This window comes from Geodermatophilus sp. SYSU D00742 (genome assembly GCF_054049935.1).
This window is the reverse complement of record NZ_JBJGYJ010000032.1, coordinates 1-56264: the sequence shown is the minus strand read 5'-3', so window position 1 is coordinate 56264 and position 56264 is coordinate 1. Positions and strand designations below refer to the sequence as shown.

The following is a 56264-nucleotide window of genomic DNA, read 5'->3' as shown; positions in this document are numbered from 1 at the left end:
TGGGCCAGCCAGCGGGCGCTGGTCCGCACCGCCGCACCCACCACCGACCGGGGCGGCTGCTCCGCCTCGCCCGCCACCCAGGCCAGCGTGGGCGCCAGCGCCGCCCGCAACTCCTCGGCGGAGATGGGGGCGGGCATCAGCTGGTCGGGACGGTCCCCGCGGGGACGGCGCCCACCGTGGCCTCGGGCGTGCCGAACAGCGCGGGCAGGGTGGCGCTCCACGCAGCCCGCAACCCACCCAGCGGCAGCTCGCCCACGCCCTCGACCGCCAGCACGTCGCCGCCCGTCGTCCCGAGCTCGGTGACCGGGACCCCGGCCTCCTCGGCGACCCGCCGCACCGCCTCGGGGTCCGACGTCGTGACGACGGCTCGCGCGGCGGACTCGCTGAACAGCGCCGTGAAGGCGTCCCCGACCGGGCTCAGCCGGGCGCCGACGTCGTAGCGCAGCGCGGACTCGGCCAGGGCCTGGGCCAGGCCGCCGTCGGCGAGGTCGTGCGCGGAGCTGACCACGCCCTCGCGGGACAGGGTGGCGAGGAGCTCGCCGAGCGCGCGCTCGGCCTCGAGGTCGACCGCCGGCGGGCGGCCGCCGAGGTGGCCGTGGACGACCGACGCCCACGCGGACCCGCCGAACTCCGGCCGGGTCTCGCCGAGGAGCAGCACCGTCTCCCCCGCCGACCGCCAGCCGGTGGGGACGCGCCTCCGGACGTCCTCGTGGACACCGAGGACGCCGATGACGGGCGTCGGGTTGATGGCGACGTCGCCGGTCTGGTTGTAGAGGCTGACGTTGCCGCCGGTGACCGGCAGGCCCAGGGCGCGGCAGGCGTCGGCCAGGCCGCGGACGGCCTCGGCGAACTGCCACATGACCTCGGGTTCCTCCGGGGAGCCGAAGTTCAGGCAGTTGGTGACCGCCAGCGGCCGGGCCCCGGAGACGGCGACGTTGCGGTAGGCCTCGGCGAGGTTGAGCTGCGCACCGGTGTACGGGTCCAGCCGGGCGTAGCGGCCGTTGCCGTCGAGGGCCAGCGCGATGCCGCGGTGGGTCTGCTCGTCGATGCGCACCACGCCGGCGTCGTCGGGCTGGGCCAGCACGGTGTTGCCGCGGACGTAGCGGTCGTACTGCTCGGTGACCCAGGACTTGTCCGCGCCGTCGGGGCTCGCGACGACGGCCAGCCAGTGCGCGGTGAGCTCCTCGGGGGTCTGCGGGCGCGGCAGCGCGGCCGGGTCGTCGGCCTGCAGCGCGTCGAGGTCGGCCGGGCGCGCCATCGGACGCTCGTACACCGGGCCCTCGTGCGCGACGGTCCGCGGCGGCACGTCGACGATGCGCTCCCCGTGCCAGTCGACGGTGAGCCGGTCGCCGTCGGTGACCTCCCCGATGACGGTGGCGAGCACGTCCCACTTGCGGCAGACGGCGAGGAAGGCGTCGACCCTGTCCGGCTCGACGATCGCGCACATGCGCTCCTGCGACTCGCTCATCAGGATCTCGGCGGGCGTGAGCGTGCTGTCGCGCAGCGGCACCCGGTCGAGGTCGACGTGCATGCCGCCGGTGCCGGCGCTGGCCAGCTCGGAGGTCGCGCAGGACAGGCCGGCGCCGCCGAGGTCCTGGATGCCGGTGACGAGGTCGGCGGCGAAGATCTCCAGGCACGCCTCGATGAGCAGCTTCTCGGTGAACGGGTCGCCGACCTGCACGCTGGGCCGCTTGGCCGGGCCCTCGGCGTCGAAGGTCTCCGAGGCCAGGACGCTCACGCCGCCGATGCCGTCCCCGCCGGTGCGCGCGCCGAACAGGACGACCTTGTTGCCGACGCCCTCGGCCTTGGCCAGCCGGACGTCCTCGTGCTTCATGACGCCGACGCACAGCGCGTTGACCAGCGGGTTGCCCGCGTAGCAGTCGTCGAACAGCAGCTCGCCGCCGACGTTGGGCAGGCCCAGGCAGTTGCCGTAGCCGCCCACCCCGGCGACGACGCCGGGCAGCACCCGGGCGGTGTCGGGGGCGTCGGCGCGGCCGAAGCGGAGGCTGTCCATGACCGCGATCGGGCGGGCACCCATGGTCAGGATGTCGCGGACGATGCCACCGACCCCGGTCGCCGCGCCCTGGTAGGGCTCGACGTAGCTGGGGTGGTTGTGCGACTCGACCTTGAAGGTGACCGCGTAGCCGTCGCCCACGTCGACGACGCCGGCGTTCTCGCCGATGCCGACCAGCAGCGCCTCGCTGGGCGGCAGGTCGCCGAAGCGGCGCAGGTGCACCTTGCTCGACTTGTAGGAGCAGTGCTCGCTCCACATCACCGAGTACATGGCTAGCTCGGCCGTGGTGGGCCGGCGCCCCAGGATGTCCTTGATGCGGGCGTACTCGTCGGCCCGCAGGCCGAGCTCCCGGTAGGGCTGCTCGACGTCGGCCGTCCGCGCGGCGAGCTCGACGGTGTCGAGCTGGTGCTGCAGCGGGCCGGGCCCGGTGTCGAGGTCGGAGAGGCCGGCGCTCACGCGGACACCATCGCCGTCAGCACGGAGGTGAAGAAGCCCAGGCCGTCGGTGCTCGGGCCGGTGAGGTCCTCGACGGCGTGCTCCGGGTGCGGCATGAGGCCGACGATGCGGCCGTCCGCGCTGGTCACCCCCGCGATGTCGCGCATGGAGCCGTTCGGGTTGCCCTCGACGTAGCGGACGGCGACCCGGCCCTCCCCCTCGATGCGGTCGAGGTCGGCGGGCGCGGCGACGTAGCGGCCCTCACCGTTCTTCACCGGGACGACGATCCGCTGGCCGGCCTCGTAGGACGCCGTCCACGCGGTGTCGGCGCGCTCGATGCGCAGCGCCTGGTCGCGGTTGCGGAAGTGCAGGTGGCCGTTGCGGGTGAGCGCACCGGGCAGCAGACCGGCCTCGCAGAGCACCTGGAAGCCGTTGCAGATGCCGAGGACCGGCATGCCGCGGCGGGCCCGGTCGACGACGTCGGCCATCATCGGCGCCCGCGCCGCGATCGCGCCCGCCCGCAGGTAGTCGCCGTAGGAGAAGCCGCCGGGGAGGACGACGGCGTCGACGTCCTGGAGGTCGTGCGACGCGTGCCAGAGCGCGACCGGCTCCGCGCCGGCCAGTCGCACCGCGCGCGCGGCGTCGACGTCGTCCAGGGAGCCCGGGAAGGTGATGACACCGATGCGCACAGCGGTTCCGTTCAGTCGGTCGGGAGGTGCAGCTCGACGTCCTCGATGACGGGGTTGGCCAGCAGCGTCTCGGCGATCTGCTTCAGCTCCGCCTCGTCCGGCGTCCCGTCGACCTCGAGCACGAAGTGCTTGCCCTGGCGGACGCTGCGGACGCTGTCGTGGCCGAGCCGGCCCAGCGCTCCCAGCACCGCCTGACCCTGGGGGTCGGAGATCTCCGGCTTCAGGACGACGTCGACGACCACCTGGGGCACGACGTCGAGGGTACCGGGGTCGCGCAGCCCACCGGCCGCCCGCCGGGTGACCCTGCCCACGCCCGCCGCCACGGGACCGGCGATCCCGGCGGGGGAGCGGCGCGGCTCAGGCGGGGGCGACGAGGGACCACACCGCCTCGGGTGCCTCCCAGTGGGCGTTGTGGCCGGCGCCCTCGAGCAGCACCGCGTCGACGTCCACCCGCCGCATCGCGGCCAGGCCGACCATCGGGTCGGCGGACCCGGCGGCCAGCCGCAACGGCGCGGCCGATCGTGACAGGACCTCCTCCACCGACGGGCCGACGGCGCCGAACGCGCGCGGGTCGAGCGCGGCCGTGTACCCGCCCTCGGTCTCCCGGACGCCGGCCCGCGCGACGGCGTCCTCCGGCGGGACGAGCCCGCTGAGCCCGGCCAGCCTGAGGTGCCGGTCGGCGGCCTCGGCGGCGGTCGGGAACACCTGCGGCGGGCGCGCGGCCATCGTGCGGGCGCGCGCCTCCTCCTCGGGCGTCCAGTCGATCTTGACGCCGACGGCGACCACGCGGCTCACCTCGACGCCGTACCAGCCGCCGGCCAGCACCGCGCCGACGACGCCGCCGAACGAGTGGCCCAGGACGGTCACCCGCGCGGCACCGGCCGCCGCGGCCACCGAGGCGACGTCGGCCGCGTGCACCCCGTACCCGTAGGGCGGCTCGGCCACCGACCGGCCGTGGCCGCGCAGGTCGGGCACCGCCCACGACCCCGGCCAGGAGGCCTCGACCAGCGGCAGCAGCCGGTCCCACACCGCACCGGTGGCGCCCAGCCCGTGCAGGAGCAGCAGGAGGTCCGGCCCGGACCCACCGGAGCGGTAGGCGATGCCCGCGCGCGTCAGTGCCACGTCAGCGGAACGTAGTGCCCGTCAGCGTCTCGTAGGCGGTCACGTAGCGCTCGCGGGTCGCCGCCACCACGTCGGCCGGCAGCTCCGGCGGCGGGGAGACGCGGTCCCAGCCGGACGTCGTCAGCCAGTCCCGCACGAACTGCTTGTCGTACGAGGGCTGCGCGGCCCCCGGCGACCAGGTGACCGCCGGCCAGAATCGGGAGGAGTCGGGGGTGAGCACCTCGTCGCCGAGGGTCAGCCGGCCGTCGGCGTCCAGGCCGAACTCGAACTTCGTGTCGGCCAGGATGATCCCCGCCTCCCGCGCGATCTCCGCGCCGCGGCGGTACAGCGCCAGCGTCAGCTCGCGCAGCTCGGCGGCCCGGCCGGCCCCGACGGCGCCCTCCACCGCGGCGAAGTCGATGGCCTCGTCGTGCTCGCCCACCTCCGCCTTGGTCGACGGCGTGAACACCGGCTCGGGCAGCTGCGAGCCCTCGACCAGCCCGGCCGGCAGCGCGACGTCCCGGATGGCGCCGGACCGCTGGTACTCCACGGTGCCCGACCCCGACAGGTAGCCCCGGGCCACGCACTCGACCGGCAGCATCGACAGCCGCCGCACGAGCATCGCGCGCCCGGCCACCTCGGCCGGGACGTCGGACGCCGACACCAGGTGGTGCGCCGCCCCGAACTGCTCGAGCACCGGCGTGAGCTGCTCGAACCACCACACCGACAGCGCGGTGAGGACCCGCCCCTTGTCGGGGATCGGCGTCGGCAGCACGTGGTCGTAGGCCGAGATGCGGTCGGAGGCGACCAGGAGCAGCCGGTCGGGGCCGGCGTCGTAGACCTCACGCACCTTGCCGCGCGCCACCAGGGGCAGGTCGAGGCTCACCTCAGCGCAGCCAGCCGCTCGAACAGCGGGTCCAGGTTCGCCACGTACCGCTCCGGCCGGCAGATTTCGTCCAGCCGGGCCTCGTCGAGCGTCACGCCGGAGGCGGCGGCCCGCTGCCGCAGCGTCTCGCGGAACGGCGTCCCGGTGTTCCACGTCTCCATGGCCGCCGACTGCACCAGGGCGTAGGCGTCCTCGCGGGACAGGCCGCCCTCCACCACCTCGAGCAGGACCGAGGAGGTGTAGATCAGACCGCCGGTGGACTCCAGGTTGGCGCGCATCCGGTCGGCGTCCACCACGAGGTTCTCCACCAGACCGGTGGTCAGGTGCAGCAGGTAGTCGGTGGTGACGGCGGCGTCGGGCAGGAACACCCGCTCGGTGGAGGAGTGCGAGATGTCCCGCTCGTGCCACAGCGGGATGCCCTCCATCACCGGGACGACGGCGGCGCGGACCACGCGGGCCAGGCCGGCGATGCGCTCGGAGCGGATCGGGTTCTTCTTGTGCGGCATCGCACTCGAGCCCTTCTGGCCGGAGCCGAAGGCCTCCGAGAGCTCCCGCACCTCGGTCCGCTGCCCGTGCCGCACCTCCAGCGCCACCGTCTCGCAGACGGTGGCGATGATCGCGAGCGCGGCGACCCACTCGCTCACCGAGTCGCGCAGCACCACCTGGGTGGAGGCGTCGGCCGGGCGCAGGTCCAGCGCCTCGGCGACCGCCACCTCGACCGACGGGTCGATCAGCGAGTAGGTGCCGACCGCGCCGGAGATGGCGACGACGCCGACCCGCTCCCGCGCCGCCCGCAGCCGGTCGCGCGACCGGGCCGCGGCGAACGCGATGTCGGCGACCCGGTGGCCCCAGACGTCGGGCTCGGCGTGCACCCCGTGGGTGCGGCCGACCCTGATGGTGTGCCGGTGGGCCAGCGCGTGGTCCCGCAGGACCGCGACCAGCCGGTCCATCCGGGCCAGCAGCAGGTCGGTGGCCTCGGTGAGCTGCACCGCCAGTGCGGTGTCCAGCAGGTCCGACGAGGTCATGCCGTGGTGCACGAACGCCGCCGCGGACCGGGGCTCGGTGTTGTCCGCCCACGCGGTGAGGAAGGCGATGACGTCGTGCTGCGTCGTCTCCTCGATCTCCGCGACCCGCTCCGGCGTCGGGGGCGCCGCCTTGCGCACGGGCTCCACGACGTCGGCGGGGACGCGCCCGGCCGCGGCGTGCGCCTCGAGGACGAGGGTCTCGACCCGGCACCACAGCTCGTACTTGTGCTGGTCGCTCCAGACCCGTCCCATCTCGGGGAGCGTGTACCGCTCGATCATGCGGGTACCGCCTGCCACTGCTCAGCTCGTCGCACCACGGGGACATCCTCCCGCAGGGCTGGCGGGGTCCCCCCTGTGGGGCTTCGATGATCGTCCAGGCCCCTACTGCCCCGCGGGAGGTACCGATGCTGCGCCAGGCCTCCTCGCTGGTGAACCGGGCGCGCGAGCGCATCCGTGCGGCCGCCGAGCACGACCCGCACGGCTGGCCGGAGCGGGACGACGACCGCGCGATCCTCGTGCACGACGACGTCCCCGTGGAGCCCGCCGTCGACCCACCACCGGGCGACGACGAGGCGCAGCCACCCCTGGGCAGTCCCGAGCCGGGCGCCCCGGACCTCGACGGGCCGATCCAGCCCGGCGGGGTGAGCGGTCCCCCGGCCGGGGGCCGTCCGCACCGCACCGGCCAGCACGCCCGACGGCTCACCGGTGCCGACCGCCGCGGCAGCGACGACGCCGTCGTCCCGCCCGGTCTCCGGATCGCGGCCGCGTGGTCGTGGCGGCTGATCGTGGTGATCGCCGGCATCTACGTGCTCCTCTACGCCGCCGCCCACGTGGCCGTCGTCCTGGTGCCGGTGTTCGTGGCGCTGCTGCTGTCCGCCCTCCTCCAGCCCGGCGCCGCCGCCCTGGTGCGGCACGGCTGGCCCCGGTCCCTGGCGGCGCTGGCGATGCTGGTCGTCGGGCTCGGCGTCGTGGCCGGGATCATCACCCTGGTCGTCGAGCGGTTCACAGCCGGCTTCTCCGACCTGGCCGACCAGGTGAGCCAGGGCCTCACCCAGGTGCGGGACTTCGTCGTCGACAGCTTCCCGGTGTCGCAGCGGCAGATCGACGAGGCCCTGACCGCCGCGCAGGACGCGCTGGTGGCCAACCAGGACACCCTGACCTCCGGCGCGCTCACCACCGCCGCCACCGTGGGCGAGGTCTTCACCGGGATCGTCCTCGCGCTGTTCACGCTGTTCTTCTTCCTCAAGGACGGCCGCTCGATCTGGCTCTGGCTGATCGGCCTGTGCCCGGCCGACGCCCGCGCCTACGTCGACGAGGCCGCCCGCCGCTCGTGGCGCACGCTCATCTCCTACGTCCGCGCGACCGTCGCCGTCGCCCTGGTCGACGCGGTCGGCATCGGCATCGGCCTGGCCGTCCTCGGCGTGCCGCTGGTGATCCCGCTGGCCGCGCTGGTGTTCCTCGGCGCGTTCATCCCGATCATCGGGTCGTTCCTGGCCGGCTCGGTGGCCGTGCTGGTCGCGCTGGTGTCCAAGGGCCCGATCACCGCCCTGATCGCGCTGGCCATCGTGGTGGCGGTCATGCAGCTGGAGGGGCACGTCCTGCAGCCGCTCCTGCTGGGCCGGGCGGTGCGGGTGCACCCGCTGGCCGTCGTCCTGGCCATCGCCGCGGGGCTGCTGATCGCCGGGATCTTCGGCGCCCTCATCGCCGTGCCGCTGGTGGCCTGCGCCAACGTGGCGGGCACCTACCTGAGCCGGCGGCACGACGGGCCGCGGCCGCCCGAACCGCGCCCGGAACGGGCGCGGCCGGCGGTCACCGCGGAGTAGCAGGAGGACCCCGCCCTCCCCACCCTCCGCAGGCGCGGGGCGGTGCCCCGGACGGGGCCGGACGCGACCGCGCGACCGGTCAGGGGGCGGTGATGCGTCCTTCGACGGCAGCCAGCGCGATGTCGGTGCGCCAGTGCGCGTCGGCCAGCCGCACCCCGGCCACCCGCTCGTAGGCCAGCTGGCGGGCAGCGGCCAGGTCCTCACCCACCGCCGTGACGGCGAGCACCCGCCCGCCGGCGGACCGGACCGTCCCGTCCGCGTCGAGCGTGGTCCCCGCGTGCAGCACGCCCTCGCCGTCCGCGCCGGTGATCGGGTCGCCGGTGCGCGGCCGCTCCGGGTACCCGGCCGCGGCGACGACGACCGTGACCGCCGCCCCCGGCCGCCAGCGCAGCGGCGGGTGGTCGGCGAGCGTGCCCGTGGCGGCGGCGTGCAGCAGCCCGGCCAGCGGGGTCTCCAGCAACGGCAGCACGACCTGCGTCTCCGGGTCGCCGAAGCGCGCGTTGAACTCCACGACCCGCACGCCCCGCGAGGTCAGCGCCAGCCCGGCGTACAGCAGCCCGGAGAACGGCTCGCCGCGGCGGCGCATCTCGTCGACGGTCGGCTGCAGCACCGTGGCCAGCACCTCGTCGACCAGGCCGGGCGGCGCCCACGGCAGCGGCGCGTAGGCGCCCATCCCGCCGGTGTTGGGCCCGGCGTCGCCGTCGTCGCGGCGCTTGGCGTCCTGTGCGGGCACCAGCGGCAGCACCGTCGTCCCGTCCGTGACGGCGAACAGGGACACCTCGGGGCCGTCGAGGTACTCCTCGACCAGTACCGCCCCGCCGGCGTCGAGCACGCGGTGCCCGTGGGCGACGGCGGTGGCCCGGTCGGTGGTGACGACGACGCCCTTGCCCGCGGCCAGCCCGTCGTCCTTCACCACGAACGGGCCCCCGCCCACCGCGCCCGCCTCGTCCAGCGCGGTCTCCAGCTCGGCCGGGCCACCGACGGGCCACGACCGGGCGGTGGGCACGCCGGCGGCGGCCATCACGTGCTTGGCGAAGGACTTGCTGCCCTCCAGCTGGGCGGCCTGCTCCGACGGTCCGAAGCAGGCGATCCCGGCGTCCCGGACGGCGTCGGCGGCCCCGGCCACGAGCGGCACCTCCGGACCGATCACCACGAGGTCCGCGCCCCATCCGGTGGCCAGGGCGGCGACCGCGACGGGGTCGGCCACGTCGAGGGCAGCCGCCTCGGCGACCGCGCGGGTGCCGGCGTTGCCCGGCGCGCAGGCCAGTGCCGTCACCGCCGGGTCGTCGTGCAGAGCGACGCACAGGGCGTGCTCCCGGGCACCGGAGCCGATCACGAGCACGCGCACGGACCGCGACCCTACCGACGCGGGGTTCAGCGCAGCCGGTTGGGCTGGGCCCGCATCGCCTTGTGCAGCGCCCGGACGCGGGCGTGCTCGGCGGCCCGCGCCCGGGCATCGGAGCGCAGCGCCTGCCGCCGGGCCTCGGCCTGCAGCTTGCGCCAGGCCGTGTAGCGGGCCGGGTCCAGCCGGCCGTCGGCGATCGCCGCGGCGACGGCGCACCCGGGCTCCGCGCGGTGCCCGCAGTCGCGGAACCGGCAGAGTGCGGCCAGCTCGGTCACGTCGGCGTAGGCGGTGTCGATGCCCTCGTCGTCGACCACGCCGAGCTCCCGCATCCCGGGGGTGTCGACCAGCAGCCCGCCGCCGGGCAGGAGGTGCAGCTCCCGGGCGGTCGTGGTGTGCCGGCCGCGGCCGTCGGTCGCCCGCACCTCGCCGGTGGCGACCACCGGCGTGCCGAGCAGCGCGTTGGCCAGGCTGGACTTGCCGACGCCGGACGGCCCGACCATCGCCGCGGTCCGGCCGGGGCCGATCCGCGCGGCGACGTCCGCGACCCCCGCCCCCGTCACCGAGCTCACCGGCAGGACCTCGACCCCGAGGGCGGCCTCGGCCACCTCCTGCACCGCGGCGGGGACGTCGTCGCACAGGTCGGCCTTGGTGAGGACGACGACCGGGGTCGCCCCGCTGCCCCACGCCACGGCGAGGTAGCGCTCCACCCGGCGGGTCCGCCGCGGGCCGGTCAGGGCGTCGACGACGAGCACCGTGTCCAGGTTGGCGGCCACCACCTGCTCCGCCGACGTCCGGCCGGCCATGACCCGGGTGAACGCCGTCCGGCGGGGCAGCACCGCGACGGCGAGCTCCCCACGCAGGGCGACCCAGTCACCGACCGCGGGAGCGGTCAGCGCGGCCCCCGGGTGGGCGCGCAGCTCCCCCTCGGCGGTGAGGACGGTCAGTCGGCCGCGGTCGACCCGCGCGACCCGCCCCGGTACGCAGCCGGGCGGCAGCTCCGCGACGCGCTCCGGAGTCCAGCCCAACAGTGAGAGATCCGTCACTGAGGCATGGTGACGCGCAGGTCAGCCCGCTGTCCTCCGAATTGTGGGCAACTCACGGCCCCGAGTTCGCGTTGTGTTCAGGTCTGTGCGGTGTTGTCGATGACATGCACGCGCGCGAGTCGCTGGCTGTCCGCCCGGCGATCGGCCTCCCCCGTCCCGTCGTCGTGGGTCACCGCGGCGCCTCCGCCTACCGGCCCGAGCACACCGCCGCCAGCTACGAGCTGGCGATCGACCTCGGTGCCGACCTCATCGAGCCCGACATCGTGGTCAGCCGTGACGGGGCCCTGGTCGTGAGGCACGATCGAGAGCTCTCACTGACCACCGACGTCGGCCAGCACCGCCGCTTCGCGGACCGGAGGACCACCAAGGTCGTCAGGGGTCGGCCGGTCTCGGACTGGTTCGTCGAGGACTTCGACCTCGACGAGCTCCGGTCGCTGCGTGCCGTAGAGCGCTTCCCGTCACTGCGATCGGTGAGCGCCCTCTACGACGGCCGCTCGGGAATCCTTACGCTGGCCGAGGTGGTCGAGCTGGCGCAGAGGCACTCGAAGCCTCATCGGACGGTCGGCGTGCTGGTGGAGATCTCGCCCGGACTCTCCGGCGGCGCCTCGCACGTCGCTCCCCTGGTTGCGGCGGAGCTGCGCCGCCTCGGAGTGGCCGGTGCCACCTCCGGCGTGGTGCTGCAGTCTTTCGAGCCAGAGGCGTTGCGCGCACTGCGGGAGGACCTCGGCGACGACGGCCCGCCCATGGTGCAGCTGGTGGATGACGGTCCGGAGAATGATTGGTTGCTGCTGCCGTCGACGCTGCGTGCGATGACGGAGTACGCCTGCGCCGTCGGGCCGAGCCGCCATCGGTTGCTGCTCCGCAATCCGGACCAGTCGTTACAGGGCACCACCGACTTGGTTGACCGGGCCGGGGATGCAGGCCTCGACGTGTGGGTGTGGACCCTCTGCCCCGAGAACGCCTTCCTGCCGATCGAGTGGCGCCGGGGCACGGGCCTCGGCCAGCACGGGGACGGCGTCAGCGAGGCCCGACTGCTCCTAGACCTCGGCGCGGCAGCGCTCATCTCCGATGCCCCGGATGTCACGCTGCGGGCCTGCGCCGTCTCGGAGCCCGCACTGGTCGGCCCAGTTCCCTAAGCGCCGGTAAACGCCCGCACCAGGCGGTGCGCCGAGCGCCCAATCCATGGCAGAAGGTCCAGCACCACGGTCACTGCGAGGCCGACCACCACGGACAGGGCCACTTTCCCCAACCCTTCTTCCGCGGCCAGGTAGTACAGCAGGATCCCGCTCAGGAGGCCAGCAGCGAGCTTGGGAGCGTAGCGCTCGACCCCCCGGCGGAAGGCACCTGGTTCGGGAAGTTCTGGTACGTGGCCGTGTGCGCACAGCATCCCCCGGATAAGTGGAACCTGATGGGTGGCGGCCAGCATCATGGTCGAGGCGAAGACGATGCCCTTCTCCTTGCCGCGGTCCTTGCCGTACTTCGCAGCCAGTAACGTGGGGAAGTTCCGTGGCCAGTGCTTGTCGCGTCGGACGTACGACGTCCATCTCAGAGTTCGCGACGGGAGCCTCCGACGGAACCATCCGCGGTAGAGCAACTTGGACGTGTCGATTTCGTTCAGGTAGCGCGGCACCAGCCGTCCGACAGCACCTGAGGGGTAGAGCTCCTCGAACCTCAGGTTCTGCCGCGGGGTGACGTCGTCGAGCCCCTCAAACCCGGGGGCGCCACGGCCGAGCCGCGTCATGCGGCAACCACCACGCATGCGGTTCCGTTCCCGGTCTGGGTTAGTCGGGTCCTCCCGTTCCGAGAGCCTGACCTCTCCCTCACCGACCACGGCCGCGTAGTACCGGTCGTGAGGAACTCCCTCGACCGCCTGACCGTCGATGATGAGCAGGCCGCCGTCGTTCAGCCACCGACGCATGGCGGACTGCCGATGTTCGAACCAGCGCAGCGCCGTGTCACCACCAAAGTCGGGGTCACCGTTCACCGCGTCCCAGTTGATGATCAGGATGTCGGTGGAGCTCTCTATCACCTGCCACGGGGTCGGGCCAGCATCGTTCTGCGAGACGGCGAGCCAGTCGGCCAGGGACAGCCGCCTGACCTCAGTCTCGAATTGCTTGTCCCTGGTCAACTGCTCTAAGAGCGGGGTCCAGAAGTCTGCGTGGCAGCGGCCCTCCCGGTCCACGACAACGGTGACCTTCTTCGGTTCCATGCCGTTCCCCTCCGGCCTCGGGCGATGTGCCTGCGGGGGTCCTACCGGAAGACGGCAGCGAATAGCAGGACCTTGTGCACGGCGTGTGAGGGAATCGGGACAACCGAGATCCCGGCGCTGCTCAGACCTCTGATGGGAGGTTGGTCACCCGCACGATCACCTGTTGGTGGTCCACCGTGTACCCCTCGTACGCGAAGCCCGTCCCGGTGCGCTCGACGAACTCCTGCCATGCTCGGTGCTCGTGCCCTTCCCAGCCGGCGTAGTTGAAGTACTCGTCGAAGACGATCACGGTGCCCTCGCGCAGGCGAGGACCCACGTGATCGAGGACCGTTTTGGTCGAGGAGTAGATGTCGGCGTCTAGGTGCAGGAACGCCACCCACTCCGAATGCGTGTCGAGGAAGGACGGCAGCGTGTCCGCGAAGAGGCCGACCACGAGTTCGGCGCCCTCGACCACCGGCGGGATCTCCATGGCGAACGAGCCGGCACGGACGGTGGAGCGCCAGTCCTCTGGCAGACCCTGGAAGGAGTCGAACCCGTAGACCTGGTAGCCGCGGCGAGCCGCGGCAATCTGGCGCAGGGACTCGCCGGTGTACACACCGAATTCGAGCGCCATTCCCTCCTCCGGCGCGAGGGACAGCCCATGGGCGAGGGTTCTCCGTGGGTCGTCGAAGAAGGGGGCGGTCGGCATCTGTGCCAGTGCGAATTGGGCGCTCGACTGTGCCGCATCGCGCTGCCCAGCGACGTAGAGGTTGCTCCTGGCCCGCTTCTCTATCCGCAACAACTCTGACACGAGCCGATCGGCCTCCGCGCGGACGAGTCGTTCGACCTCCTCCTGCCGACGGGCCACCGCGGCCAACTCTTCGCGAAGCCGCCCGAGTTGCTCGCCAAGCACCCGCCGCGACGTTCGGCGCGCGAGCCCCGTCCTCAGCGCACGAGCCACCGTGGTCAGCCAATTCCGCATCGGCACTCCTCCGCGCTTGCTCAAGCGCTCACAGACGACCTTCTGGCCGTGGCGCGACTCAGCCGATCAGGTCGTGGACGACGACGTTCTCGTCGCGGCCCGGGCCGACGCCGATGACGCTGATGCGGGCGCCGGAGAGCTCCTCCAGCCGCCGCACGTAGGCCTGGGCGTTGGCCGGCAACTCGTCGAAGGTCCGGCAGTTCCGGATGTCCTCGAACCAGCCGGGCATCTCCTCGTAGACCGGCTTCGCGTGGTGGAAGTCGGTCTGGGTCATCGGCATCTCGTCGTGCCGGACGCCGTCCACCTCGTAGGCGACGCAGATCGGCACCGTCTCCAGGCCGGAGAGCACGTCGAGCTTGGTCAGGAAGTAGTCGGTGATCCCGTTGACCCGGCTGGCGTAGCGGGCGACGACGGCGTCGAACCAGCCGCAGCGGCGGTCGCGGCCGGTGGTGACGCCGACCTCGCCGCCCTGCTTGCGCAGGTACTCGCCGCTGGCGTCGAACAGTTCGGTCGGGAAGGGCCCCGAGCCGACGCGGGTCGTGTAGGCCTTGAGGATGCCCACGACCCGCTGGATGCGGGTGGGGCCGATGCCCGACCCCGCCGACGCGCCACCGGCGGTCGGGCTGGACGACGTCACGAACGGGTACGTGCCGTGGTCGACGTCCAGCAGCGTGCCCTGGGAGCCCTCCAGCAGCACCCACTCACCGGCGTCGAGGGCGTTGGCCAGCAGCAGGCGGGTGTCGGCGATGCGGTGCTTGAGCTGCTCGGCGTAGCCGGTGTACTCCTCGACGACCTCGTCGACGTCGATCGCCTTGCGGTTGTAGACCTTGACCAGGACCTGGTTCTTCTCCTGCAGGGTGCCCTCGAGCTTCTGGCGCAGGATGGACGGGTCGAGCAGGTCCTGCACGCGGATGCCGGTGCGGGCGACCTTGTCGCCGTACGCCGGGCCGATGCCGCGGCCGGTGGTGCCGATCCGGCGCTTGCCGAGGAACCGCTCGGTGACCCGGTCCAGCGCCCGGTGGTGCGGCATGATCAGGTGCGCGTCGGCGGAGATCACCAGGCGCGAGGTGTCCACGCCGCGCTCCTCGAGGCCGGCCAGCTCGCCGATCAGGACCTGGGGGTCGATCACGACGCCGTTGCCGATGACGGGCGTGCAGCCCGGGGTGAGGATCCCCGAGGGGATCAGGTGCAGCGCGTACCGCTCCCCGTCCGGGGTGATGACGGTGTGCCCGGCGTTGTTGCCGCCCTGGTACCGCACCACGTAGGGCACCCGGCCCCCGAGCAGGTCGGTGGCCTTCCCCTTGCCCTCGTCGCCCCACTGGGCACCGATCAGCACGACTGCCGGCATCGCTCGCTCAGATCCCCTCGGAACTCCGTCACCGGCGGATGACCGGCTGGCAGGTGGCAGGGTATCTGCATGTCGCTCGTCCAGTTCGACCTGCGCGGCCTCGGGCCCGGCCAGGCACCGGCCCGCGAGACCGTCGCCTCGGCGGTCGACGCGGACGCCGTGCTGGTCAGGGGCCCGGTGCCGGCGCTGGCTGCGGTGCTCGCGGCACTGGACAGGGCCGGGCGGGCGGCGCGGGTGCCGGTCTCGTGGGAGCCGGCCGACGACACCCCGTCGACCGGGCTGGCCCGCGCGCTGGGTGTGGGCACCGGCGGGGAACGGGAGCTCGGCCTGGTGCGCGACGACCACGGGGGCGTGCTGCTGCACCACGGCCGGCTGGAGTCCGCCGACCCCGGACGGCGCGGCCCGCTCGCCCGCCGGTTCGGGGCGCAGGCCCACAACGACGCGGCCAAGGTCGCCGACGGGATGATCACGCGCATCGACGTCCGGCCCGAGTGGCGCGAGGTCGACACCCTGGGCGTCGTCGTCATGACCCTGCCGCTGCGCCCGGCCCGCCGCACCACCGGCCGGGCGGTGCAGATCGCCTGCGACCCGGCGCGGGTCGTGCGGGACGGCGTCCCGTACCCGCGGCCGGTCAGCCGCTGGACCTGGTTCGCCGACTACCGGGTGCGCTGGCGGCTGCGCCCCTGAGCGGCCCCCTCTGCCGGGTCCCGTCCGAGCGGGACCAGGGACGGGAGGAGAGCGGCGCTCTCTCGTGGACACTGGTCGCACGTCTCTGGTCGAGGAGGCCCCCCTGCCCACGTCCTGTCCCCGCCGGTGACCGCCGACGGTCTGCCCTCCTTCGGGCCGCACGCCGCCCTGGGCCCGGCCCGGGGGCGGCGGCTGCTCGACCGGGCGCTGGCCCGCCCCAGCCTGGCGGCCTTCGTGGGTCTGGCCGTCGTCCTGCTGTTCTTCGTCCCCCAGGCGCCGGGCCTGCTCAGCACCGGCGGGCTGGCCAGCACCCTGGACGCGGCGGCGCCGATCGGCATCGGCGGGGTCGCGGTGGCCCTGCTGCTGGTGTCGGGGCACTTCGACCTGTCCATCGGGATGATCTCGGTGGGCAGCGCCCTGCTCACCGGGCTGCTCATCACCGAGACCGGCTGGGGCACCTGGCCCGCGCTGGCCGGCTCGCTGGCCGCCGCGCTCCTGGTCGGGCTGGTCAACGGCTGGCTGGTGGTCACGACGGGGCTGCCCAGCTTCCTGGTCACCCTGGCGACGTTCCTCGTGCTGCAGGGCGTCGCCCTCGCCGGCACCCGGTCCCTCACCCGCTCGGTGCGCCTCGACGGGCTCGACGCGGCCCCGGGCTGGTCCTCGGCGTCGGCGGTGTTCGGGGCGACGGTGCAGGTGGGCGGCGGGCGGTTCCGCATCTCGCTGCTGTGGTGGGTGCTGCTCACCGCCTGGGCGTCCTGGACGCTGTGGCGCACCCGGTTCGGCAACGGGGTGTTCGCCGTCGGGGGCGCCCGCCGCGCGGCCCGCGAGCTCGGCGTCCCCGACGGGCGCACGACGATCGCGCTGTACTGCTGCACCGCGGCGGCCGGCTGGCTGGTCGGCACCCTGGGGGTGGTGCGACTCGGTGGCGTGCAGGCCAGCACCGGGCTGGGGACGGCGATCACCTTCGTCGTGGTCGCGGTCATCGGCGGCTGCCTGCTGACCGGCGGGTACGGCTCGGCGGTCGGGGCCGCGGTCGGCGCGCTGGTCTACGCCACCGCGCGGCACGGCGTGGTGCTGGCCGGGTGGGACGCACGCTGGTTCGAGGCCTTCCTCGGCGTGCTGCTCCTGGTGGCCCTGCTGGCCAACGGGGTCGTGCGCGACCGGCTGAGGGCGGTGCCGCGATCGTGAGCGAGCCGGCCGCCCCCTCCGCTCCGCTGCTGGAGCTGCGGGGGGTCAGCGTCCACCACGGCAGCGTCGCCGCGCTGGCCCGGGTGAACGCGGCGTTCCGTCCCGGGGAGATCACCTGCGTGCTCGGGGAGAACGGCTCCGGCAAGTCGACGCTGGTCTCGATTCTGTCGGGGCTGTGCCGCCACGACGAGGGGCAGCTGCTGTTCGAGGGACGGCCGGTGCGTTTCCGGTCACCGAAGGCCGCCCGCGCCGCGGGCATCGCCACCGTCTGGCAGGACCTCGCCGTCGCGCCGCTGCTGTCGGTGTGGCGGAACTTCTTCCTCGGCGCCGAACCGACCCTCGGACGGTGGCCACTGCGCCGGCTCGACCTCACCGCGGCGCGGGAGACGACGGTGCGGGCCATGGCGCAGGTCGGCGTCCCGGGCATCGACCCGGACCAGCCCGCGTCCGCGCTGCGCGCCGGCGAGCGGCAGACCCTGGCGATCGCCCGCGCGCTGCACTTCGGCGTCCGGGCCCTGGTGATCGACGAGCCGACGGCGCCCATGACCATCCAGCAGCACACGCTGGTGGGGCAGGCCGTGCTGACGGCACGGGCACGGGGGATGGCGATCGTGGCGGTCACGAACAACCCGCGCTACGCCCACCTCGTCGGCGACCGGTTCCTGCTGCTGGCGCACGGGCACGTGGCCGGTGACCTGACGCGTGAGGACGTCGACGCCGACGTCCTCACGCGCCTCATGGCCGGCGGCGATGAGCTGACCTCTCTCACCGCCCGGCTGCGTGAGCTGCACCCGGAGCTCGACGAGCGGTGAGCGCCGGACCCGGCCCCGTCCCGAGGCCCGCGCCGGGCGGAGCGGCGCGCGAGGGGGACGGGGCCTCCCTCAGGTGAAGATGCTCACCCCGCCCGGGCCGACGAGCAGGCCCACGACGATGAGCACGATGCCCCAGAGCAGTTGCCTGCGCAGGAGGGCGACGATGCCGGCGATCACGAGGACGACGGCGATGATCCAGAGAAGCGTTGCCATGCAGCACCTCCGGTGACGGGCGTCCGGTGTGGACGCCGGGGACGGAGCGTAACGAGTGGCGGGCAAATGCGCACGTCGAACGGTCACTCATGGTGACCACAGAGGGCGCCGGGTGATCAGGTGGCGGGGTGGACCAGCCGCTGCAGCAGGTCGACGTGCCAGTCGACCTGGACCCGCCGACCCACGTGCCCACCCGGGCGGACCAGGTCGAACCGGGTGAGGACGGCACCCGCGTCGGCCCACAGCAGGGCCAGGTGGCCAGGTGCTGAACGGGGCTCGTCGGGCCGGTCGTCGAGGTGGAGCTGCAGCTGCCGGCTGGGCGCCTGCCGGTAGAAGGCGCGCAGCCCGTCGGTGGCCGCGGCCGGGAGCTCGCCGTCGTCGGACCGCCAGACCCGCAGCACGTCGGTGGGGGTGCGCAGGATGAGCCCGCTCATCGGCAGCCCGAGGTTGTCGGTGCCGGTGTCGCCGAACTCCAGCTGCGCGGCCAGGAGGGGGTCGGAGGGGTCGTCCTCGGGCCGGGCACCCCAGGGCCGCAGCCGCTCCATCGCCTCCCGCCGCACCAGCTGGTGGTCGAGGTGGCGGTCGGCCGACGGGTTCCAGCCGCGTTCGGCGTGGACCGCCGCGCTGACCCGGACGCCGGCGGACAGCGCCTGGTGGACGGCCAGCAGCAGCGGCCGCAACCGGTCGACGACGGCGCGGGGCGAGTGGTCCGGGGTCACCCCGCCGTCCTACCGGACGCCGGTGTGCTCCGCGTGGCCCGCCCCGCGGTGTCACCCGCACGCGGAGGACGGCGGGCGGGGGATGAGAGGCTGCGGGGGTGACCACCCTCGGCTCGCTGAGCGCGGTCACCGTGGTCCTCCTCGTCCTCGCCGCCTTCGCTGCCGGCTGGATCGACGCGGTGGTCGGCGGCGGAGGGCTCATCCAGCTGCCCGCACTGCTCCTGGTACCCGGCATGGAGACGGTCCAGGCACTGGCCACCAACAAGATCTCCAGCGCCATGGGGACGGCGACGAGCGCTGCCACCTACTACCGGCGGGTGCGCCCGGGCCTGGCCACGGCGTTGCCCATGGCCGTGGTCGCGGCGGTCGGCTCCGCCGGGGGCGCGCTGTCGGCCGCGGCGGTGCCCGACGGCGTGCTCGAGCCCATCGTGCTCGTGGCCCTGGTGGTGGTGGCCGTCTACACGCTGGTGCGGCCGCAGCTCGGTGACGACACCGAGCTGCGGTTCAGCGGCCATCGGCACACGGTGGCCGCGGGCGTGGTGGGGGCGGTCATCGGCTTCTACGACGGCATCGCCGGCCCGGGCACCGGCGCCTTCCTGGTCTTCGCCCTGGTGGGGCTGCTCGGCTTCGCGTTCCTCGTGGCGAGCGCGACGGCCAAGATCGTCAACCTGGCGACCAACGTCGGTGCGCTGGTCGTGTTCGCGGTCGACGGGTCGGTGCTGTGGGCGCTGGGCCTGGTCATGGGCGTGGCCAACCTCGTCGGCGGCTACCTCGGGGCCCGGACGGCCGTCGGTGCGGGCAGCCGTTTCGTCCGGGTCGTCTTCCTCGCCGTCGTCGGCGTCCTCATCGCCCGCCTGGGGTGGCAGCTGCTGCGGACCTGACCCGCCCCTGGGGGCCGGAGTGACCACTCCGGCCCCCGGGGGTCACGGCGCGAGGCTCGGGTCGCAGTCGCGGAGCAGCTGGGTGAGGCGCTCCTGCTCGGCCGTCTCGCCGATCGCCTCGGCGGCGCGGGACAGCACCGTCACGCAGCGCAGGAAGCCCTGGTTGGGCTCGTGGGACCACGGGACGGGCCCGTAGCCCTTCCAGCCGTTGCGGCGCAGCGCGTCCAGGCCGCGGTGGTAGCCGGTCCGGGCGTAGGCGTAGGCCTCGATGGTGTCGCGCAGCGCCCGCTCGGGCCGGTTCAGCGCCTCCTCGGCCAGGGCCGCCCAGGCGGCGCTCACCGTCGGGTGGTGCGCGGCGACCTCGGCCGGCGTGCTGCCGGCGGCCAGCTCGGCGTCGGCCTCGGGGTTGCCCGGCAGCAGGGTGGCCGGCGGCTCCCCCAGGAGGTTCTGGTGCGAGTGCGTCACTCGTCCTCCTCGCCGGCGCTCGTCGGCCCGGTGACGCGCGCCGCGGTGCTCATCGGTGGCCTCCTGAGCGCGGTCACTCAGGCGCCCTGCGACTGGCCGGCCGACAGCAGGTCCTCGCAGGCCTGCACGACGCGGGCGGCCATGCCGACCTCGGCGGCCTTGAGGTAGCTGCGCGGGTCGTAGGCCTTCTTGTTGCCGACCTCGCCGTCGACCTTCAGGACGCCGTCGTAGTTGCTGAACATGTGGCCGGCGATGGGCCGGGTGAAGGCGTACTGGGTGTCGGTGTCGACGTTCATCTTCACCACGCCGTAGGAGAGCGCCTCGCGGATCTCCTCCTGCGCCGACCCGGAGCCGCCGTGGAAGACGAGGTTGAACGGCTTGCTGCCCTCGGCCAGGCCGAACTCCCTGGAGACGACGTCCTGGCCCTGCTTGAGGATCTCCGGGCGGAGCTTGACGTTGCCCGGCTTGTAGACGCCGTGCACGTTGCCGAAGGTGGCGGCGAGCAGGTACACGCCCTTCTCGCCGAGGCCGAGCGCCTTGGCGGTGGCGACGAAGTCGCCCTCGGCGGTGTAGAGCTTCTCGTTGATGTCGTGGGCGACGCCGTCCTCCTCGCCGCCGACGACGCCGATCTCGACCTCGAGCACCAGTTTCGCGGCGGCCGACTTCTCGATCAGCTCCTCGGCGATGTGCAGGTTCTCGTCGAGGTCGATCGCCGAGCCGTCCCACATGTGCGACTGGAACAGCGGGGCCTGGCCGGCGTCGACGCGCGCCTTCGACAGGGCGATCAGCGGCCGTACGTACCCGTCGAGCTTGTCCTTGGGGCAGTGGTCGGTGTGCAGCGCGACGTTGACCGGGTACTTCTCGGCGACGACGTGCGCGAACTCGGCGAGCGCCACGGCGCCGGTGACCATGTCCTTGACCCGGGTGCCCGAGCCGAACTCCGCGCCGCCGGTGGAGAACTGGATGATGCCGTCGCTGCCGGCGTCGGCGAAGCCGCGCAGGGCCGCGTTGACCGTCTCGGACGACGTGCAGTTGATCGCCGGGTAGGCGAAGCCGCCCTCCTTGGCCCGGTTGATCATGTCGGCGTAGACCTCAGGGGTCGCGATGGGCATGCGAGGCTCTCCTTGCGTCGGGATCGGCGCTTGCTGGCGGCCAGTATCCCGCCGGGCCCGTGGCCCGCGACACCCGCTACACCCCGCCGGGCTCCACGCGCAGTCCCAGCGCGGTCACCAGCGCGACCGCCTGCACGACGTCGACCCGGGCGCCGGCGAGCCCCACCTCCCGCGGGTCGAGCGCGGCGAGGTCGCTGCCGCGGAGGTCGGCGCCGGCGAGGTCGGCCCCGTGCCACTCGGCGCCGGAGAGGTCGAGGTCCCGCAGGGTCGCCCCCGCCGCCCGCACGCCGGTCAGGTCGGCCTCGCGCATCCGGACCCCGGTCACCGTGGCCCTCGCCAGGTCCGCACCCGCCAGCCCGACGAAGGACCAGTCGCCGCCGGTGACGGTGAGCAGGTCGAAGGTGCAGCGCTCGAACCGGGAACCCACCAGCTTGCAGTCGGTGAGCGTCGCCTGCGAGAACGAGCAGCCGGTGAAGGTGCAGTTCAGGAACGCGGCGTCGGTGGCACGCGACAGGGTGAACCGGCAGTCGCGGAAGACGCAGTCGGTGAAGACCGCGCCGTCGCCGGTCGTCTCGGACAGGTCCACCCCGCTGAAGGACACCCCGGTGTGCTCCTGGCCGGAGAGGTCATCGCCGTACCAGTCCGCGCCGCGGACCTCACCGCCGGCGGTCACCCCCGCTCCGAGCGGCTGGCCACGCGGGCGGCCACCAGCACCGGGTCGTAGGTCGGCGAGAACGGCGGGGCGTAGGACAGGTCCGAGCCGGCGAACTCCTCGGCGGTCAGGCCCGCCCAGATGGCGGTGGCCATGACGTCGATCCGCTTGCCGCTGCCCGGGCCGCCCACGATCTGCGCGCCCAGCAGCTCCCCGGAGCCCCGGTCGCTGACCAGCTTCACGGCCATCGGCTCGGCGCCGGGGAAGTAGCCGGCCCTCGTCGTCCCCTCGATCGTCTCGGTGCGGAACTCGTAGCCGGCCGCCTCGGCCTGGCTGGTGCACAGCCCGGTGCGGCCGATCTCCAGGTCCCCGACGCTGGTCAGGGCGGTGCCCAGGACGCCGGCGAAGCGGGCCGGGCGCCCGCCCACGACCGAGCCCACGACGCGGCCCTGCTTGTTGGCGTGCGTGCCCAGCGCGACGTGCGCCGGCTCCCCGGTGAGCCGGTGGAAGGTCTGCACGCAGTCGCCGGCGGCGAACACCTCCGGGTGCGAGCGCGAGCGCATGGTCCGGTCCACCTCGATCGCCCCGGTCTCCCCGAGCCGCAGGCCGGCCGCGCGGGCCAGTGTCACCTCCGGGCCCATGCCCAGGCCGAGGACGACGAGGTCGCAGGGGTAGCTGCCGGCGTCGGTGCGCACCGCGCGCACCATGCCGTCGGCGTCGGTCTCGATCTCGCGCACCGGCTGGTTGGGCTGGACGTCGATGCCCATGTCGCCGATCGCCTTGCAGACCCGCTCCCCCATGTCGGCGTCCAGCAGCCCCATCGGCAGCGGGTCGGCGAGGACGACGGTCACCGCCAGGCCGCGGGCGTGCAGCACGTCGGCCATCTCCAGGCCGATGTAGCCGCCACCGAGGACGACCGCGCGGCGGGCGCCGGCGGCGACGGCGGCCCGGATGTCGGCACCGTCGGCCAGCCGGTGCACCCCGTGCACGCCGTCGGCGTCCAGCCCGGGCACCGGCGGGCGCAGCGGGCGGCCGCCGGTGGCGACCAGCAGGTGGTCGTAGCCCAGGGTCCCGCCGTCGGCGGTGCGCACGGTGCCGGCGTCCAGGTCGATCTCCTCGGCCCGCGTGCCGGTGCGCACGTCGATGTCCAGCGCCGCGAACTCGTGCGGGGTGCGGGCGATCAGCCGATCCCGGTCGGGGACCACGTCACCGACCCAGTAGGGGATGCCGCACGCGGAGAAGGAGACGTCGGGCCCCTGCTCCAGGACGGTGACGGCCAGGTCCTCGGCCGGACGGAGCCGCCGGGCCTGTGCCGCCGCGGACATGCCGGCGGCGTCCCCGCCGATGACCAGGAGCCGGTCTGCACCCATGGGGTCAGCGTGTCAGGCGGCGCAGCACCTTGCCGGGGTTGAGCAGCCCGTCGGGGTCGAGCGCGCCCTTGATCGACCGGTGCACCTCCAGCGACACCGGCCCGACCTCCCGCTCCAGCCAGTCGACCTTGATGGCGCCGACGCCGTGCTCGCCGGTGATCGTGCCGCCGAGGGACAGGCCGAGCTCGAGGATGTCGTCGAAGGCGGCGAAGGCGCGGTCCCGCTGGTCGGCGTCGGTGGGGTCGAAGCAGATGGTCGGGTGCATGTTGCCGTCGCCGGCGTGCCCGACGACCCCGATCGTCAGCCCGCGCCCGGTGGCGATGGTGTCGCAGCCGTCGAGGAACTGCGCGATCCGGGAGCGGGGGACGGCGACGTCGTCGATGAGCGTGCTGCCCAGCCGCTCCAGCGCCGGCAGCGCCATCCGCCTGGCGGCCAGGAGCAGGTCGCCCTCGGCCGGGTCGTCGGTGGTGTGCACGAGGTCGGCGCCGGCCTCCCGGCACAGCTGCGCCAGCGCCTCGATCTCGCGGACCGCGGCCTCTCCGCCGGCGTCGGACTGGGCCACCAGCAGGGCGTGCGCGCCGCGGTCGAGGTCGGCGCGCATCAGGTCGTCGACGGCGCAGATGCAGGTGTTGTCCATGACCTCCAGGAGGCTGGGCACCAGGCCGTGGGTGACGACGCTCTCGACGACCTGCCCGGTCTGCGCGGTGGTGGCGAAGGTGGCGACGAGGGTGACCGGCCGCTGCGGCGCGGGGCGCAGCGCCAGCGTGGCCTCGGTGATGACGCCGAGGGTGCCCTCCGACCCCACGAACAGCCGGGCGAGGTCGTAGCCCGCGACGCCCTTCACGGTGCGCCGCCCGGTGCGCAGCACCCGTCCGTCGGCGAGCACGACCTCCAGGCCGAGCACGTAGTCGGTGGTGACGCCGTACTTGACGCAGCACAGGCCGCCGGAGTTGGTGGAGAGGTTGCCGCCGATCGTGCACCAGTCGTAGCTGGAGGGGTCCGGGGGGTAGAACAGCCCGGCCCCGGCGACCGCGTCGCGCAGCGCCTTGTTCACCACCCCCGGCTGGACGACGGCCAGCCGGTCGGCCGGGGACACCTCGACGACGGCGTCCATCCGCGTCATGACCAGCGTGATCGCGCCGTCGACGGCGTTGCTCGCCCCGGCCAGCCCGGACCCGGCGCCGCGGGGCACCACCGGGACCCCGTACCGCGAGGCGACCTGCATGACGGTGACCACGTCGGCCGTGCTGCGGGGGAGGACGACGGCGGCCGGCGTCCCGGCCTCGGCGAGCATCGCCTGGTCACGGGAGTAGGCGACGGTGACGTCGGGGTCGGTCAGCACGCTGTCGGCACCCAGGGCATCGGCCAGCTCGGCCACCCACGCCGTCGTCACCGTGGTCATCGTCACACCGTACGACGCGCTCCCCGTGCAGATCCGCGGATGTGCCCGGCCGGCCCCCGCGCGGTCCCGCCGGGGCCCCGGCCCGGGACCCGCCGCGGACCCGCGAGCGGTGCGGGCCGGCGGTCCCTCCTCAGTCGAGGCCGAGGTCGGCGAGGGTGAAGGCGGCGCGGTACTCCAGCCCGGCCTCCTCGACCGCCGAGCGCCCGCCCCGGTCGACGACGACCGCCACGGCCACCGGCTCGGCGCCGGCCTCGCGGAGCGCCTCGACGGCGGTCAGCGGGCTGGAGCCGGTGGTGGAGACGTCCTCGACCACGAGCACGGTGCGCCCGGCCACGTCGGGGCCCTCGATCCGTCGCTGCAGCCCGTGCGCCTTGCCGGCCTTGCGGACGACGCAGGCGTCGAGGAAGCCCTCCCCCGCCGCGGCCGCGTGCAGCATGGCCGTGGCCACCGGGTCGGCGCCCAGGGTGAGCCCGCCGACGACGTCGTAGCGCAGGTCGCCGGTCAGCTGCCGCATCACCCGCCCGACGAGGGGCGCGCCCTCGTGGTGGAGGGTGAGCCGGCGCATGTCGATGTACCAGTCGGCCTCCTGCCCGGAGGAGAGCGTGACCCTCCCCGGCACGACGGCGAGCTCGATGACCAGCTCCAGCAGGCGGTCGCGGTCGGGCAGCGTGGCAGGGGCTGTCATGGCCCCGACCCTAGGAGGACCGCCCCCTCCTCAGCGTCGGCGGGCCCGGGGCCGGCCTGGACGGGGGGCGTTCAGGCCGGTGGGGTGAGCACCTGGTCGATGACGTAGACCGTCGCGTTCGCCGTCGGCACGTTGCCGCACACCACCGTGGCGTCGGTGGCGCCGACGAGGGTCTGGTCGGCGCTGATCGTGAACGTGTCGCCGGAGCCCTCGACGGTGACCGGGTCGCCGCTGAGCGTGGCGTGCGTGCCGGCCAGCTCGCCAGGGGCCAGCCGGCCGGGGACCACGTGGTGGGTGAGGAGGTCGGTCAGCCGCGGTGTGTCGGCCAGCAGCGGGTCCAGCGTCTCGGCCGGCACCGCCTCGAAGGCCTGGTTGAGCGGCGCGAGGACGGTGATGTCCTGGGTGGTGTTGAGGGGGTCGACCAGCGTCGCCGCGTGCACCGCGCGCATCAGGGTGGACAGCGCCGGGTTGTTGGCGACCGCGGTGGCCAGGGGGTCGTCGGCCATGCCGGCGGGGCTGCCCTCCCCCTCCGCCGGGAGCGCCGCGCAGCCGGTGCCGACGGGGCCCGTGGCCGCCGGGGCCTCCGACGTGGTGGCGGCCCCGGAGCCGGCTGCCGGGGCGGGGTCCTCCGGAGCGTCCGCGGAGCCGCAGGCGGCCAGCGGGAGGGCCAGCGCCGTCGCGGCGGCGAGCAGGGCGCTGCGGGCGGGGGTGCGCGTCACGGGATGGAGCTCCTTCGCAGTGGACCGCCGGCCATTCTCCCCGGACCGCCCGGAGGCCCGGAGCCGGCGTGGCCCGGGCCCGGCGCCCCGGCGCGGGACGCCGACCCGGGCCCGGCCGTCAGCGCAGGCCGGCGGCGCGGCGCGCGCCCATCGCGCGGTACCACTCGCTCGACGGCCGCCGCGCCAGCAGGACGACGCCGACGATGAGCAGCAGCATCTGGCAGACCGAGAGGGCCGAGAGGAAGCCGGTGCTCGGCTGGGCCAGCGCGGACAGGCCGCCGACGATCCCGAGCGCGCCCAGGACGAACAGGACGATCCGCGCCCAGTTGCGCCCGTTCCAGGCGAACCAGATGAACAGCGCCTCGAGCGCCACGATGAGCAGGCCGAGGACGGCGCTGACGGTCAGGACGGCCTGCACGGCGTCCTCGGAGACCGTCACGCCCTGCCGGGCCAGCTCGGCATCGAGCAGGCTGTCCATGCTCGAGAACGTGGCGATCGACCCGATGAGCCCGATCAGCAGGTTGGCGATGAAGGCCCCGACGCCGAAGCGCACCGTGTCCGGGCGCGGCGGGGCCTCCTGCGGCGCGTGTCCCGGAGCCGACGGCGCGGGACCGTAGCCGTACTGCCCCGGCGGCGGCTGCTGCCAGCCCTGCTGGGGCGGCTGCCAGCCGGGGGGCGGAGGAGGTGGGGCCTGCCAGCCCTGCTGCGGCGGCTGCCAACCCTGCGGGTCCTGGCCGCCCTGACCTGACGTCATCTGCGCTCCTGTGCTCGTCCCCGGTGTCGGCGCAGATGATCACCCACGGCGCGGCCCGGGAGCCACCCGCCGGGGCGTTTCGAGACCGGATCGGTAGGGACGCCGGAGGGCCCGCCGTCCCCGAGGGGGGACGGCGGGCCCTCGCAGGCGGCCGCGGACTCAGCCGCGGCGGACGATCAGGCCCTCGACGGCGAGGTCGTCCGGCGCGTCGACGACGACCTCGTCGCCGTCCCGGATGTCGCCGGCCAGCAGCGCCTTGGCGAGCTGGTCGCCGATCGCCGACTGCACCAGCCGGCGCAGCGGCCGGGCGCCGTAGACGGGGTCGAACCCGTTGAGCGCCAGCCAGTCCCGGGCGGCGTCGGTGACCTGCAGCGCGAGCCGCCGGGCCGCCAGCCGCCGGGCCAGGACACCGACCTGGATGTCGACGATCCCGGCCAGCTCCTCGCTGCCCAGGGCGTGGAACACCACGACGTCGTCCAGCCGGTTGAGGAACTCCGGCTTGAAGTGCTGCCGGACGACCTCCATGACGGCGTTGCGGCGCCGCTCCTCCTCGATCGACTGGTCGGCGATCAGGTGCGAGCCGAGGTTCGACGTCAGGATGAGGATCGTGTTCCGGAAGTCGACCGTCCGGCCCTGGCCGTCGGTGAGCCGGCCGTCGTCGAGCACCTGCAGCAGCACGTCGAAGACGTCCTGGTGCGCCTTCTCGACCTCGTCGAACAGCACGACGGTGTAGGGACGCCGGCGCACCGCCTCGGTGAGCTGGCCGCCGGACTCGTAGCCGACGTAGCCGGGCGGGGCCCCGACCAGCCGGGCCACCGAGTGCTTCTCGGAGTACTCGCTCATGTCGATGCGGACCATCGCCCGCTCGTCGTCGAACAGGAACTCCGCCAGCGCCTTGGCCAGCTCGGTCTTGCCGACGCCGGTCGGGCCGAGGAACAGGAACGAACCGGTGGGCCGGTTGGGGTCGGCGACGCCGGAACGTGCCCGCCGCACCGCGTCGGAGACCGCACGGACGGCGTCGGGCTGGCCGACGACCCGCCGGCCGAGCTCCTCCTCCATCCGCAGCAGCTTCTGCGTCTCGCCCTCGAGCAGCCGCCCGGCCGGGATGCCGGTCCAGGCCTGGACGACCTCGGCGATGTCGTCGGGCCCGACCTCCTCCTTGAGCATGGAGTCGGTGCCCGCGACCGACGCCTCGGCGTCGGCCAGCGCCTTCTCCAGCTGGGGCAGCCGGCCGTAGCGGAGCTCGGCGACGTGCGCGAGCTCGCCGTCCCGCTCCGCGCGCTCGGCCTCCAGCCGCAGCCGCTCCAGCTCCTCCTTGATCTGCTGGATGCGGACGATCGCACTCTTGTCCTGCTGCCACCGGGCGGTCAGCTCGTCGAGCTGCTGACGCTTGTCGGCCAGGTCGGCGCGCAGCGCCGCCAGCCGCTCCACGGACGACGGGTCGTCCTCCTTGGACAGCGCCATCTCCTCGATCTCCAGCCGGCGGACGGCGCGCTCGACCTCGTCGACCTCGACCGGCCGGCTGTCGATCTCCATCCGCAGCCGGCTGGCCGCCTCGTCGACCAGGTCGATGGCCTTGTCCGGCAGGAACCGCGCGGTGACGTACCGGTCGGACAGGGTCGCGGCGGCGACGATCGCGGAGTCGGTGATCCGGACGCCGTGGTGCACCTCGTAGCGCTCCTTGAGACCGCGGAGGATGCCGATCGTGTCCTCGACGCTCGGCTCGCCGACGAAGACCTGCTGGAAGCGGCGCTCGAGGGCCGGGTCCTTCTCGATGTGCTCGCGGTACTCGTCGAGCGTGGTCGCGCCGACCATGCGCAGCTCGCCGCGGGCGAGCATCGGCTTGATCATGTTGCCGGCGTCCATCGCGGAGTCGCCGGTCGCGCCGGCGCCGACGATGGTGTGCAGCTCGTCGATGAAGGTGATGACCTCACCCTCGGACTCGGCGATCTCCTGCAGCACCGCCTTGAGGCGCTCCTCGAACTCACCCCGGTACTTCGCGCCGGCCACCATCGAGGCGAGGTCCAGCGCCATGAGGCGCTTGCCCTTGAGGCTCTCCGGCACGTCGCCGGCGACGATCCGCTGGGCCAGGCCCTCGACGATCGCGGTCTTGCCGACGCCGGGCTCGCCGATGAGCACGGGGTTGTTCTTGGTGCGCCGGGACAGCACCTGCACGACCCGCCGGATCTCGGTGTCGCGGCCCACGACCGGGTCGATCTTGCCCTCGCGGGCGCGCTCGGTGAGGTCGACGGCGTACTTCGCGAGCGCCTGGAAGGTGCTCTCCGGGTCGGCGTTGGTGACCTTGCGGTTGCCCCGCACGGTGCGGAATGCGGCCAGCAGCGCGTCGCGGGTGGCACCGGAGCTGGTCAGCACCGCCGCGGCCTCGCCGTCGGAGCTGGCCAGGCCGACCAGCAGGTGCTCGGTGGAGACGTACTCGTCCCCGAGCGCGCCGGCCTGCTCCCCGGCGGCGTTGAGCACCCGCAGCAGCTCGCGCGAGGGCGAGGGGGCGGGCACGGTCGCGCCGCTGACGCTGGGCATCCGCCGCAGCGCCGCCTCGGCCTTGGCGCGCACGTCGGCGACGTCGGCACCCACGGCCTTGAGCAGGGGGCCGGCGATGCCGTCGGTCTGCTCGAGCAGGGCGACGAGCAGGTGCAGCGGCTCCAGGGCCGCCTGGCCACGGTCGACCGCCAGCCGCTGGGCGGCCGTGATCGCCTCCTGCGAACGGGTGGTGAGCTTGCTCTGCATGGTGGGTGTGGCGGTCCTCTCCGCGCGGGGCCGGCCGGGGGTTCCGGCCGTCGTTCTCGTGGTCCAACGTGGACGGGGTTGAGTCTGTTCCACTCAACCTCACTGCGTGTGCCGGGTGCAGGGTCGCCCGCCGTCACCCGCCCGGGTCGATCCGGGGGCGACGCCCGTGTCGGCGCTGGACAGCGGCCTAGACTCCCGGGGATGACGCGTCTGCCGGCTCCGAGCGCGGTCCTCGAGGACCAACTCTGTTTCGCGCTCTACGCCGCATCCCGCGCGATGACGGCGCGCTACCGCCCCCTGCTCGATGCGATCGGCCTGACCTACCCGCAGTACCTCGTGATGATGCTGCTGTGGGAGACCGACAACCAGACCGTCGGCCAGCTGGGCACCCGCCTGTCGCTGGACAGCGGCACGCTCTCCCCCCTGCTCAAGCGGCTCACCTCCGCGGGACTGGTCACCCGGCACCGCAGGGTGGAGGACGAGCGTTCGGTGTCGATCGCGCTGACCGACGCCGGTCGCGCGCTGCGCGACGAGGCCGAGGCGATCTCCGGCGAGATCATCTGCGCCCTCGACCTGGACCGCGAGGAGTTCGCCGACCTCAGGGCGAAGCTGCAGCTGGTCGCGGAGCGGGTCAGCGGGCGCTGACGCCGGCAGCACGGTTGCGTGCAACCGGCCCGGGTAGGCGTCCGGGGTCCACAGCCGACGGAGGAGGCAGCATGCCCACACGCACCGCGCGCACCGCCTGGAACGGGACCCTGATGGAGGGGTCCGGCCAGGTCGAGCTCTCGAGCTCCAAGATCGGCACCTACGAGGTCTCGTTCCCCAAGCGCACGGCCGAGGACGCCGGTGGCACCACCAGCCCGGAGGAGCTGATCGCCGCCGCGCACTCGGCGTGCTTCGCGATGGCCCTCTCCAGCGAGATCGGCAAGGCCGGGGGCACACCCCAGGCGCTCGAGGTGTCCGCCGACGTCACCCTGGGCCAGAAGGACGGCGCACCCACCATCACCACGATCACCCTCACCGTCCGCGGCGAGGTGGAGGGCCTCGACGCGGCGGGCTTCGAGAAGGCCGCCCAGGCAGCCAAGGTCGGGTGCCCGGTGAGCAAGGCCCTGGCCGGCGTCGACATCAGCCTGGACGCCGCGCTCGACTGAGCAGGCCCCTCGCGAGCCGAGGGAGGACCTGACGACGGCGGCCCGCCCCCTGGTCTGGGGACGGGCCGCCGTCGTGCGCGCCGCGGTCACCTGCCGCTGCGCAGCCGCTCCTCACCGCTCTCGGTGCTCAACGCGATCTCCCGGATGAACACGATCACGGCCACCGCGACCACGCCGAGGACGGCGGAGACCGCGAAGATGCGGCCGGTGGCGTCGCCGTAGGAGACCCGGATCAGCGCCTGGACCGCCGGCGGCGCGTCGGCCAGGCTGGACAGCCCCACCTCGCCGGACGCCGCGGCCTGCTCGGCCCCCGGGACGCCGGCCAGGCCCTCGGCGATCAGGGCACCGACCCGGTTGCTGAGCACGGCGCCGAGGACCGAGACGCCGATCGTGCCACCGAGGCTGCGGAAGAACGCCACCGCGGAGCTCGCCGCGCCCAGGTCACGGGCGGCGACGGTGTTCTGCACGGCCAGCACCAGGTTCTGCATCGTCATGCCGATGCCGACGCCCAGGACGAAGAGGAAGACGCCCAGGAGGGTCATGTCCGTCTCGTGGTCGATGGTCGACAGCAGCCCGAAGCCGATGACCACGAGCACCGACCCCGCGACCAGGTAGGCCTTCCACCTGCCGTAGCGGGTGATGAGGATGCCCGACACCGTGGAGGACAGCAGCAGACCGGCGACCATCGGGATGGTCAGCAGGCCGGCCGCCGTCGGCGAGTAGCCGCGGGAGATCTGCAGGTACTGGCCGAGGAAGACCGAGGAGCCGAACATCGCGACACCGATGGCGATGCTCGCGATGATCGCCAGCGTCGTCGTCCGGTCACGGAACAGCCGCAGGGGCACGATCGGCTCGGGGTGGCGCAGCTCGGTGACGACGAAGGCCACGACGGCCAGCACGCCGCCGGAGAGGAACAGCGCCGTCTCGACCGACCACCACGGGAACGTGCCGCCGGCGAGCGTGACCCAGATGAGCAGCGCCGAGACGCCGGCGGTCAGGAACGTCGCACCGAGGTGGTCGATGCGCACGCGGCGCCTGGTGACCGGCAGGTGCAGCGTGCGCTGCAGCAGGACCAGCGCCACGACGGCGAAGGGGACGCCGACGTAGAAGACCGACCGCCAGCCCAGCCAGCTCGTGTCCACGAGGACGCCGCCGATCAGCGGGCCGCCGACGGTGGCCACCGCCATGACCGCGCCGATGAGGCCGGAGTACCGGCCGCGCTCGCGGGGGCTGATCATCGCGGCCATCGCGATCTGCACGAGCGCCTGGACGCCGCCGAGGCCGAGGCCCTGCAGCACACGCCAGGCGATGAGGGTGTCCACCGACTGGGACAGGCCGGCCAGCATCGAGCCGACGATGAAGACCACGATCGAGATCTGGATCAGCAGCTTCTTGCTGAACAGGTCGGCGAGCTTGCCCCAGATCGGCGTCGAGGCGGTCGAGGCCAGCAGCGTCGCGGTGACGACCCAGGTGTACTGCCCCTGGGTGCCGCGCAGCTCGGTGATGATCGTGGGCAGGGCGTTGGAGACGACGGTCGAGGACAGGAACGCCACGAACATCGCCAGCAACATGCCGGAGAGCGCGGAGAGGATCTGACGGTGCGTCATCCCGCCCTGCTGCTCGACGGGGGCGACGCCGTCCGGGGCGAAGCGGCCCGGGGCGACGGGGGCGACGCCGTCCGGGGCGACGGGGCCCGGGGCGACGGCCGCCGCGACGCGGGGCTCGAGGGTGCTGGTCACGGTGCTCCTGGGCGGTCCGGTGCGGGAGGGGGAGGGCGAGGCGGGGTCGCTCCCGAGGCGGGAGGCGGTCACGAGGCGACCCGGGCGAGGCCCGCGGCGGTGGAGGCGTCGAGGTCTGTCGCGAGCCGCTCCAGCAGGTCGCTGAGCAGCCGGGCGTCGGGCTCGTCCCAGCCGGCGAGGGCGCTCTCGGCCCACTCGGAGCGCAGCGCGCGCGTACCGGCGAGAGCGGCCTCCCCGGTCTCGGTCACGCCCACGAGGCCGGCCCTCCCGTCGGCCGGGTCGGGCCTGCGGGCCACGTACCCGGACCGCTCGAGGACGGCCAGCTGGCGGCTGACCACGGAGACGTCCACGCCGGCCCGGGCGGCCAGGGCACTGCAGCGCTGCTCACCGTCCCGCTGGAGGGGGACGAGCAGCGCCCAGCCGTAGGAGGGGAGGCCGCCGTAGAGGGCGTCGGCGGCCCGGACGCCGAGGTGGCGCCCGCTCCGGACGATGCGCGCGACGCCGGCGGTGAGCCGGTCGCGCGTCTGAGGGTGATGGGCACGGGGGTTCCTCGCCACGATGTTGCTTGCAGACTGCAACCATACGTCTGCTTGGTTGTTGTCTGCAACCGTTGTGGCGTAGGAGACCCCCGCCGACGCACCAGGTCAGCAGGGGTCCGCGGGGCGGATCGGTGTCAGCGGCGCGGGGCCGCCGGTCAGCGGGAGGAGGCGCCGTCCGCGGGGTCCGCGACGACGTTGCCGTCCCGGGCCTCGCCCAGGCGGTTGAGGCGGCCGAGCAGGTCGCCGAGCGTCGCGATGTCGTCGACCGGCCAGTCGGAGAGATCGGCCTCCCAGCGGGCCCGCCGGGCGTCACGGATGCGGCTCAGCCGGGCGGCGCCCTCCGGCGAGGTGCGCAGCACCTGGGCGCGGCCGTCGGCGGGGTCGGGCTCACGGGTGACCAGGCCGAGGTCGACGAGGGAGCCGATCTGGCGGCTCACCGTGCTCTTGTCCAGCCCGAGGCGGGCCACCAGGTCACTGGCGCGCAGCGGCCCGGCGTCCTCCAGGAGGACCAGCAGCCCGTAGGCCGCGCCGTCCAGGTCCGGGTGCAGCTCCCGGGACAGCCGCGCCGACATGGCGCGGGACCGGCGCAGCAGCAGCGCGATCTCCCGCTCCACGTGGACGATCGCCTCGTGCGCGCTGACGTCGCTCACCGCTGCTGCCCGGGGCGCCAGACGACCAGCGCCGAGGTGGAGGGGCGCAGCGGGACCAGGTCACCGCCGTAGCCGGCGCGGACGGCGGACTCGGCGGCGATCCGGCGGGTCTCGGACACCTCGAGCTCGCTCAACAGCTCCTGCACCCGGTGCCGCAGCGCCTCCACCTGCGACTCGAGGTCGATGATCCGCTTGATGCCGGCCAGGTTCACGCCGTCCTCCTGCGAGAGGCGCTGGACCTCCCGGAGGAGGGCGACGTCACGCGGGCTGTACCGGCGGCCGCCGCCGGGCGTGCGTCCGGGGCTGACCAGGCCCAGCCGGTCGTACTGGCGCAGCGTCTGGGCGTGCATGCCGGCGAGCTCGGCGGCGACCGAGATGACGAAGACAGGGGCGTCCTCGGCGACCGCGCGCCCGGCGTCCTGCCGTTCCCGGCCGTCGGCTGCGGCGGTCACTTCGCACTCCCCTGGACGGCGGCGGTGATCCGCGGCCGTGGGTCACCCAGTTCGGCGTCGAGCACCTTGACCGCCTCCTGCGCGGCGGGGCTGAGCCGCTTGGGCACCGCGACCTCGACGGTGACCAGCAGGTCACCGGCGCGGCCCTTGCCCGGCACGCCCCGGCCCCGCACCCGCAGCGTCTGGCCGCTGGCCGTGCCCGCCGGGACCTTGAGGGAGACGTTGCCGTCCAGCGTCGGGACGGTCAGCGTCGTCCCCAGGGCGGCCTCGGCGTAGGTGACCGGTACGGTGAGCGTGAGGTCGTTGCCCTTTCGGCCGAACAGCTCGTGCTCGGAGACGTGGACGACGACGTACAGGTCACCGGCCGGGCCACCGCGCCGTCCCGGCGCGCCCTTGCCCGCGAGCCGGATCCGCTGGCCGTCCTTGACCCCGGCCGGGATGCGGACGGTGATGGTGCGGGTCTGCGTGGTCACGCCGTTGCCCGCGCAGGTCGGGCACGGGTCGTCGACCACCTGGCCGGTGCCGCGGCAGTTGCGGCACGGCTCGGAGAAGGCGAACGCGCCCTGGCTGCGGCTGGTGACGCCGGCCCCCTGGCACACCGGGCAGGTGTGCGGCGAGGTGCCGGGCTTCGCCCCGCTGCCGTGGCAGGTCGGGCAGGTGCCCGGGCTCTGCATGCGCAGCGGCACCGTCACGCCGAGGACGGCCTCCTCGAACGAGAGCGTCGCCTCGGTCTCGACGTCCTGGCCGCGGGCGGGACCGGACGCCGCCTGGCTGCGCGCCCGCGCGGAGCCCGTTCCCGCGCTGCCGCCGAACAGGCCGCCGAAGAGGTCCCCGAGCCCGCCGGCGCCACCGGCGCGGCCGGCACCGCCGGCCCCGCCGAACAGGTCGCCGAGGTCGAACGGCTGACCGGCGCCGCCCCCGCCGGGGAAGCCCCCGGGGAAGCCGGCGCGCGCGCCGGCGCCGCCGGCCCCGAACAGGCGGCGGGCCTCGTCGTACTCGGCCCGCCGCTTGGTGTCCGACAGCACGTCGTAGGCCTCGGAGACCTCCTTGAACCGGGCCTCGGCCTCGGCGTTGCCCGGGTTCTTGTCCGGGTGGAGGTCGCGCGCCAGCTGGCGGTAGGCCCTCTTGATCGCGGCCGCGTCGGCGTCCTGGGCGACGCCGAGAGCGGCGTAGTAGTCCTTCTCGATGAAGTCCCGGGTGCTCATCGGGCGCCCCCTCTCTGCCTCAGTCGGACGCCGGGGCGCCGTCGCCCGGCGGCGTCACGGCCTCGGCGACCCCACCGTCGCCCGGGACGGCCGGGCTCTCCGGGTCGGTGACCGCGACCATCGCCGTCCGCAGCACGCGGTCGCCGCGACGGAACCCCTGCCGCAGGACGGTGGTGGCGGTCGGCACCTGCACCTCGGCCGAGGTGTCGTGCATGACGGCCTCGTGCAGTGAGGGGTCGAACGGGTCGCCGGACACGCCGAACGCCTCCACGCCGAGCCCGTCGAGCAGGCCCAGGACGCGGTCGGCGACGACCTTGAAGGCACCGGTCAGGTCGCCGTGGTCGCGTGCCCGCTCGATGTCGTCGACGATCGGGAACAACTGGGCCGCGAACCGCTCGGCGGCCTGGTCGACCACGAGCTGACGGTCCCGTTCCACCCGGCGGCGGTAGTTGGCGTACTCCGCGGTGACCCGCTGGAGGTCCTCGGTCCGCTCCGCCAGCTGGCGGCCCAGGTCGTCGTCCCCCGCCACCGGCTGCTGCTCGGCGACGGCCTCGTGCTCGCTCATGTGCTCCCCTTGCGCCGTCCAGCTCTGCGCTGGACCGGGCGCGGTCCGGTCCGGAACGTCTGTGCCCGTGCGGGCGCCGGCCGGCTGCTCGCCGGCCGGCTCCCGCACGGTGCCGCTGATCGGGTCGATGCGCCGCTTGTCGCGGATGACGACCCGCGGCTCCTCTTCCCTCTCCGTCATCGGCGGTCGTTGTCCTCGTCGACGATCTCGGCGTCGACGACGTCGTCGTCGCCCGTCGTCGTACCGGACGCACCGGCGTCACCGGGGGTTCCCGCGCCGGCACCGGCGGCACCCGCGGCGCCCGCCTCGGCCTGCTGGGCGTACAGCGCCCCGCCGACCTCCTGCGAGACGCGGGCGACCTTCTCCTGCGCCGCCTTGATGGCCGCGATGTCCGAGCCGCCGAGGGCCGAGCGCAGCTCGGTGAGGGCCTCGCCGAGCTCCTCCTTCTTGTCGGCCGGGATCTTCTCGCCGTTCTCCGCCAGGAACTTCTCGGTCTGGTACTGGAGCGACTCGGCGAGGTTGCGGGTCTCGGCCTCCTCGCGGCGGCGCTTGTCCTCCTCCGCGTGGGCCTCGGCGTCCTTCATCATCCGCTCGATGTCGTCCTTCGGGAGGGCCGAGCCGCCGGTGATGGTCATCGACTGCTCCTTGCCCGTGCCGAGGTCCTTGGCCGACACGTGCACGATGCCGTTGGCGTCGATGTCGAAGGCCACCTCGATCTGCGGGACGCCGCGCGGCGCCGGGGGCAGCCCGGTCAGCTCGAACATGCCGAGCTTCTTGTTGTAGGCCGCCATCTCGCGCTCGCCCTGGAAGACCTGGATCTGCACCGACGGCTGGTTGTCGTCGGCCGTCGTGAAGATCTCCGAGCGCTTGGTCGGGATCGTGGTGTTGCGCTCGATGAGCTTGGTCATGATCCCGCCCTTGGTCTCGATGCCCAGGGACAGCGGGGTGACGTCGAGCAGCAGGACGTCCTTGACCTCACCGCGGAGGACGCCGGCCTGCAGCGCGGCGCCGACGGCGACGACCTCGTCCGGGTTGACGCCCTTGTTGGGCTCCTTGCCGCCGGTGAGCTCCTTGACCAGGTCGGTCACGGCCGGCATGCGGGTCGAGCCACCCACCAGGACGACGTGGTCGATCTCCCCGACGGAGATGCCGGCGTCCCGGATGGCCTGGTTGAACGGCGCGCGGGCGCGGTCGAGCAGGTCCTGGGTCATCCGCTGGAACTCGGCGCGGGTGATCGTGACGTCGAGGTGCAGCGGGCCCTCGGCGCCGGCGGTGATGTAGGGCAGGTTGACGTTGGTCGACTGGGCGCCCGACAGCTCGATCTTGGCCTTCTCGGCGGCCTCGCGGAGCCGCTGCATGGCCAGCTTGTCCTTGGACAGGTCGATGCCGTTGGAGGCGTTGAAGGTCTTGACCAGGTGGTCGACGACCTTCTGGTCCCAGTCGTCGCCACCGAGGTGGTTGTCACCCGCGGTGGCCTTCACCTCGATGACGCCCTCGCCGATCTCCAGCAGGGAGACGTCGAACGTGCCACCACCGAGGTCGAAGACGAGGATCGTCTGCTCGGTCTCGCCCTTGTCCAGGCCGTAGGCCAGCGCGGCCGCGGTCGGCTCGTTGACGATCCGCAGGACGTTGAGGCCGGCGATCTCACCGGCCTCCTTGGTGGCCTGGCGCTGCGCGTCCTCGAAGTAGGCCGGCACGGTGATGACCGCGTCGGTCACCGGCTCGCCCAGGTAGGTCTCGGCGTCCCGCTTGAGCTTCTGCAGGATGCGCGCGGAGATCTCCTGCGGCGTGTACCTCTTGCCGTCGATCTCGGGCGTCTTCCAGTCGGTGCCCATGTGCCGCTTGACGGAGCGGATGGTGCGGTCGACGTTGGTGACCGCCTGGTTCTTCGCCGACTGGCCGACGAGGACCTCGCCGTTCTTGGCGAACGCGACGACCGACGGCGTGGTGCGCGAACCCTCGGAGTTGGCGATGACCGTCGGCTCGCCGCCCTCCAGGACGGTGACGACGGAGTTGGTGGTGCCGAGGTCGATACCGACCGCTCGAGCCATGGAGATGGCCTCTCTTCCGTGTGTACCGGGTGGTTCTGGTCCGTCTGCAGGAGCCGAGTGCCCACCTTGCGCGGGGTCCACTCAACTTTCCTGCCCACCCTAACGGCAGTCCGGACGGAACTGTTCCCGGGGGGACGGTGCGCCGCCCCGCGGCCCGGCTGCGCCCCGCCCTGCGAGGTCGCGGGGCCTGCGGCAGGGGTTACCGGCGAGTAGCCTGCGCGATCGACAGCTATCGTGCGACCCGTGCGGGCAGTGGTGCCCGCGGTGGTCCGCCGCCGGCTCGGCCGAGCTGGTGCGGGCGGCGGCGAGCACCCTCGCGCCGTCCCGGCGGGCGGGGGATCGAACGACGTCGTGAGGCGTCCGGGAGGGAAATCGATGGGTCCCTTGCAGATCGTCCTGGGGACGATCAGCGTCGTCTTCCTGGTCGTCGCGGTCGTCTTCGCCTACCGGGCGGTGCGCGCGATGATCCGGATCATCAGGACCGGGCAGCCCGACGCCACGCGGGCCCGTCCCGTCGGCCCGCGGCTCAAGACCCTGGTCGTGGAGTCCCTGGGGCACACCCGGATGCTCAAGTGGTCGGCGATCGGCGTGGCCCACTGGTTCGTGTTCGTCGGCTTCTACGGCCTCTTCCTCACCCTGGTCGAGGCCTTCGGCGAGGTCTGGGACCCGGCCTTCCACCTGCCGCTGATCGGCGAGTGGAGCCTGTGGAACCTCTTCGTCGACGTCATCGGCACCGGCACCGTGCTCGGCATCCTCTACCTGATCGTCCGGCGCCAGCTCGACCACCCGCGGCGCCAGGGGCGGGCCAGCCGCTTCGCCGGCTCCAACGAGGGCCGCGGCTACTTCGTCGAGGCGATCGTCCTCATCGTCGGCCTCTGCATCCTGGGCATCCGGGCGGCCAAGATCGCCGCGGGCCTGGTCGAGGCCCCGACGTGGTCGCACCCGGTGTCCAGTGCGCTGTCGGCACTGCTCCCCAGCAGCCCCGACCTGGTCAGCGTCATCGCCTTCGTGAAGATCGTCGCCTCGCTGGTCTGGCTGGTCGTCGTCTCCCGGCTGCTCAACATGGGCGTCGCCTGGCACCGGTTCAGCGCCTTCTTCAACATCTACTTCAAGCGGGAGGGCACCAGCGGAGCCCCGGCGCTCGGCCCGCTGCTGCCGATGACCTCCGGTGGCGAGCCGATCGACTTCGAGGACCCCGACGAGGACGCGGTCTTCGGTCGCGGCAAGATCGAGGACTTCACCTGGAAGGGGATGCTCGACTTCACCACCTGCACCGAGTGCGGGCGGTGCCAGAGCCAGTGCCCGGCGTGGAACACGGGCAAGCCGCTCAGCCCCAAGATGGTGATCATGGACCTGCGGGACCACCTGTACGCGAAGGCCCCGTACCTGCTGGGTGAGAAGACCGCGAGCGAGACCGCGCCGGACTACGACATCCTCAAGCCCAGCGACGAGCAGGTCTGGGCGTCCGGGTACGCCCGCATCGAGGGGACCAACGACGCCCAGGCGCACCGCCCGCTGGTCGGCACCCTCGAGGAGGGCGGGGTCATCGACCCCGACGTCCTGTGGAGCTGCACCAACTGCGGGGCCTGCGTCGAGCAGTGCCCGGTCGACATCGAGCACATCGACCACATCGACGACATGCGGCGCTACCAGGTGCTCATCGAGTCGAACTTCCCCTCCGAGGCCGGCGTGATGCTGCGCAACCTGGAGAACCGCGGCAACCCGTGGGGCGTGCAGGCCGGCACCCGCGAGGACTGGATCAAGGAGATGGACTTCGAGGTCCGGATGGCCGACGGGCCGCTGGACTACGACGTCGAGTACCTGTTCTGGGTCGGCTGCGCCGGCGCCATCGACGACCGCGCCAAGAAGGTCACCAAGGCCGTCGCCGAGCTGCTGCACACCGCCGGCGTCGAGTTCGCCGTCCTCGGCTCCGGGGAGACCTGCTCGGGCGACCCGGCCCGTCGCATGGGCAACGAGTTCGTCTTCCAGGTGCTCGCCCAGGAGAACGTCGCCACGCTGGACGGCGTCTTCGAGGGGCGGGTGCCCGGGATGCGCAAGATCGTCACGACCTGCCCGCACTGCTTCAACTCGCTGGGCCGGGAGTACCCGCAGGTCGGCGGCCACTACGAGGTCGTCCACCACACGCAGCTGCTCGGCCAGCTGGTGGAGGAGGGCCGGCTGACGCCGGTCACGCCGGTCGACCGCAAGGTGACCTACCACGACCCGTGCTTCCTCGGCCGGCACAACAAGGTCTACACGCCGCCGCGCGAGATCCTCGACTCCGTCCAGGGCCTCAGCACCCAGGAGATGCACCGCTGCAAGGACCGCGGCTTCTGCTGCGGCGCCGGCGGTGCCCGCATGTGGATGGAGGAGAAGATCGGCAAGCGGATCAACATGGAGCGCACCGAGGAGGCACTCGACCTCGACCCCGACGTCATCTCCACCGCGTGCCCGTTCTGCATCACGATGCTCAGCGACGCGCTGACCACCAAGAAGCAGAACGGTGAGGCGGGTGAGCACGTCGAGGTGCTCGACGTCAGCCAGATCCTGCTGCGCTCCCTCGCGCCGGTCGGCGCGCCGGGCACGGAGTCCGGTGCCGACGTCGGCACGGAGGCCGACGACGTGGTCGGCCTGGACTCGGCCAACACCGAGCACGGCCCGCAGTAGGAGGACCCCCTCGCCCCCACCGCTCGCGAGCTCGCGGCGGGCCCGGCGAGGCGGCCGAGCACCACGACGGCGCGCGTTCCCCCGGGGAGCGCGCGCCGTCCTCGTCTCCGGTCGGCTGGGGAACCGTGGTCCGGCCGGCGTGCTGGGCTCACACCCCGCGCGCCTGCGCCGCCAGCCACTCGTAGCCCTTCCACAGCATCGGGTCCTGGCGGCGGGCCCGCTCCCACGCGACGAACTGCTCCGTCACCGACCAGGTGCGCGCGATGTTCGCGCCCCATCCCTCGAGCAGGACGTCCACGGGCACGATGTCCCGCTCGGCCAGCAACCCGGCGGCAGACCAGGTCGAGCAGACGTGACGCGCCGCCTCCACCTCCGCCGCGGTCCAGTCCTGCACAGAGGAGCCCGCCCGTGCGACGGCCGCGTACAGGGTGCGACCGTCGGCCCGCGCCGCCTCGCTCTGCAGGAAGGCCCACAGCTGCAGCACGTTCGCCCCACCGCCCCCGTACCGCGCCAGCCGCACCTGCTGGGCCGCGAAGACCAGCGCGGTCGCCGCGACGACCAGGGCCACGGTCTGGATCACGTTGGCCCATGCAGCACTCGACATGCACCCAGATCCTCGTCGTCGGCCCGGACCGGCGGGAGGGACCGGAGCACGAGAGGTCGTTGCAGGGCGAAACGACCCGGGCGCGACCGGACGGGCCCACCGGGGGACCATCGTCCGGTGACACGCAGCGCCGCACCCGCTCCCACCGCCGTCCCGACCGCCGGGGAGCACCGCCGCGGGCTGCTGCTCATCGGGACGGCGATCGTCCTCACCGGCTTCAACCTGCGCACCGCCGTGAACAGCATCGGGCCGGTGCTGGAGGAGATCGAGCAGGGCCTGGGCATCTCCAGCGGGATGGCCGGGCTGGTCACCACCATGCCGGTGCTGTGCTTCGCGGCGATCGGGTTCGCAGGGCCGCCGCTGGCCGCCCGGTTCCGTGACGGCCACGTGCTCGCCGGCGCGCTGCTGGCCATGGCCGCCGGCCTGGTCGTGCGCGCGGTCGCCGGGAGCTTCTGGCTGTTCCTCGTCGGCACCGTGCTGGCGATGGTCGGCGGTGCGCTCGGCAACGTGCTGCTGCCCAGCCTGGTCAAGCGGTACTTCCCGACCCGCACGGGCCTGCTCGTGGGGGCCTACAGCATGTCCATGGCCGCCGGCGGTGCCGTCGCCTCCATCTCCGCGGCACCGATCGCCGCCGCCGCCGGCGCCGACGGCTGGCGCTGGGCGCTGGGCTGGTGGGCGGTGCTCGCGCTGCTCGCCGCGCTGCCCTGGCTGGCGGTGCCCGCCCGCCCCGGCGCGTCCCGGGACGCCGCACGGCGAGCCCGCACCGCGGTGCGGATGCGCTCGCTGGTGCGCAGCCCGATGGCCGTGGCCCTGGCGGTCTTCTTCGGCGCCCAGTCGATGCAGGCCTACGTCCTGATCGGGTGGACGGCGCAGTACCTGCGGGACTCCGGGGTCAGCGCGGCCGCCGCCGGCCTGCTGCTAGGGGTCAACACCATCGTCGTCATCCCGTTGAACGCGATCGTCCCGGTGCTCACCGTGCGCCAGCACCTGCAGCGCCCCCTGCTGGCCGGCTTCGGGGTCTGCTACGTCGCGGGCTGGGTGGGCCTGATGCTCGCCCCGCGCACCGTGCCGTGGCTGTGGATGAGCCTGCTCGCCCTCGGCATGGGCACCTTCGCCATGGTGCTCACGCTGATCGGCATGCGCGCCCGGACGCCGGAGACGACGGCAGCGCTGTCCACCGTCGTCCAGGGGTGGGGGTACCTCATGGCCGGAGCCGGACCGCTGCTGGTCGGCGTCCTGCGGGGCACCACCGGCGGGTACACCGGCATGTTCGCCGTCGTCCTCACCGGGGTGGCCGTGCTCATGGTCACCGGCTGGCTGGTGTCGCGACCGCGCTTCGTCGACGACGAGGTGCGCGGCTGGTCATCGACCGCCCACCACGGGGACGTCGTGGAGGTGGCCGGGACGGAGCCGCCGGTCACCGTCCACGTCACGGAGCCGGACGACGGGTCTCGGCGCGGGTGAAGTTGCGGAACGACCGGGACGGCGTCGGGCCGCGCTGGTCCTGGTAGCGGGAGCCGTAGACCGCCGAGCCGTACGGGTGCTCGGCCGGGCTGCTCAGCCGGAACAGGCACAGCTGGCCGATCTTCATGCCCGGCCACAGCGTGATCGGCAGGTTGGCCACGTTGGACAGCTCCAGCGTGATGTGGCCGCTGAACCCCGGGTCCACGAATCCGGCGGTGGAGTGGGTGAGCAGGCCCAGCCGGCCCAGTGAGCTCTTGCCCTCCAGCCGGGCGGCGAGGTCGTCGGGGATGGAGACCACCTCGAGCGTCGAGCCGAGGACGAACTCCCCGGGGTGCAGCACGAACGGCTCGTCGCCCTCGGGCTCGACGAGGGTGGTCAGGTCGTCCTGCTGCTGCGCCGGGTCGATGTGGGTGTACCGGGCGTTGTTGAAGACCCGGAAGAAACGGTCCAGCCGGACGTCGATGCTCGAGGGCTGGACCAGGGCCTTGTCGTACGGCTCGATGCCGAGCCGCCCCTCGGCGACGGCAGCCGTGATGTCGCGGTCGGACAGCAGCATGCGCCGGAGTCTAGGGAGGTCCTCCCACTCACCATTCCGGGCGAACCGGAACGGCCGGGTCTCAAGCCCTCCACGCGGGACGTCGTTGGCGTCCCGCAGGCCCTCGCGGGGCCGTCGTGGTCGGGGTCGTCCCGGCAGGGAGTGGAGTGGACGTGCGCAGTCTGATCAGGAGGCGGGGGCTGGCGGTCGTCCTCGCGGCTGCCGCGGTCGCCGGGTACGCCGGTGCCGCGGCCGTGACCGCGCTGGCGGAGCCGGCCGTCGCGGTGGCCGGCGACCACGGCCCCGACGACGGCCTGAGCCGTTACGTGGTCACCGCCGATGCCGGTGTCAGCACCGAGGACCTCGTGGTCGCCCTGGACGTGGCCGGCGACGTGGTCGACGTCCAGGCGCTGAGCGACGGCCGGGCCCTGGTCGCGACCGAGGGACTGGCCCCGCACCACCTCGAGGCCCTGCCCGGGGTGGCCGATGCCGAGTACTCACCTCCGGTGCCGGTCCTGGGTGACGTCACCGACCCGTACTGGTCGTCCTACGGCTGGAACCTCGAGAACACCGGCACCAACGCCTACAACCAGGCGATCACCGCCGACGTCGACGTCGACGCCACCACCGGCTGGGGAGGCGGGACCGGGCGCGGCATGATCGTCGCGGTCACCGACACCGGCTTCGACTCCGACCACCCGGACCTCGTCGGCTCGCTGTGGACCAACCCTGCCGAGGACTGCGGCTCGGTCGACCGGGACGGCAACGGCAAGGCGGGTGACTGCCACGGCTGGAACTTCGTCACCGACTCCGCCGACATCGACAACGGTGCCGGCGGCACGCACGGGACCAGCGTCGCCGCGGTCGTGGGCGCCCGCGCCGGCAACGGTGAGGGGACGGCCGGCGTCGCCCCCGACGTCCAGATCATGCCGCTGGTCATCGGCACGGGGGACGGTGTCGACGCCTTCCTCGGCGCCGAGGCGATCCGGTACGCCGCGGACCACGGCGCGGCCGCGGTCAACGCCTCGTGGGGTGGCCAGTTCACCGGTTCGGCGCTGACCGCGGTGCGAGACGCCATCGACTACGCCGAGTCCAAGGGCGTCGTCGTGGTGGCGGCGTCGGGCAACGACGCCGGCAACCGCGACACCGCGCCGCTGTACCCGGCCAGTTACACCAACAGCAACCTCATCACCGTGGGGTCGCACACCGCCTCGGACACCGTCACCCCCTCGTCGGCCTACGGCGCCACGTCGGTGGACCTGTTCGCCCCCGGCAACCTCGTCTTCACCGCGTGGAACGACGGCGGCTACCGGCTGGTGGGCGGGACGTCCATCGCCGCTCCGCACGTCGCTGCGGCGGTCGCGCTCTACCGCGCCCGGATGCCCGATGCCACCGCCGACGAGATCAAGGCGGCCCTCCTCGACGACGTCGAGCCGGTGCCCGCCTACGCCGGGAAGTCGGTGACCGGCGGTCGCCTGTCCCTCACGGGGCTGGCCGAGGCCCCGTCGGACCGGGTCGACTACCGGTTCACCTCCATGACCGCCCCGGCCGGCGTGGTGACCCCGCGGGTCGCCGCCACCGGCAGCGCGGGCAGCGGCGACTACGCGGTCACCCTCGGCCTGGGCATGGAGTACCAGGGGGAGGTCTGGGCCGTCGCGGACGCCGAGCTCACCGTGGGCGGCACCACCGTGACCACCGACGACAGCGGGACGGCCCGCTTCGCACTGGGCACCGCCGCCGGCCCGGGCGCCCTGGCCCTCTCCCCCTCGGTGGAGCTGGGTGACGGCCGCTACGTGCTCACGGTGCAGCTGGAGAAGGACGGCGCTCCGCTCGGGGCCTCCGTCGCCGCCCCGCTGCTGGTGGGTTCGGCAGTGACCACGCCGCCCAGCACCCCCGGCACCCCCGACACCGGCGGCAGCGGGCCCGGCAGTGGCGGCACCCCGCCCGGTGGTGGCGGCAGCACCCCCGGCACCCCGGGCACGCCCGGCTCCCCGAGCACGCCCGGCACGGGGGGCACCTCGCCCGGCACCGGCGACACCCCGCCCGGTGGCGACCCCGGCGACCCCGACACCCCGCCCGGTGGCGGCGGCAGCACCCCCGGCACGCCCCGCACCCCCAACAGCCCGAGCACGCCCGGCACGGGGGGCACCTCGCCCGGCACCGGCGACACCCCGCCCGGTGGCGGCCCCGGCGACCCCGGCACCCCGGGCACGCCCGGCACAGGGGGCACCACGCCCGGCACCGGCGGCACCACGCCCGGCACCGGGAACGGTGGTGGCGACGACGGAGGCGAGGTCACGTTCCCGGAGGTGGGTCCGTTCGGGATCACCTCACTCAGCCCGGCGCGGGTCGGCACGGCCGGCGGGGAGACGGTCACCATCCGCGGCACCGCGCTCCCGGACGGCGCCCGGGTGCGCGTCGGGGACTCCGCGACCGCGGTGGTCCTCCGCGTCTCGGCCGACCAGCTGCAGTTCCGGGCCCCGGCCCGGGCGGCCGGGAGCTACGACGTGCACGTCTTCGCCCCCGACGGCCGGCAGTCGGTCCTCGGGTCGGCGCTGACCTACGTCGCCGCCGGCACCGGGGACACGGTCCCGGGGGGCAGCACGCCCGACGGCCCCGGCACCGAGCCCGGTGGCACGCCCCCCGGCGGGAGCACCCCCGGTGGCAGCACGCCCGGCGGCACCACCCCGGGCGGGTCGGGCACCGGCGGCACCGTGCGGCCGGACGTCGTCACCGGACCCGCAGGTCAGCGGCTGGTGCGCAACGCCCGCTTCGACGGGCTCCGCGGGATCTGGTCGACCGACTGCTCGGTGTCCTGCACCGGCGTGGTGATCTGATCCCGCCGACCCCTCCCGCGCCCCGCCCCGGACACCCGTCCGGGGCGCGGGCGCGCCCCGGCCCACCGGCGGGGAGCGCACGTCCCGCGCCGACGAGCACGTCGTCTCCGGGACCGACCTGCGCGGGATCGCCGCCGCCGTCGACGGCTCGGCCTCCACGGGCGCCGGCGCCGGGGACACCACGGGGCTGTCGCAGACGGCCGAGCGGCTGCGCTCGGAGGCGACCGGGTTCCTCGCCGAGAAGCGCCGCTGACGGAGGGGTACCGTTCCTGCCGGTCGTCCTGCTGACCGGGCGACCGGCGCACGAGCCACCGCGTCGGCGCAACCGTAGAAGACCGGAGTCGGAGGTGTGCGTGCACGCCGGCGCCGGCACGGACCTCCCCACGGGCCCCGGGGACGCGGAGCTGTTCCGCGACGGCGGCGAGAACGGCCGGCTCATGGCCGTGATGGACTGGTCGAGCACCCCGCTGGGCCCGGTCTCCGGCTGGCCGGCGAGCCTGCGGCACGTGGTGCGCACGGTGCTGGCCTCGCGCTTCCCGATGATCCTCACCTGGGGCCGGGAGTACACCCAGATCTACAACGACGCCTACGCCGAGCTCATCGGCGCCAAGCACCCCGGCGCGATCGGGAACGACCTCCGGGTCACCCTCGCCGAGGGGTGGCCCGCGCTGCAGGGTCCCGTCGAGCACGCGATGACCACGCGCGAGCCGTCGTGGATCCCGCAACTGCTCCTCCTCCTCGAGCGGGCCGGCTACCGCGAGGAGACCTACTTCACCGTCTCCCACGCGCCGGCCTACGGCGACGACGGCGAGGTCGCCGGCATGCACGCGGTGTGCACCGAGGTCACCCGCCAGGTCCTGGCCGAGCGGCGGCAGCGCCTGCTGCACGACGTCGCCGGCTCCGGGGGGCTGGGCGACGAGCTGGCCACGGTGGCGGAGATGACCGCCACGCTGGCCGGTGCCCCCCTCGACGTCCCGTTCGCCGCGGTCTACCTCGCCGGGCCCGACGGCGGGGGCCTGCGGCGGGCGGCCGCCGTGGGGTGCGACCCCGCCCTGTTCCCCGAGGCGGCCGCCTCCGCCGCGGAGCTGCTCCCTGCCGAGGTGGAGCGGCTGGGCGTCACCGGCGGGCCCTGGGGCGACCCGGTCACCAGCGCCGTCGTGCTGCCCCTGGCCGGCGCCCCGGGTGGCGACGAGGTGGGCGCGCTCGTGGTGGGCGTCAGCCCGAACCGGGCCCTGGACGAGGAGTACCGCTCGTTCCACGAGCTGCTCGCCGGCCAGTTCGCCGGCGCGGTCCTCAACGCCCGCGCCTACGCCGCCGAGCGCTCGCGCGCCGAGGCGCTGGCCGAGCTCGACCAGGCCAAGACGACGTTCTTCGCCAACGTCAGCCACGAGCTGCGCACGCCGTTGACGCTCCTGCTCGCCCCCATCGGCGACGTCCTGGCCGGCCCCGACCTGCCGCCGTCCGCACGCGACCAGCTCACCCTCGCGCTGCGCAACGGCCAGCGGCTGCAGGGCCTGGTCAACGACCTGCTGGAGTTCGTCAGCATCGAGGCCGGCCGCACCTCCGCCGTCCGGGTGGAGACCGACCTCGCCGCCCTCACCACGGAGCTGGCCGGCGTGCTGCGCGCAGCGTCCGAGCGGGCGGGGCTGCGGCTGACGGTGGACTGCCCACCGCTGGGGCGTCCGGCGTTCGTGGACCCCCGGATGTGGGAGAAGGTCGTCCTCAACCTCCTCGCCAACGCCCTGAAGTACACCTTCGTCGGCAGCATCGACGTCCGCCTGCGGGCCGACGGCGACACGATCACGCTGCGGGTGTCCGACACCGGCGTGGGCATCCCGGCCGAGGAGCTGCCGCACCTGTTCGAGCGGTTCCACCGGGTCGCCGGCTCCCCCGCCCGCAGCCGGGAGGGCACCGGGCTGGGGCTGGCGTTGGTCCGCGAGCTGGCGGGGCTCCACGGCGGCACGGTCACGGTGGCCAGCGAGCCCGGGGTCGGCAGCACCTTCACCGTCACCGTGCCCTTCGGCGCCCCGGACGCCGTCGCCGACGGGCCGGCCGCGCCGTCGGAGGCCACCCGTCGTGCCGCCCTCACCCCGTGGGACGACGACCTCGCCCGGACCGCCCCCGAGCCGGTCACCGCGCCCGGCGGCAGCGTGCTGGTCGTGGACGACAACGCCGACATGCGGGCCTACCTCACCCGGCTGCTGGCCCCGCACTGGACGGTCCGGACGGCGACCAACGGGCGGGAGGCCCTGGACAGCGTCGCCGCGGCCCGGCCCGACGTCGTGCTGACCGACGTGATGATGCCGGCGCTGGACGGGTTCGGGCTGCTCCGGGCGTTGCGCGCCGATCCCCTGACCCGGACGGTGCCGGTGGTCATGCTCACCGCGCGCGCCGGTCAGGAGGCCGCCGTCGAGGGCTTCGACGCCGGGGTCGACGACTACCTGCCCAAGCCGTTCGAGTCCGCGGAGCTCGTCGCGCGGCTCCGGGCCGTGCTCCACCGCGGCGCGCGGACCGGCAGCGACGCCCAGCCGCCGCCTCCCTCCGGTGGGACTGCGGGCCCGACCGCGTGTCCCGCGCCCGCCGGGCCGCCGGCGCCCCGCCTGCCGATGACCTCCGCTGTGCCGACCCGCGCCACCGCGGCCCCCTCCGGCACGGTCACCGGCCACTGGCGGTTCCCCGCGACGAGCTCGTCGGTCCCCGCGCTGCGCCGCCGGCTGCGGGCGCTGTTCGTCGAGGCCCGCCACGACGAGGAACGGGCCTACGACCTCGTGCTGGCCACCTGCGAGGCGGCGACCAACGCCGTCGAGCACGCGCAGGACCCGACCGAGCCGTTCATCGACGTCGCGGCCGAGGTGGTCGACGGGCGGGTGGAGATCGCCGTCCGGGACCACGGCCGGTGGCGTGAGCGGGTGCCGAGCATGGACCGCGGCCGCGGCTCGGTGCTCATGAGCGCGGTCGGCGAGGTCACCGCCACCCCCAGTCCGGCCGGGACGACGGTGGTCATCCGCTCGTCCTGAGATGAGAGCCGTCTCATCCGGTTCTCACGGTCCTCCCATCCGGACGCGGCACCGTCGTCGTCGTGCCCCCTCCGCCCACAGCTCCCCGCGGTGCCCCCGCACGGCGACTCCTACGAGGACACCTGCTGTCCGACGACGGTCGGGTCGTCGGCCTGCTCGCCGACGGCACCGCGGGGCGGGGGCGCTGCACCGGCGACACGGCGGCGCCGACGGCCCGATGGCGGACGGCGGCGGGAACACCCTCGTCGGGGGACCCCGCTCCCCTCGTGCGGCGCCCTCCGGGTAAGCTCTGGGGCGTCCCGCGGGTGTAGTTCAATGGCAGAACATCAGCTTCCCAAGCTGACAGTGCGAGTTCGATTCTCGTCACCCGCTCTCATCGCCCCGCGCGGGGCCGCTCCGGCGGGCCGACGTCCGTGTCCGGCCCGGAGGCCCTCATCCCCTTCCCTGCGCTCGTCGCCCGCCTGCGCGCGGCCGGCTGCGTGTTCGCCGAGGACGAGGCGACCGCCCTGCTGTCCGCGACGCCCGACCCGGTCGCGCTCGAGGCGCTCGTCGCGCGGCGGGTGGCCGGGGAGCCGCTGGAGACGGTGCTCGGCTGGGCGGAGTTCTGCGGACTGCGCGTCGCCGTCGAGCCCGGCGTGTTCGTGCCGCGCCGCCGGACCGGGCTGCTCGTCGACGAGGCGGTCGCCCTGCTCCGCGAGATCCCCCGGCCGGTCGTGGTGGACCTCTGCTGCGGCACCGGCGCCGTGGGTGCGGCCGTCGCCGCCGCGGTGGGGCCGGTCGAGCTGCACGCCGCCGACGTCGACCCGGCCGCGGTCCGCTGCGCCACGCGCAACCTCGCGACCGCCGGCGGCCGGGTGCACCCGGGTGATCTCTACGACGCCCTCCCCGCCGACCTCCGGGGCCGGGTGGACCTGCTCGCGGCCAACGCCCCCTACGTGCCGACCGGGGCGATCGCGCTGATGCCCCCGGAGGCCCGCGACCACGAGCCCCGCACCGCCCTGGACGGCGGCCCCGACGGGGTGGACCTGCAGCGCCGGGTGGCCGCGGGCGCGCGTCGCTGGCTGGTCCCCGGCGGCGCGCTGCTGATCGAGACCAGCCGGGGGCAGGCACCGCTGACCGCGGCCGCCGTCACGGCCAACGGCCTGGCGGCTTCGGTCGTGCACGACGGGGACCGGGACGCCACCGTCGTCGTCGGCACCGCGCCCCACGCGGGGCTGGCGTAGTCGTTGCATCACTCTGCGCAGTGGCGCGCATGTCCTCGAACCGGAACGGGTCCGTCACTCCCCGACCTGGGCGGACACGGGCCCTTGGGCCCTGCCGCGGGGCGGGACGGGACGGACACGATGCCCCGCATGACCGACGCGCACCGGCTCAGCAGCGGGCCGGACGAGCAGGACACGGGCGGGGTCGCCCGGCGGTCGGACGACGACGTGCGCGTACTGGGGGACGACGACATGCCGGGTGGCGCCCTGCCGGAGGAGACCGACGACGCGAGGCCGGCGGTCGAGCCCACGCGGCTGACGCCGTTGCTGCCGCGACGGCAGCACCCCTGGCTCGTGGTCGACGTCGACGGCTCCGCGGCCGGCTACGGGGCCCTGGTCTGGGCCCTGCGTGAGGCCGCCCGGCGGGAGGCCACCGTGGTGGCGGTGAGCGTCCTCGACGAGACCGACTCCGACCCCCTGGCCGGGCTGGGACGGCGCGACTCGGCCGCGGCCCTCGAACGCCTGGAGGCCCTCGTGCTGCGCGCCATCGCCGAGACCGGGGTGGCGGGGCGCACCCGCACCGCGGTGCTCGAGCGGCCGGTGTTCGAGGCGCTCACCGGCGCGGCCCGCGGCGCCGACCTCGTCGTCGTCGGCGCGCACGGCAAGACGCTGCTGCGCCCGGCGGTGCCCCGTCCGCACCCGCGGCGCCTGGCCCGCGGGGCGTGAGCGGAGATCTCCGCCGCACTCCAGCCAGCCCTCCCCAGACCCTCGACGGCCGGGCCGTGACCCCGCCCGGCGCCGAGGGTCCCGAGGTGCCGGCCCCCGTGCCGGTGCTCGCCGCCGGCGTGCGGGCGGCCGCACACAGCGACCACCTCGAGGCCGCGCTGCAGGGCGTCGTCAGCGCGGCGGTCCAGCACGTGGGCGCGACCTTCGGCGCCGTGGGCGTGCTCGACCGGCAGGGCACCGGCATCGAGCGGTTCGTGGTCGTCGGCATGGACGCCGAGGTGCGCGAGCGCATCGGGCGGCTGCCGACCGGTGAGGGCGTCCTGGGGCTGATGACCGGGGCCTCCGGCGCGCTGCGGCTCGACGACCTGACGACGCACCCGGCGTCGGTCGGCTTCCCGCCCGGGCACCCCCCGATGCACAGCTTCATGGGGGTGCCGATCCGGGTGGCCGGCCGGGCGTTCGGGATCCTGTACCTGACGGAGAAGCGCCCCGAGGGGCCGTTCACCGACGCCGACGAGAGAGTGGCGCAGGCGCTCGTCGCGACGGCGGCGCTGGCCGTCGAGAACGCCCTCCGGGTGGAGCGCGCCGAGCACCGGCGAGCCTGGGCACAGGCCGGCAGCGGCATCGCCACCGCCCTGCTCTCCGGCGCCGACCCCGACACCGTGCTCCGCGCCATCGCCGAGCGGGTCGCCGCGCTGGCCGCGGCCGACGTCGCCGGGGTGCTGGTCCCCAGTGCGGACGACGACGAGGTCCTCACCGTCGTCTCCGCCGTCGGCCTCGACAGCGAGGACTTCGAGGGGGTCCAGCTGCCCCTGACCGACACCCAGCTGGGCGCCGCACACCGCTCCGGCGTCCCCCGCTTGATCGACGACGTGAGCGTGGCCGCCGTCGGGGGCCGGCGGGCGCCCGTGCTCGGGGAGGTCGCCGCCGGCTTCGGCCCGACCCTGTTCATCCCGCTCGGCGGCCGCCCGCCCCTGGGCACCGTGGTCGCGATACGGCGCAGGGGAGCCCCGCCTTTCGACCCCGACGCCCTGGAGCACGCCTCGGCGTTCGCCGCCCAGGCCGCCGTCGCGCTGCAGCTGGCCCGCAGCCAGCAGCGGGAGCGACGGCTGCAGGTGGAGGCCGACCGCGACCGGATCGCCCGGGACCTGCACGACCACGTCGTCCAGCGGATCTTCGCCACCGGTCTGGCCCTGGACCGGATCAGCCGCTCGCTGCAGGCCGACCACCCGGAGGCAGCGGCCCAGCTCGCCGAGCGGGTCGACGAGCTGGACGGGACCATCGCCCGCATCCGGTCGGCGATCTTCGAGCTGCACCAGCCGGAGGACGACTCACCGGACGCCGTCCGCACCCGCATCGCCGACGTCGTCCGGTCGATCACCGGCGGGCACGGGCTGCGCCCGGACGTCCGCCTGCGCGGTCTCGACGAGCTGCCCGGCAGCCTCGTGCCCGACGTCGTCGCCGTCGTCCGGGAGCTGGTCACCAACGTCGTCCGGCACGCCCGCGCCCGCCGGGTGACCGTGCTGGTCAGCGCGGGGGAGGACGTGCGCGTCGTGGTGACCGACGACGGCGTCGGGCTGCCCGCGGTGACGGTCCGCAGCGGGCTGACCAACCTCGCCGACCGCGCCGAGCGGCACGGCGGCCGGCTGGTCACGTCGGCCGGCCCGGCGGGGACGGAGATCCGCTGGACCGTGCCGCTGCCGGTGCGGAGCTGACCCGCGGGAGGCGCTGCTCAGCCGATCGGCCCGGGGCGGTCGCGCAGCTCGGTGGCGAGGATCGCGGCCTGCGTGCGGCGCTCCAGGCCCAGCTTGGCCAGCAGGTGACTGGTGTAGTTCTTCACCGTCTTCTCGGCCAGGCCCATCCGCTCCCCGATCTGCCGGTTGGTCAGGCCCTCGCCGATCAGTCGCAGCACGGTGCGCTCCTGCTCGGTGAGCACGGCCAGCCGGCGGTCGCGCTCCACCGGGCGGCTGCGGGCGACCACCGCGGCCCCGGCGTCCTGGTCGAACAGCGTCCCGCCGGCGGCGACGGTCCGGACCGCGGACACCAGCGCCGAGCCGCGCACCTGCTTGAGCAGGTAGCCGGCCGCGCCGGCGGCCACCGCGGCGGCGACCGCGTCGTCGTCGGAGTAGCTGGTCAGGACCAGGCACCGCTGGTCGGGGACGCGCTCGCGCAGCAGGCGGCAGACCTCGGCGCCGTCGCCGTCAGGGAGCCGCATGTCGACCACGGTGACGTCCGGCCGGACCGCCGGCACCCGGGCCAGGGCCTCCGCGACCGACCCGGCCTCACCCACCACGCGGATCTCCGGGTCCTCCTCGAGCAGCTCGGCCACCCCCCGCCGCACGACCTCGTGGTCGTCGACGAGGAACACCCGCACCTCGGCGCCTTCCCCCTCCACCCGACAGCCCCCTCCTGGAGTGATCCAGTTCACAGAGCCTAGTGGGTTCCGTTGTTCCTCCGCCGCATGCGCACACGGTCAGGCGGGCAGCAGCAGCGCGGCGTAGAGGGTCAGGCCCGGGCCGAACGCCATGGCCACCACCGGGCCGACGACGTCGCCCAGCTCCTCCAGCACGAGCAGCACCGTGGCCGACGAGCAGTTGCCGTGCTCGGCCAGCACCCGCCGGGAGGCCGCGAGCTGGACCTCGTCCAGGCCCAGCTCGTCGCGGACCACGTCGAGGATGCGCGGGCCGCCCGGGTGCACCGCCCATCCCGCGACGTCCTCCGCCCGCAGCCCGGCGCCGGTGAGCAACTCGTCGACGACGTCGCCGACGTGCCGGGCCAGGACGTCGGGCACCCGCGGCGACAGGCCCATGCGGAACCCGAGGTCGGTGACGTCCCAGGTCATGTGGTCGGCGGTGGAGGCGTCGGTCCGCGCCACGATGCCGGCCAGGCGGCGTCCGCGCCGGGCGCCGGGCTGGACCACGACCGCCGCCGCGGCATCGGAGAACAGGGCGTGCGCCACCACCTGCTCCAGATCGGCCTGCGCCGGCTGCACGTGCAGACTGGTCAGCTCGCAGCACAGCAGCACCGCCGGCCGGGACCGGGCCGTCACGAAGTCCGCGACGGCGGCCAGCCCGGGGATGGCGGCGTAGCAGCCCATGTGCCCGACCAGCAGCCGCTGCAGGCCCGGCGGCATGCCGAGGTCACCGGCCAGCCGGATGTCCAGGCCGGGTGTGGCGTACCCGGTGCAGGTGGCGACCGCGAACAGGCCGACGTCGCCCGGGGGCAGACCGGCGGCGTCCAGGGCGCCGGCCACCGCCTGCTTGCCGAGCGGGAGCGCCTCCTGCACGTAGCGCAGCATCCGGGCGCCGGTGCTCCAGCCGCTGAGGTCCTCGTCCAGCGGGTTGGCCACCGCGTGCCGGCGGCGCACCCCCGAGGAGCGGAAGATCCGCCGGGCCGCGCGCAGTCCGGCGTAGTGGTCGGCGAAGAAGCCGTCCCAGACGGCGTCCTGGTCGATCGTGGTGGGGAGGGCGGCCCCGGCGCCGGTGACCACGGCGGCACTCACCGGGCCACCTCGGCGACACCGTCGCGGGAGCCGTCCGCAGGGGCCCGCAGCGACTCACTCGCGGCTGCCGTTCCACGGGCGCACGGGCTCGGCGTCATGCGGGAACGGTACGGCTGAGCAGGGCGTCCCGCCGCATCAGCGCTTGCGCCCGTACCCGGCGAAGACCACCGCGGTGGAGCGGACGGGCTTCATCCGGACCGACGAGCGGCGGCCCAGCCGCCAGGCGACCGCCTCCCGCATCGAGGGGCGCAGTCCCACCAGCCGCAGGTCGAGCCCCAGGCGGTCGGCGGCCGACAGCAGCCGGCGGCGGTCCACGAACAGGGCCGGGTCGTGCAGTCCCGGCGGCGGGCCCCCGGGGAGCCGTTCGGCGACGGTCACCATGAGGAACCGTCCCAGGCGGGTCGCCGCGAGGGCGTCGATCACCAGGGTGCCCCCCGGCCGCAGCAGCCGGGCGCACTCGGCCAGCACCGCGACGTCGTCCTCGACGTGCTCGAGGATCTCGCCGGCGACGACGACGTCGGCACACCCGTCGGGCAGCGGGACGGCGTACACGGAGGCCTGCACCGCCAGGACACCGTGCTCACGCGCCAGCTCCAGCCCGCGCCGTCCCACGTCGACGCCCACGTGGACGTAGCCCAGCCGGGCGGCGTGCGGAGCCATGAGACCACCCCCGCAAGCGAGGTCGACCAGCACCGCACCGGGCGTCGGGGCCGGCGGGATGTGCTCGGCGCGCGAGGCGGCCAGCCAGTGCAGCGCGGCGAACCCGCCCGAGGCCTTCCACCACTCGTCGGCGAGCTCGTCGTACTGGCGGGGGTCGTTGCGGGGCAGGGCGCTCATGCGGGCATCTCACCGGCCCTTGAGCGGATCGTGTCCCCAGTTCATGAGCGAGTACCGCCACCGGGAGGTCTCGACGTCCTCCTGTGACGGCTCCTGCGCCAGGTGCCGTCGCACGTAGCCGTGCACCTTCCGCATGTGGGCGAGGTCGTCGTCGGTCAGGTCGGCCGCCTCGGTCCGCAGCAGCTCGACGATCCGGCGCCCGGAGGCGTGGCCGGTGGACTCGCCGCCGCCGTCCTTCTGCCCGACCGCCTGCGACTCGTCGGTGCCCAGCCACCGCTCGAGCTCCGCGGGCGTCATGTTCACCGCCTCGCCGAACTCGCGCCGGACGGTGTCGCGGTCCTCGGTCATGGGCCTGCCTCCGGGTGTCGGGTGCGTCCCCGCGCGGTACCGCAGCGGCGTGGCGGGGAAACGGGCGGACCGGACGCGGGAACGGGCGGACGTCCACGGGACCGCGCAACTCCGCGGCCAGACACCGGAGCAGGTGCTCGACCGCAACCTCGCCGAGCTGCTCCAGGAGCTGCGGGTGGCCATCACCGGGGTCCAGGTGCTGTTCGCGTTCCTGCTGACGCTGCCGTTCACGGTCCGCTTCGACGAGCAGGACCGGTTCGGCACGACGGTCTACACGGTCACCCTGCTCAGCACCGCGACGGCGATCCTGGTGCTGATCGCCCCGGTGTCGTTCCACCGCACGCTCTTCCGCCGGCGACGCAAGGCCGAGCTGGTGGCCTTCGCCGACCGGGCGCTGCTCGTCGGGCTGGGGCTGCTCCTGCTCGGCATCGCGAGCGCCGTGCTGCTCGTGCTGGACGTGGTGCTGGGCCGGTGGGCGGCCGCCGTCGGGTGCGCGCTCGTCGTCGGTGTCGGCGCGGTGTCCTGGTACGTGCTGCCGCTGCGCCACCGCCGGGCACCGGCCGAGGAAGCGGGGTCTGGTACGGCCGACCCCCCGTCGTCCCCGGAGGTGCGCCCGTGTCGGTGACCGTCGTCGGCAGCCTCAACGAGGACGTGCTGGTGCGCGTCGCACGCCTGCCGGGGCGCGGGGAGACCGTCATCGGTTCCGGCACCGCGCTGGCGCCCGGGGGCAAGGGGGCCAACCAGGCGGCCGCCGCGGGGCGGCTGGGCACGGGGGTGGTCATGGTCGGCCGGGGGGGGGGGGCCCCGGCCGGGGGGCGGGCGCTGGCGGCGCGGCACCGGGGCGGCGGCGACGAAGGCCCCCGGCTCCGCACAACACCCCCCCCCACCCC

Annotated in this window: 53 protein-coding genes and 1 tRNA gene (1 of these 54 running past the window's edge); 18 read left to right on the top strand and 36 right to left on the bottom strand. The window is 74.3% G+C overall.

Annotated features, from left to right (window positions below):
* The 7 genes in view from ACI78V_RS18650 to purB are tightly spaced (at most 46 nt apart) and all read right to left on the bottom strand, a layout consistent with a single transcriptional unit that may run on beyond the window.
* Positions 1–137 carry the beginning of a sterol carrier family protein gene (locus ACI78V_RS18650; RefSeq protein WP_456853432.1) on the bottom strand. Its footprint begins 259 nt before the window's first position, so the window shows 137 of its 396 coding nt (coding positions 1–137); the start codon lies at positions 135–137; the stop codon falls past the left edge of the window.
* Entirely contained in the window at positions 137–2470 is a 2334-nt protein-coding gene (purL, locus tag ACI78V_RS18645) for a phosphoribosylformylglycinamidine synthase subunit PurL (RefSeq protein WP_456853430.1), read from the bottom strand. The genes ACI78V_RS18650 and purL overlap by 1 nt, the downstream gene beginning before the upstream one ends.
* Positions 2467–3138: a phosphoribosylformylglycinamidine synthase subunit PurQ gene (gene purQ, locus ACI78V_RS18640; RefSeq protein WP_456853428.1), complete on the bottom strand. Its 672-nt coding sequence runs from the start codon at positions 3136–3138 to the stop codon at positions 2467–2469. The genes purL and purQ overlap by 4 nt, the downstream gene beginning before the upstream one ends.
* Before the next feature lie 11 nt (positions 3139–3149).
* Positions 3150–3449 (bottom strand): phosphoribosylformylglycinamidine synthase subunit PurS, encoded by a 300-nt coding sequence (gene purS / locus ACI78V_RS18635; protein ID WP_456853426.1) that lies wholly within the window; start codon positions 3447–3449, stop codon positions 3150–3152.
* Positions 3450–3495: 46 nt separating this feature from the next.
* Complete coding sequence (locus ACI78V_RS18630; protein ID WP_456853424.1) at positions 3496–4260, bottom strand: alpha/beta fold hydrolase; 765 nt, start codon at positions 4258–4260, stop codon at positions 3496–3498.
* A gap of 1 nt (position 4261) precedes the next feature.
* Positions 4262–5125, bottom strand: coding sequence for a phosphoribosylaminoimidazolesuccinocarboxamide synthase (locus ACI78V_RS18625; RefSeq protein ID WP_456853423.1), 864 nt, complete (start codon positions 5123–5125; stop codon positions 4262–4264).
* Complete coding sequence (gene purB, locus ACI78V_RS18620) at positions 5122–6429, bottom strand: adenylosuccinate lyase (protein WP_456853421.1); 1308 nt, start codon at positions 6427–6429, stop codon at positions 5122–5124. Before purB ends, ACI78V_RS18625 begins: the two co-directional genes overlap by 4 nt.
* Before the next feature lie 125 nt (positions 6430–6554).
* Between purB and ACI78V_RS18615 the strand changes: the two genes are divergently transcribed.
* A complete protein-coding gene (locus ACI78V_RS18615) occupies positions 6555–7973 on the top strand; it encodes an AI-2E family transporter (RefSeq protein WP_456853419.1) in 1419 nt (472 codons plus the stop codon).
* 79 nt (positions 7974–8052) lie between these two features.
* On the opposite strand, the gene purD is transcribed toward ACI78V_RS18615, so the two are convergent.
* Together purD and rsgA are read right to left on the bottom strand one after the other, a co-directional pair.
* Positions 8053–9321 carry a phosphoribosylamine--glycine ligase gene (purD, locus tag ACI78V_RS18610; RefSeq protein ID WP_456853417.1) on the bottom strand — a complete coding sequence of 423 codons (1269 nt, stop codon included), beginning with the start codon at positions 9319–9321 and terminating at the stop codon, positions 8053–8055.
* Between the two features lie 26 nt (positions 9322–9347).
* A complete protein-coding gene (gene rsgA / locus ACI78V_RS18605) occupies positions 9348–10361 on the bottom strand; it encodes a ribosome small subunit-dependent GTPase A (protein ID WP_456853415.1) in 1014 nt (337 codons plus the stop codon).
* Between rsgA and ACI78V_RS18600 the strand changes: the two genes are divergently transcribed.
* Positions 10346–11497: a glycerophosphodiester phosphodiesterase family protein gene (locus tag ACI78V_RS18600; RefSeq protein WP_456853413.1), complete on the top strand. Its 1152-nt coding sequence runs from the start codon at positions 10346–10348 to the stop codon at positions 11495–11497. The two genes, rsgA and ACI78V_RS18600, sit on opposite strands and share 16 nt — an antisense overlap.
* On the opposite strand, the gene ACI78V_RS18595 is transcribed toward ACI78V_RS18600, so the two are convergent.
* The 3 genes from ACI78V_RS18595 to ACI78V_RS18585 form a co-directional block, all read right to left on the bottom strand.
* Positions 11494–12570 carry a hypothetical protein gene (locus ACI78V_RS18595; RefSeq protein WP_456853412.1) on the bottom strand — a complete coding sequence of 359 codons (1077 nt, stop codon included), beginning with the start codon at positions 12568–12570 and terminating at the stop codon, positions 11494–11496. The genes ACI78V_RS18600 and ACI78V_RS18595 overlap by 4 nt on opposite strands.
* Positions 12571–12691: 121 nt before the next feature.
* On the bottom strand, positions 12692–13531 hold the full coding sequence (locus tag ACI78V_RS18590; RefSeq protein ID WP_456853410.1) for a class I SAM-dependent methyltransferase: 840 nt from the start codon (positions 13529–13531) through the stop codon (positions 12692–12694).
* A gap of 58 nt (positions 13532–13589) precedes the next feature.
* The gene (locus tag ACI78V_RS18585) at positions 13590–14879 is read right to left on the bottom strand and encodes an adenylosuccinate synthase (protein WP_456853408.1); all 1290 of its coding nucleotides are present in this window, start codon (positions 14877–14879) and stop codon (positions 13590–13592) included.
* Between the two features lie 69 nt (positions 14880–14948).
* Here ACI78V_RS18585 and ACI78V_RS18580 point away from each other — a divergent pair, with 69 nt between their 5' ends.
* The 3 genes from ACI78V_RS18580 to ACI78V_RS18570 all read left to right on the top strand — a co-directional run bounded on the left by ACI78V_RS18580 (position 14949) and on the right by ACI78V_RS18570 (position 17566).
* Entirely contained in the window at positions 14949–15566 is a 618-nt protein-coding gene (locus ACI78V_RS18580) for a hypothetical protein (protein WP_456853406.1), read from the top strand.
* 126 nt (positions 15567–15692) lie between these two features.
* On the top strand, positions 15693–16754 hold the full coding sequence (locus tag ACI78V_RS18575; protein ID WP_456853404.1) for an ABC transporter permease: 1062 nt from the start codon (positions 15693–15695) through the stop codon (positions 16752–16754).
* Positions 16751–17566 carry an ATP-binding cassette domain-containing protein gene (locus ACI78V_RS18570; RefSeq protein ID WP_456853402.1) on the top strand — a complete coding sequence of 272 codons (816 nt, stop codon included), beginning with the start codon at positions 16751–16753 and terminating at the stop codon, positions 17564–17566. Before ACI78V_RS18575 ends, ACI78V_RS18570 begins: the two co-directional genes overlap by 4 nt.
* Positions 17567–17635: 69 nt before the next feature.
* Here the strand turns inward: ACI78V_RS18570 and ACI78V_RS18565 are convergent, their stop codons facing one another.
* Positions 17636–17779: a GPGG-motif small membrane protein gene (locus tag ACI78V_RS18565; RefSeq protein ID WP_456853400.1), complete on the bottom strand. Its 144-nt coding sequence runs from the start codon at positions 17777–17779 to the stop codon at positions 17636–17638.
* A gap of 116 nt (positions 17780–17895) precedes the next feature.
* Complete coding sequence (locus ACI78V_RS18560) at positions 17896–18498, bottom strand: hypothetical protein (protein ID WP_456853399.1); 603 nt, start codon at positions 18496–18498, stop codon at positions 17896–17898.
* A 98-nt stretch (positions 18499–18596) separates the two neighbouring features.
* Here ACI78V_RS18560 and ACI78V_RS18555 point away from each other — a divergent pair, with 98 nt between their 5' ends.
* Positions 18597–19379 carry a TSUP family transporter gene (locus ACI78V_RS18555; protein ID WP_456853398.1) on the top strand — a complete coding sequence of 261 codons (783 nt, stop codon included), beginning with the start codon at positions 18597–18599 and terminating at the stop codon, positions 19377–19379.
* 42 nt (positions 19380–19421) lie between these two features.
* On the opposite strand, the gene ACI78V_RS18550 is transcribed toward ACI78V_RS18555, so the two are convergent.
* The 9 genes from ACI78V_RS18550 to clpB all read right to left on the bottom strand — a co-directional run bounded on the left by ACI78V_RS18550 (position 19422) and on the right by clpB (position 29283).
* Complete coding sequence (locus tag ACI78V_RS18550; protein ID WP_456853396.1) at positions 19422–19844, bottom strand: DUF3151 domain-containing protein; 423 nt, start codon at positions 19842–19844, stop codon at positions 19422–19424.
* A 77-nt stretch (positions 19845–19921) separates the two neighbouring features.
* Positions 19922–20956, bottom strand: coding sequence for a class II fructose-bisphosphate aldolase (gene fbaA / locus ACI78V_RS18545; RefSeq protein ID WP_456853394.1), 1035 nt, complete (start codon positions 20954–20956; stop codon positions 19922–19924).
* Positions 20957–21032: 76 nt separating this feature from the next.
* Positions 21033–21629: a pentapeptide repeat-containing protein gene (locus tag ACI78V_RS18540; RefSeq protein WP_456853393.1), complete on the bottom strand. Its 597-nt coding sequence runs from the start codon at positions 21627–21629 to the stop codon at positions 21033–21035.
* Complete coding sequence (locus tag ACI78V_RS18535; RefSeq protein WP_456853391.1) at positions 21626–22978, bottom strand: FAD-dependent oxidoreductase; 1353 nt, start codon at positions 22976–22978, stop codon at positions 21626–21628. Before ACI78V_RS18535 ends, ACI78V_RS18540 begins: the two co-directional genes overlap by 4 nt.
* Before the next feature lie 4 nt (positions 22979–22982).
* Positions 22983–24380, bottom strand: a complete 1398-nt coding sequence (locus tag ACI78V_RS18530; RefSeq protein WP_456853389.1) for an FAD-binding oxidoreductase — start codon at positions 24378–24380, stop codon at positions 22983–22985.
* A 130-nt stretch (positions 24381–24510) separates the two neighbouring features.
* Positions 24511–25065: an orotate phosphoribosyltransferase gene (gene pyrE, locus ACI78V_RS18525; protein ID WP_456853387.1), complete on the bottom strand. Its 555-nt coding sequence runs from the start codon at positions 25063–25065 to the stop codon at positions 24511–24513.
* A 71-nt stretch (positions 25066–25136) separates the two neighbouring features.
* A complete protein-coding gene (locus tag ACI78V_RS18520) occupies positions 25137–25784 on the bottom strand; it encodes a fasciclin domain-containing protein (RefSeq protein ID WP_456853385.1) in 648 nt (215 codons plus the stop codon).
* A 118-nt stretch (positions 25785–25902) separates the two neighbouring features.
* Positions 25903–26538: a hypothetical protein gene (locus tag ACI78V_RS18515; protein ID WP_456853383.1), complete on the bottom strand. Its 636-nt coding sequence runs from the start codon at positions 26536–26538 to the stop codon at positions 25903–25905.
* A gap of 159 nt (positions 26539–26697) precedes the next feature.
* Positions 26698–29283, bottom strand: a complete 2586-nt coding sequence (gene clpB, locus ACI78V_RS18510; RefSeq protein ID WP_456853381.1) for an ATP-dependent chaperone ClpB — start codon at positions 29281–29283, stop codon at positions 26698–26700.
* 201 nt (positions 29284–29484) lie between these two features.
* Here clpB and ACI78V_RS18505 point away from each other — a divergent pair, with 201 nt between their 5' ends.
* Both ACI78V_RS18505 and ACI78V_RS18500 read left to right on the top strand, forming a co-directional pair.
* On the top strand, positions 29485–29928 hold the full coding sequence (locus ACI78V_RS18505) for a MarR family winged helix-turn-helix transcriptional regulator (RefSeq protein WP_456853379.1): 444 nt from the start codon (positions 29485–29487) through the stop codon (positions 29926–29928).
* 71 nt (positions 29929–29999) lie between these two features.
* Positions 30000–30434, top strand: coding sequence for an OsmC family peroxiredoxin (locus ACI78V_RS18500; RefSeq protein WP_456853378.1), 435 nt, complete (start codon positions 30000–30002; stop codon positions 30432–30434).
* A gap of 86 nt (positions 30435–30520) precedes the next feature.
* Here the strand turns inward: ACI78V_RS18500 and ACI78V_RS18495 are convergent, their stop codons facing one another.
* From ACI78V_RS18495 to dnaK, 7 genes are all read right to left on the bottom strand, one after another.
* Entirely contained in the window at positions 30521–32173 is a 1653-nt protein-coding gene (locus ACI78V_RS18495) for an MDR family MFS transporter (protein ID WP_456853375.1), read from the bottom strand.
* Positions 32174–32241: 68 nt separating this feature from the next.
* Positions 32242–32751: a MarR family winged helix-turn-helix transcriptional regulator gene (locus ACI78V_RS18490; RefSeq protein WP_456853373.1), complete on the bottom strand. Its 510-nt coding sequence runs from the start codon at positions 32749–32751 to the stop codon at positions 32242–32244.
* A 116-nt stretch (positions 32752–32867) separates the two neighbouring features.
* Entirely contained in the window at positions 32868–33362 is a 495-nt protein-coding gene (locus tag ACI78V_RS18485) for a MarR family winged helix-turn-helix transcriptional regulator (protein WP_456853371.1), read from the bottom strand.
* Positions 33359–33814, bottom strand: a complete 456-nt coding sequence (locus tag ACI78V_RS18480) for a heat shock protein transcriptional repressor HspR (RefSeq protein WP_456853369.1) — start codon at positions 33812–33814, stop codon at positions 33359–33361. The genes ACI78V_RS18485 and ACI78V_RS18480 overlap by 4 nt, the downstream gene beginning before the upstream one ends.
* Positions 33811–35019: a molecular chaperone DnaJ gene (gene dnaJ / locus ACI78V_RS18475; protein ID WP_456853367.1), complete on the bottom strand. Its 1209-nt coding sequence runs from the start codon at positions 35017–35019 to the stop codon at positions 33811–33813. The genes ACI78V_RS18480 and dnaJ overlap by 4 nt, the downstream gene beginning before the upstream one ends.
* A gap of 19 nt (positions 35020–35038) precedes the next feature.
* Complete coding sequence (grpE, locus tag ACI78V_RS18470; RefSeq protein WP_456853365.1) at positions 35039–35764, bottom strand: nucleotide exchange factor GrpE; 726 nt, start codon at positions 35762–35764, stop codon at positions 35039–35041.
* Entirely contained in the window at positions 35761–37635 is a 1875-nt protein-coding gene (gene dnaK / locus ACI78V_RS18465) for a molecular chaperone DnaK (RefSeq protein ID WP_456853363.1), read from the bottom strand. The genes grpE and dnaK overlap by 4 nt, the downstream gene beginning before the upstream one ends.
* Before the next feature lie 375 nt (positions 37636–38010).
* Between dnaK and ACI78V_RS18460 the strand changes: the two genes are divergently transcribed.
* Positions 38011–40302 carry a (Fe-S)-binding protein gene (locus tag ACI78V_RS18460; protein WP_456853362.1) on the top strand — a complete coding sequence of 764 codons (2292 nt, stop codon included), beginning with the start codon at positions 38011–38013 and terminating at the stop codon, positions 40300–40302.
* A 148-nt stretch (positions 40303–40450) separates the two neighbouring features.
* On the opposite strand, the gene ACI78V_RS18455 is transcribed toward ACI78V_RS18460, so the two are convergent.
* Positions 40451–40906, bottom strand: coding sequence for a DUF4760 domain-containing protein (locus tag ACI78V_RS18455; protein WP_456853361.1), 456 nt, complete (start codon positions 40904–40906; stop codon positions 40451–40453).
* Between the two features lie 117 nt (positions 40907–41023).
* Here ACI78V_RS18455 and ACI78V_RS18450 point away from each other — a divergent pair, with 117 nt between their 5' ends.
* Positions 41024–42370 carry an MFS transporter gene (locus ACI78V_RS18450; protein ID WP_456853359.1) on the top strand — a complete coding sequence of 449 codons (1347 nt, stop codon included), beginning with the start codon at positions 41024–41026 and terminating at the stop codon, positions 42368–42370.
* On the opposite strand, the gene dcd is transcribed toward ACI78V_RS18450, so the two are convergent.
* A complete protein-coding gene (dcd, locus tag ACI78V_RS18445; RefSeq protein WP_456853357.1) occupies positions 42336–42926 on the bottom strand; it encodes a dCTP deaminase in 591 nt (196 codons plus the stop codon). The genes ACI78V_RS18450 and dcd overlap by 35 nt on opposite strands.
* A gap of 152 nt (positions 42927–43078) precedes the next feature.
* On the opposite strand from dcd, the gene ACI78V_RS18440 reads away from it, so the two are divergent.
* From ACI78V_RS18440 to ACI78V_RS18415, 6 genes are all read left to right on the top strand, one after another.
* Entirely contained in the window at positions 43079–45742 is a 2664-nt protein-coding gene (locus tag ACI78V_RS18440) for a S8 family serine peptidase (protein WP_456853355.1), read from the top strand.
* Between the two features lie 353 nt (positions 45743–46095).
* Positions 46096–48759, top strand: coding sequence for an ATP-binding protein (locus ACI78V_RS18435; RefSeq protein WP_456853353.1), 2664 nt, complete (start codon positions 46096–46098; stop codon positions 48757–48759).
* 301 nt (positions 48760–49060) lie between these two features.
* Positions 49061–49131 (top strand) — tRNA-Gly (locus ACI78V_RS18430).
* Positions 49132–49172: 41 nt separating this feature from the next.
* Positions 49173–49982, top strand: coding sequence for a putative protein N(5)-glutamine methyltransferase (locus ACI78V_RS18425; protein WP_456853351.1), 810 nt, complete (start codon positions 49173–49175; stop codon positions 49980–49982).
* A 129-nt stretch (positions 49983–50111) separates the two neighbouring features.
* Positions 50112–50687, top strand: coding sequence for a universal stress protein (locus tag ACI78V_RS18420; protein ID WP_456853349.1), 576 nt, complete (start codon positions 50112–50114; stop codon positions 50685–50687).
* A 56-nt stretch (positions 50688–50743) separates the two neighbouring features.
* Positions 50744–52402: a GAF domain-containing protein gene (locus ACI78V_RS18415; protein WP_456853347.1), complete on the top strand. Its 1659-nt coding sequence runs from the start codon at positions 50744–50746 to the stop codon at positions 52400–52402.
* Between the two features lie 17 nt (positions 52403–52419).
* Here the strand turns inward: ACI78V_RS18415 and ACI78V_RS18410 are convergent, their stop codons facing one another.
* The 4 genes from ACI78V_RS18410 to ACI78V_RS18395 all read right to left on the bottom strand — a co-directional run bounded on the left by ACI78V_RS18410 (position 52420) and on the right by ACI78V_RS18395 (position 55374).
* Positions 52420–53082, bottom strand: coding sequence for a response regulator (locus ACI78V_RS18410; protein ID WP_456853346.1), 663 nt, complete (start codon positions 53080–53082; stop codon positions 52420–52422).
* A 78-nt stretch (positions 53083–53160) separates the two neighbouring features.
* On the bottom strand, positions 53161–54189 hold the full coding sequence (locus ACI78V_RS18405) for a type III polyketide synthase (RefSeq protein ID WP_456853344.1): 1029 nt from the start codon (positions 54187–54189) through the stop codon (positions 53161–53163).
* A 135-nt stretch (positions 54190–54324) separates the two neighbouring features.
* Positions 54325–55026 (bottom strand): methyltransferase domain-containing protein, encoded by a 702-nt coding sequence (locus ACI78V_RS18400; RefSeq protein ID WP_456853342.1) that lies wholly within the window; start codon positions 55024–55026, stop codon positions 54325–54327.
* 9 nt (positions 55027–55035) lie between these two features.
* Complete coding sequence (locus tag ACI78V_RS18395; RefSeq protein ID WP_456853340.1) at positions 55036–55374, bottom strand: DUF3140 domain-containing protein; 339 nt, start codon at positions 55372–55374, stop codon at positions 55036–55038.
* A gap of 49 nt (positions 55375–55423) precedes the next feature.
* Here ACI78V_RS18395 and ACI78V_RS18390 point away from each other — a divergent pair, with 49 nt between their 5' ends.
* Entirely contained in the window at positions 55424–55999 is a 576-nt protein-coding gene (locus ACI78V_RS18390; RefSeq protein WP_456853338.1) for a DUF6328 family protein, read from the top strand.
* On the top strand, positions 55990–56264 hold a 275-nt coding region (locus tag ACI78V_RS18385), incomplete at its 3' end, for a PfkB family carbohydrate kinase (RefSeq protein WP_456853336.1). The genes ACI78V_RS18390 and ACI78V_RS18385, both read left to right, overlap by 10 nt.

Bases quoted from the DNA above. Each gene is read 5' to 3' on its own strand.
- purB (WP_456853421.1), bottom strand. From the start codon at position 6,429: ATGATCGAGCGGTACACGCTCCCCGAGATGGGACGGGTCTGGAGCGAC.
- ACI78V_RS18615 (WP_456853419.1), top strand. From the start codon at position 6,555: ATGCTGCGCCAGGCCTCCTCGCTGGTGAACCGGGCGCGCGAGCGCATC.
- ACI78V_RS18595 (WP_456853412.1), bottom strand. From the start codon at position 12,570: ATGGAACCGAAGAAGGTCACCGTTGTCGTGGACCGGGAGGGCCGCTGC.
- ACI78V_RS18590 (WP_456853410.1), bottom strand. From the start codon at position 13,531: ATGCGGAATTGGCTGACCACGGTGGCTCGTGCGCTGAGGACGGGGCTC.
- ACI78V_RS18585 (WP_456853408.1), bottom strand. From the start codon at position 14,879: ATGCCGGCAGTCGTGCTGATCGGTGCCCAGTGGGGCGACGAGGGCAAG.
- ACI78V_RS18580 (WP_456853406.1), top strand. From the start codon at position 14,949: ATGTCGCTCGTCCAGTTCGACCTGCGCGGCCTCGGGCCCGGCCAGGCA.
- ACI78V_RS18565 (WP_456853400.1), bottom strand. From the start codon at position 17,779: ATGGCAACGCTTCTCTGGATCATCGCCGTCGTCCTCGTGATCGCCGGC.
- fbaA (WP_456853394.1), bottom strand. From the start codon at position 20,956: ATGCCCATCGCGACCCCTGAGGTCTACGCCGACATGATCAACCGGGCC.
- ACI78V_RS18535 (WP_456853391.1), bottom strand. From the start codon at position 22,978: ATGGGTGCAGACCGGCTCCTGGTCATCGGCGGGGACGCCGCCGGCATG.
- ACI78V_RS18530 (WP_456853389.1), bottom strand. From the start codon at position 24,380: ATGACCACGGTGACGACGGCGTGGGTGGCCGAGCTGGCCGATGCCCTG.
- pyrE (WP_456853387.1), bottom strand. From the start codon at position 25,065: ATGACAGCCCCTGCCACGCTGCCCGACCGCGACCGCCTGCTGGAGCTG.
- ACI78V_RS18515 (WP_456853383.1), bottom strand. From the start codon at position 26,538: ATGACGTCAGGTCAGGGCGGCCAGGACCCGCAGGGTTGGCAGCCGCCG.
- clpB (WP_456853381.1), bottom strand. From the start codon at position 29,283: ATGCAGAGCAAGCTCACCACCCGTTCGCAGGAGGCGATCACGGCCGCC.
- ACI78V_RS18505 (WP_456853379.1), top strand. From the start codon at position 29,485: ATGACGCGTCTGCCGGCTCCGAGCGCGGTCCTCGAGGACCAACTCTGT.
- ACI78V_RS18500 (WP_456853378.1), top strand. From the start codon at position 30,000: ATGCCCACACGCACCGCGCGCACCGCCTGGAACGGGACCCTGATGGAG.
- dnaJ (WP_456853367.1), bottom strand. From the start codon at position 35,019: ATGAGCACCCGGGACTTCATCGAGAAGGACTACTACGCCGCTCTCGGC.
- grpE (WP_456853365.1), bottom strand. From the start codon at position 35,764: ATGACGGAGAGGGAAGAGGAGCCGCGGGTCGTCATCCGCGACAAGCGG.
- dnaK (WP_456853363.1), bottom strand. From the start codon at position 37,635: ATGGCTCGAGCGGTCGGTATCGACCTCGGCACCACCAACTCCGTCGTC.
- ACI78V_RS18460 (WP_456853362.1), top strand. From the start codon at position 38,011: ATGGGTCCCTTGCAGATCGTCCTGGGGACGATCAGCGTCGTCTTCCTG.
- ACI78V_RS18455 (WP_456853361.1), bottom strand. From the start codon at position 40,906: ATGTCGAGTGCTGCATGGGCCAACGTGATCCAGACCGTGGCCCTGGTC.
- dcd (WP_456853357.1), bottom strand. From the start codon at position 42,926: ATGCTGCTGTCCGACCGCGACATCACGGCTGCCGTCGCCGAGGGGCGG.
- ACI78V_RS18420 (WP_456853349.1), top strand. From the start codon at position 50,112: ATGACCGACGCGCACCGGCTCAGCAGCGGGCCGGACGAGCAGGACACG.
- ACI78V_RS18400 (WP_456853342.1), bottom strand. From the start codon at position 55,026: ATGAGCGCCCTGCCCCGCAACGACCCCCGCCAGTACGACGAGCTCGCC.
- ACI78V_RS18395 (WP_456853340.1), bottom strand. From the start codon at position 55,374: ATGACCGAGGACCGCGACACCGTCCGGCGCGAGTTCGGCGAGGCGGTG.